The sequence below is a fragment of the Streptomyces sp. NPDC052910 genome (assembly GCF_055585605.1).
Genome location: NZ_JBVJJR010000007.1, coordinates 227285 through 284955, shown reverse-complemented (window position 1 = coordinate 284955; position 57671 = coordinate 227285). Strand labels below are relative to the sequence as shown.

At 72.5% G+C, this 57671-nt stretch carries 44 protein-coding genes and 1 tRNA gene (1 of these 45 cut by a window edge); 16 read left to right on the top strand and 29 right to left on the bottom strand.

Annotated features, from left to right (window positions below):
• Positions 1-27: 27 nt before the first annotated feature.
• From ACZ6X9_RS25260 to ACZ6X9_RS25250, 3 genes are all read right to left on the bottom strand, one after another.
• Entirely contained in the window at positions 28-360 is a 333-nt protein-coding gene (locus ACZ6X9_RS25260) for a hypothetical protein (RefSeq protein WP_469780274.1), read from the bottom strand.
• 159 nt (positions 361-519) lie between these two features.
• Positions 520-2865, bottom strand: coding sequence for an ABC transporter permease (locus tag ACZ6X9_RS25255; protein ID WP_469780273.1), 2346 nt, complete (start codon positions 2863-2865; stop codon positions 520-522).
• Between the two features lie 38 nt (positions 2866-2903).
• A complete protein-coding gene (locus tag ACZ6X9_RS25250) occupies positions 2904-3842 on the bottom strand; it encodes an ABC transporter ATP-binding protein (protein WP_469780272.1) in 939 nt (312 codons plus the stop codon).
• A 676-nt stretch (positions 3843-4518) separates the two neighbouring features.
• Between ACZ6X9_RS25250 and ACZ6X9_RS25245 the strand changes: the two genes are divergently transcribed.
• Both ACZ6X9_RS25245 and ACZ6X9_RS25240 read left to right on the top strand, forming a co-directional pair.
• Entirely contained in the window at positions 4519-6135 is a 1617-nt protein-coding gene (locus ACZ6X9_RS25245) for an alpha/beta hydrolase (RefSeq protein ID WP_469780271.1), read from the top strand.
• 143 nt (positions 6136-6278) lie between these two features.
• A tRNA-Thr gene (locus tag ACZ6X9_RS25240) sits at positions 6279-6352 on the top strand.
• Between the two features lie 113 nt (positions 6353-6465).
• On the opposite strand, the gene ACZ6X9_RS25235 is transcribed toward ACZ6X9_RS25240, so the two are convergent.
• The 8 genes from ACZ6X9_RS25235 to bldG form a co-directional block, all read right to left on the bottom strand.
• A complete protein-coding gene (locus tag ACZ6X9_RS25235; RefSeq protein WP_469780270.1) occupies positions 6466-7704 on the bottom strand; it encodes a DNA polymerase III subunit delta' in 1239 nt (412 codons plus the stop codon).
• Between the two features lie 130 nt (positions 7705-7834).
• Positions 7835-11728, bottom strand: coding sequence for a dTMP kinase (tmk, locus tag ACZ6X9_RS25230; protein WP_469780269.1), 3894 nt, complete (start codon positions 11726-11728; stop codon positions 7835-7837).
• Between the two features lie 226 nt (positions 11729-11954).
• Complete coding sequence (gene topA, locus ACZ6X9_RS25225; RefSeq protein WP_469780268.1) at positions 11955-14804, bottom strand: type I DNA topoisomerase; 2850 nt, start codon at positions 14802-14804, stop codon at positions 11955-11957.
• Positions 14805-15335: 531 nt separating this feature from the next.
• Entirely contained in the window at positions 15336-16868 is a 1533-nt protein-coding gene (locus tag ACZ6X9_RS25220; RefSeq protein WP_469780267.1) for a DUF7059 domain-containing protein, read from the bottom strand.
• 75 nt (positions 16869-16943) lie between these two features.
• A complete protein-coding gene (locus tag ACZ6X9_RS25215; protein WP_469780266.1) occupies positions 16944-17516 on the bottom strand; it encodes a small secreted protein in 573 nt (190 codons plus the stop codon).
• A gap of 265 nt (positions 17517-17781) precedes the next feature.
• On the bottom strand, positions 17782-20265 hold the full coding sequence (locus ACZ6X9_RS25210; RefSeq protein WP_469780265.1) for a sodium-translocating pyrophosphatase: 2484 nt from the start codon (positions 20263-20265) through the stop codon (positions 17782-17784).
• A 395-nt stretch (positions 20266-20660) separates the two neighbouring features.
• The gene (locus ACZ6X9_RS25205) at positions 20661-21107 is read right to left on the bottom strand and encodes an ATP-binding protein (protein ID WP_469780264.1); all 447 of its coding nucleotides are present in this window, start codon (positions 21105-21107) and stop codon (positions 20661-20663) included.
• Between the two features lie 111 nt (positions 21108-21218).
• Positions 21219-21560 carry an anti-sigma factor antagonist BldG gene (gene bldG, locus ACZ6X9_RS25200; RefSeq protein ID WP_004939779.1) on the bottom strand — a complete coding sequence of 114 codons (342 nt, stop codon included), beginning with the start codon at positions 21558-21560 and terminating at the stop codon, positions 21219-21221.
• A gap of 54 nt (positions 21561-21614) precedes the next feature.
• Between bldG and ACZ6X9_RS25195 the strand changes: the two genes are divergently transcribed.
• Positions 21615-24377, top strand: coding sequence for a DEAD/DEAH box helicase (locus ACZ6X9_RS25195; RefSeq protein WP_469780263.1), 2763 nt, complete (start codon positions 21615-21617; stop codon positions 24375-24377).
• Between the two features lie 335 nt (positions 24378-24712).
• On the opposite strand, the gene ACZ6X9_RS25190 is transcribed toward ACZ6X9_RS25195, so the two are convergent.
• From ACZ6X9_RS25190 to ssd, 7 genes are all read right to left on the bottom strand, one after another.
• The gene (locus ACZ6X9_RS25190; protein ID WP_469780262.1) at positions 24713-25144 is read right to left on the bottom strand and encodes an Rv3654c family TadE-like protein; all 432 of its coding nucleotides are present in this window, start codon (positions 25142-25144) and stop codon (positions 24713-24715) included.
• Complete coding sequence (locus tag ACZ6X9_RS25185; RefSeq protein ID WP_469780261.1) at positions 25122-25466, bottom strand: TadE family type IV pilus minor pilin; 345 nt, start codon at positions 25464-25466, stop codon at positions 25122-25124. Before ACZ6X9_RS25185 ends, ACZ6X9_RS25190 begins: the two co-directional genes overlap by 23 nt.
• Entirely contained in the window at positions 25453-25650 is a 198-nt protein-coding gene (locus ACZ6X9_RS25180) for a DUF4244 domain-containing protein (RefSeq protein WP_469780260.1), read from the bottom strand. Before ACZ6X9_RS25180 ends, ACZ6X9_RS25185 begins: the two co-directional genes overlap by 14 nt.
• A gap of 146 nt (positions 25651-25796) precedes the next feature.
• Positions 25797-26624, bottom strand: a complete 828-nt coding sequence (locus ACZ6X9_RS25175) for a type II secretion system F family protein (protein WP_469780259.1) — start codon at positions 26622-26624, stop codon at positions 25797-25799.
• Positions 26621-27517 (bottom strand): type II secretion system F family protein, encoded by an 897-nt coding sequence (locus ACZ6X9_RS25170; RefSeq protein ID WP_469780258.1) that lies wholly within the window; start codon positions 27515-27517, stop codon positions 26621-26623. Before ACZ6X9_RS25170 ends, ACZ6X9_RS25175 begins: the two co-directional genes overlap by 4 nt.
• A complete protein-coding gene (locus ACZ6X9_RS25165; RefSeq protein WP_469780257.1) occupies positions 27514-28713 on the bottom strand; it encodes a TadA family conjugal transfer-associated ATPase in 1200 nt (399 codons plus the stop codon). The genes ACZ6X9_RS25170 and ACZ6X9_RS25165 overlap by 4 nt, the downstream gene beginning before the upstream one ends.
• Positions 28710-29843 carry a septum site-determining protein Ssd gene (gene ssd / locus ACZ6X9_RS25160; protein WP_469780256.1) on the bottom strand — a complete coding sequence of 378 codons (1134 nt, stop codon included), beginning with the start codon at positions 29841-29843 and terminating at the stop codon, positions 28710-28712. Before ssd ends, ACZ6X9_RS25165 begins: the two co-directional genes overlap by 4 nt.
• Before the next feature lie 433 nt (positions 29844-30276).
• On the opposite strand from ssd, the gene ACZ6X9_RS25155 reads away from it, so the two are divergent.
• On the top strand, positions 30277-31128 hold the full coding sequence (locus ACZ6X9_RS25155) for an HAD family hydrolase (protein ID WP_469780255.1): 852 nt from the start codon (positions 30277-30279) through the stop codon (positions 31126-31128).
• Positions 31129-31501: 373 nt separating this feature from the next.
• On the opposite strand, the gene ACZ6X9_RS25150 is transcribed toward ACZ6X9_RS25155, so the two are convergent.
• A complete protein-coding gene (locus ACZ6X9_RS25150) occupies positions 31502-32323 on the bottom strand; it encodes a Fic family protein (protein WP_469780254.1) in 822 nt (273 codons plus the stop codon).
• A gap of 101 nt (positions 32324-32424) precedes the next feature.
• On the opposite strand from ACZ6X9_RS25150, the gene ACZ6X9_RS25145 reads away from it, so the two are divergent.
• Positions 32425-33417, top strand: a complete 993-nt coding sequence (locus ACZ6X9_RS25145) for an ATP-binding protein (protein ID WP_469780253.1) — start codon at positions 32425-32427, stop codon at positions 33415-33417.
• On the opposite strand, the gene ACZ6X9_RS25140 is transcribed toward ACZ6X9_RS25145, so the two are convergent.
• On the bottom strand, positions 33398-34777 hold the full coding sequence (locus tag ACZ6X9_RS25140; protein ID WP_469780252.1) for a polysaccharide deacetylase family protein: 1380 nt from the start codon (positions 34775-34777) through the stop codon (positions 33398-33400). The genes ACZ6X9_RS25145 and ACZ6X9_RS25140 overlap by 20 nt on opposite strands.
• Before the next feature lie 395 nt (positions 34778-35172).
• On the opposite strand from ACZ6X9_RS25140, the gene ACZ6X9_RS25135 reads away from it, so the two are divergent.
• The 6 genes from ACZ6X9_RS25135 (at position 35173) to ACZ6X9_RS25110 (ending at position 43086) form a co-directional block, all read left to right on the top strand.
• Complete coding sequence (locus ACZ6X9_RS25135; RefSeq protein WP_469780251.1) at positions 35173-37443, top strand: SulP family inorganic anion transporter; 2271 nt, start codon at positions 35173-35175, stop codon at positions 37441-37443.
• A 134-nt stretch (positions 37444-37577) separates the two neighbouring features.
• Positions 37578-39554: an acetate--CoA ligase gene (gene acs, locus ACZ6X9_RS25130; protein ID WP_469780250.1), complete on the top strand. Its 1977-nt coding sequence runs from the start codon at positions 37578-37580 to the stop codon at positions 39552-39554.
• 187 nt (positions 39555-39741) lie between these two features.
• Positions 39742-41139 (top strand): Na+/H+ antiporter NhaA, encoded by a 1398-nt coding sequence (gene nhaA / locus ACZ6X9_RS25125; protein WP_469780249.1) that lies wholly within the window; start codon positions 39742-39744, stop codon positions 41137-41139.
• 108 nt (positions 41140-41247) lie between these two features.
• Entirely contained in the window at positions 41248-41706 is a 459-nt protein-coding gene (locus tag ACZ6X9_RS25120) for a phage holin family protein (RefSeq protein ID WP_469780248.1), read from the top strand.
• Positions 41703-42701 (top strand): alpha/beta fold hydrolase, encoded by a 999-nt coding sequence (locus ACZ6X9_RS25115; protein WP_469780247.1) that lies wholly within the window; start codon positions 41703-41705, stop codon positions 42699-42701. Before ACZ6X9_RS25120 ends, ACZ6X9_RS25115 begins: the two co-directional genes overlap by 4 nt.
• A gap of 163 nt (positions 42702-42864) precedes the next feature.
• Positions 42865-43086: a hypothetical protein gene (locus ACZ6X9_RS25110; RefSeq protein WP_469780246.1), complete on the top strand. Its 222-nt coding sequence runs from the start codon at positions 42865-42867 to the stop codon at positions 43084-43086.
• A 99-nt stretch (positions 43087-43185) separates the two neighbouring features.
• Here ACZ6X9_RS25110 and ACZ6X9_RS25105 read toward each other — a convergent pair whose 3' ends face one another.
• From ACZ6X9_RS25105 to nth, 3 genes are all read right to left on the bottom strand, one after another.
• Entirely contained in the window at positions 43186-44385 is a 1200-nt protein-coding gene (locus tag ACZ6X9_RS25105; protein WP_469780245.1) for a MarP family serine protease, read from the bottom strand.
• A gap of 104 nt (positions 44386-44489) precedes the next feature.
• Complete coding sequence (locus ACZ6X9_RS25100; protein WP_469780244.1) at positions 44490-45182, bottom strand: NUDIX hydrolase; 693 nt, start codon at positions 45180-45182, stop codon at positions 44490-44492.
• A 97-nt stretch (positions 45183-45279) separates the two neighbouring features.
• Complete coding sequence (gene nth, locus ACZ6X9_RS25095) at positions 45280-46395, bottom strand: endonuclease III (protein WP_469780367.1); 1116 nt, start codon at positions 46393-46395, stop codon at positions 45280-45282.
• Between the two features lie 250 nt (positions 46396-46645).
• Between nth and ACZ6X9_RS25090 the strand changes: the two genes are divergently transcribed.
• On the top strand, positions 46646-47320 hold the full coding sequence (locus ACZ6X9_RS25090) for a Crp/Fnr family transcriptional regulator (RefSeq protein ID WP_004939715.1): 675 nt from the start codon (positions 46646-46648) through the stop codon (positions 47318-47320).
• A 365-nt stretch (positions 47321-47685) separates the two neighbouring features.
• Here ACZ6X9_RS25090 and ACZ6X9_RS25085 read toward each other — a convergent pair whose 3' ends face one another.
• The 4 genes from ACZ6X9_RS25085 to ACZ6X9_RS25070 all read right to left on the bottom strand — a co-directional run bounded on the left by ACZ6X9_RS25085 (position 47686) and on the right by ACZ6X9_RS25070 (position 50499).
• On the bottom strand, positions 47686-48525 hold the full coding sequence (locus ACZ6X9_RS25085) for an MBL fold metallo-hydrolase (RefSeq protein ID WP_469780243.1): 840 nt from the start codon (positions 48523-48525) through the stop codon (positions 47686-47688).
• Positions 48522-49514, bottom strand: a complete 993-nt coding sequence (locus ACZ6X9_RS25080; RefSeq protein ID WP_469780242.1) for an NUDIX hydrolase — start codon at positions 49512-49514, stop codon at positions 48522-48524. Before ACZ6X9_RS25080 ends, ACZ6X9_RS25085 begins: the two co-directional genes overlap by 4 nt.
• Positions 49515-49879: 365 nt before the next feature.
• Positions 49880-50344, bottom strand: a complete 465-nt coding sequence (locus ACZ6X9_RS25075) for a RidA family protein (protein WP_469780241.1) — start codon at positions 50342-50344, stop codon at positions 49880-49882.
• The gene (locus tag ACZ6X9_RS25070; protein WP_003967454.1) at positions 50341-50499 is read right to left on the bottom strand and encodes a DUF4177 domain-containing protein; all 159 of its coding nucleotides are present in this window, start codon (positions 50497-50499) and stop codon (positions 50341-50343) included. Before ACZ6X9_RS25070 ends, ACZ6X9_RS25075 begins: the two co-directional genes overlap by 4 nt.
• A 71-nt stretch (positions 50500-50570) precedes the next feature.
• On the opposite strand from ACZ6X9_RS25070, the gene bagA reads away from it, so the two are divergent.
• Together bagA and bagB are read left to right on the top strand one after the other, a co-directional pair.
• The gene (bagA, locus tag ACZ6X9_RS25065; protein ID WP_469780240.1) at positions 50571-51647 is read left to right on the top strand and encodes an ATPase BagA; all 1077 of its coding nucleotides are present in this window, start codon (positions 50571-50573) and stop codon (positions 51645-51647) included.
• Positions 51644-53395: an ATPase BagB gene (gene bagB, locus ACZ6X9_RS25060; RefSeq protein WP_469780239.1), complete on the top strand. Its 1752-nt coding sequence runs from the start codon at positions 51644-51646 to the stop codon at positions 53393-53395. Before bagA ends, bagB begins: the two co-directional genes overlap by 4 nt.
• A gap of 393 nt (positions 53396-53788) precedes the next feature.
• Here the strand turns inward: bagB and ACZ6X9_RS25055 are convergent, their stop codons facing one another.
• Positions 53789-54124, bottom strand: a complete 336-nt coding sequence (locus ACZ6X9_RS25055; RefSeq protein WP_004939680.1) for a WhiB family transcriptional regulator — start codon at positions 54122-54124, stop codon at positions 53789-53791.
• Positions 54125-54508: 384 nt separating this feature from the next.
• Here ACZ6X9_RS25055 and ACZ6X9_RS25050 point away from each other — a divergent pair, with 384 nt between their 5' ends.
• Positions 54509-56695: a transglycosylase domain-containing protein gene (locus tag ACZ6X9_RS25050; RefSeq protein WP_469780238.1), complete on the top strand. Its 2187-nt coding sequence runs from the start codon at positions 54509-54511 to the stop codon at positions 56693-56695.
• A gap of 128 nt (positions 56696-56823) precedes the next feature.
• Here the strand turns inward: ACZ6X9_RS25050 and ACZ6X9_RS25045 are convergent, their stop codons facing one another.
• Positions 56824-57285 carry a GatB/YqeY domain-containing protein gene (locus ACZ6X9_RS25045; protein ID WP_469780237.1) on the bottom strand — a complete coding sequence of 154 codons (462 nt, stop codon included), beginning with the start codon at positions 57283-57285 and terminating at the stop codon, positions 56824-56826.
• A 141-nt stretch (positions 57286-57426) separates the two neighbouring features.
• Between ACZ6X9_RS25045 and ACZ6X9_RS25040 the strand changes: the two genes are divergently transcribed.
• Positions 57427-57671: the 5' end (the start) of a metallophosphoesterase gene (locus ACZ6X9_RS25040; RefSeq protein WP_469780236.1), read on the top strand. It continues 685 nt past the right edge of the window; 245 of the gene's 930 nt are visible here — the first part of the coding sequence; the start codon lies at positions 57427-57429; the stop codon falls past the right edge of the window.

Genomic DNA, 57671 nt, shown 5'->3' with positions numbered 1-57671 from the left:
ACCGGTCGGCCATCGCCTCGGAACAGGTCAGGCGCTGCCGGTGCCGTCACCCGGTCTCGCGTCCGGTCCCGCCGGTCCCCCGTCCGGTCCCGCCGGTCCCCCGTCCGGTGCCGTCTGTTCCCCGGCCCGGTCCCGCCGCGTGCGAAGGACCACGCCGACCAGGCCACCGAGTCCGACGCCGAAGGACAGGCCGAGCCCGATGTCGTCGATCAGCAGACCGAGCACCACACCAGCCGCCAGGCCCAGGGACAGGCACAGCGCCAACTCGCGGTCCGGTGCCGAGGATCCGTCCTGCCCACCGTCGGCGCCCTGTGGTTCATGGGCGTCCTGCGACCCGTGGGAAGGGTTGGGGTTGTTCACGTGTCTTTCCGTCTTTCCTGGCCGTGCGCCGTCGAAGTGCCGCCACCGGTACGAGATCGCCGGGACGTGGGCATCATCTCGGAAGCGCCGATTCCGATCACCTTCGCCCCTCGCTCCCCTTCCACCGCTCGGGTTTCCTCACCCTCCACGCGGCACCCGTCACTCCCGCCCTCCGGCCGCGTCCAACGCCCGTCCGCGCAGGGCGAGCCGGGCCGGAACGAGCGAGGCGAGCAGGGCGAGGACGAGGCACGTACCGGCGGCCGTGCACATCACCGCCCACGGAAGCCGCAGGCCGGAGACGGCCGCGCCGTCGATCCACCGGTTGTAGAGCCAGGCCGTCGTCGCCTGGGTGGCCAGCGTGACCAGCAGCCCGAGCCCCGCCGCCGTCGCCGTCGTCAGAACCGCCTCCCCGGCCACCATGCCGAGGACCTGTCGGTCGCTGCCGCCCGTGAGCCGCAGCGTCGCGAAGTCACGGAGGCGGTCGCCGGTGGACATGACCATCGTGTTGACGACGGCGATGAGCGCGTACAGCACCGCGGGCCCCAGGATGGCGGCCAGGGCGACCCACAAGTAACGGTTCTGCGGACTGTCGTTGCCGCCCGTCCACTCGGCGGCGGACGTCACCCGCACCCCGCCGCCGCGCCCTTCTTCGATCGCCACCGCGTGCACCTCGGAGGTGAACCCGTTGTCTTCCGAGGACAGGTAGGCGGTGGCGGCCCGCAGGGACCGGTCGTGGCCGGCCACCGCCACGTACGGGACGAGCACCTCGGACAGGTTCAGCGGCGTCCGGACGACCGCGACCACCCGCAGGGTGGCCTTCGCGCCGTCGGCCAGGCCGGCGGTCAGGCGGTCGCCCGTCCGCCAGTGCCGGCTCTTGGCGAGACCGGCGGAGACGGCCACCGTCCCGGGCCCCTTGAGGTCGGCGAGGGAACCGGCCTCCACCGGCATGTCCCAGGCCCTGGTGATGTCACCGTCGATCACTGTCGCGGTGGTGGCCGAGACGTCCGTGCCCGTGTCCCCCGCGCCTTCGCCGAGGCCGGTCAGCGGCGTGTCGGCGACGGCGGTGACGCGCAGGCCCATCCGGTCGCTCTCGCTCATCCGCCCGAACCGGCCCAGCAGACCGTGGGATTCCGCCTCACCGCGCCCGTCGTTCGCAGCGGACCCGCCCTTCCCCGCGTCCCTGCCCCGGCCCTCGGGCTCCTTGAGTCCCTCGGGCTCCCCGAAGCCCTCGGGGTCCTTGAAAGAGAGCTCGGGCGGGATGCCGTCCGGGCCGTCCGCCTCGATGACGCAGTCGGCCCGCAGCGCGGCCCGCGTCTGCGCGTCCCGGGCCTCGGCGAACGCGGCGGTGGAACCCACGACGCTGCCGGCGAGGGCGACGACGAGGAAGACGGGGGTGGCGGTGGAGACCGTGCGGCGGACGGCCGTGAGCGCGTTCTGCCGCGCGAGCAGCCCGACCGCGCCGGCGCACAGCCGCACCGGCAGGGTGAGGAGCCGGACCAGCGGCGGGACCAGCAGCGGGGCCAGGAGCGCCACCGTGGTGATGGACAGCAGGTCGCAGACCAGGGCCCAGTCGGGGAGGTTGCGCGGGTCCCGCAACTGGGGGTCCCGCCGCAGCGGTTCGGGCATCGCGGCCAGCAGCAGGGGGACGGCGACCGCGGCCGCGAGGGCGAGGACGGCCCACAGGACGCGGCCGACCGTCGTCCGCCCCCGGTCCACGGCCGCCCGGCCGAGCGCCTCGGTGGGGCGCACGCGCCCGGCCCGCCGGGCCGCGGCCCAGGCGCCCAGCAGCGCGACGACGGCCTCGACGGCGATCGCGGCCAGCAGGGGGCCGGGCGTGACCGGGGCGGAGAAACCGTCCGGGGCGACGCCCCGCCGGACGAGCCAGCCGGCGAGGACCGGCGTGAGCACCGGCGCCAGCAGCGCGCCACAGCCGGACGCCACCACCGCGACCAGCAGCGCCTCGCCCAGCACCAGCCCTCCGACCTGGCGCGGCGTGGCCCCGACGGCACGCAGCAGCGCGGTCTCCCGGCGGCGGGCGGCCACCGCGAACGCGAAGGTCGAGGCGACGACGAAGACCGAGACGAAGCCGGAGACGCCCGCGGTGAAGGTGAGCAGTTTCTTGAGCGAGGGGGCGGCCGGGTCGGGACTCTCCACGTCCGCGGCGGCGTCGATGAGCAGGCCGGTGGCACCGATCAGGGCGACGCCGAGGGTCAGCGCGACGAACGAACCGGCGAAGACGGTCCACCGTTTGCGCAGCGAGGCCGCGGCGACGGGGAGCAGGAGGGCGATGGGCAGGCCGCGAGGCGTTCCGGACGCGTCGTGAGGCGTGCCGGACGCGTCGTGAGGCGTGGCGGATCGGTCTTGGGGCGCGTCCGTGCGGCGTGCGCCGCCCTTGCCGTCGCCGACACCACTGCCCCCGCTGCCTCCTCTGTCACCACTGCCACCGCCGTCATTCACGTCAAGGCGTCGCGCGGGGCCGGCCCCGTCGTCTTCGCCCTTCCCCATGCCGTTCACGCGCCGACGGCCCGAGCCGTTCCCGCCGCTCAACGCAGGCTCCCCGAGCCGTGGTCCGCCGGCCCGAAGGCCTGCGCGGCGTGAGCGCCCGGATCATGGCCGGCCGCACCGCGCACGTGCGGCCGGCCGGCCTCCGGCGATTCCTGCGCCGGTGTGCCGCGGCCACCCGGGTGGGCGCGGGCCGGTTCGAGACCGGCCATGCGCTCCGCGATCCGCTGGGCGCTCGCGCCGTGCAGTTCGTCGCGGATCCGCCCGTCGGCGAGGAAGAGGACCCGGTCGGCCCAGGACGCGGCCCCGGGATCGTGGGTCACCATGACGACGGTTCGGCCCTGGGTGTCGACGAGGGTGCGGAGTTGTTCGAGGACGGTCCGGCCGCTGCCGCTGTCCAGGGCGCCGGTCGGTTCGTCCGCGAACACCACCTGCGGTTCGGCGATCAGGGCGCGGGCGATGGCGACGCGCTGCTGCTGCCCGCCTGACATCTGGGACGGCAGGTGCCCCTCCCGCCCTGCCAGCCCCACCTGTTCGAGGGCTTCGCGCACCGCACGGCGGTCCGGCCGGCGTCCGGCGAGCCGGAGCGGGAGACCGACGTTCTGGGCGGCGGTCAGTGAGCCGAGCAGGTTGAACGCCTGGAAGACGAAGCCGATCCGTTCCCGCCGGAAGACCGTCAACTGCTTCTCGGAAAGCGGTCCCAGATCGACACCGCCCACACGAACCCGGCCCGTGTCCGGCCGGTCCAGCCCGGCGGCGCACTGGAGCAGCGTGCTCTTGCCGGAACCGGACGGCCCCATGACGGCGGTGAACGTGGCACGCCCGAACGTCGCGGAGACGTCGTCGAGCGCGCGGACGGCGGACGAGGCACCCGCGATGCCGTAGGTCTTCCCGACGCCCTCCAGCTCGATGGCCTCGGCAGCCTGTCCGTACTGCGTGGTGACACGATGGCGCGGCGCGACGCCATGATCGCGTGACATGTTCCCCCCGGATAGAGCGTCGGCGCCCCAACCGGGGGCAAGACGCCACCCGGCCCCACTTTCGCCGACCGCGCCATTATGCGGAGCCTCGATCACACTTTCGACCCGGGGCCCGGCCGTGCTCCGGCGCACCGTCAACCACCTGAAGGGGGCGACGGACAACCCCATCGACTGCCGGCCGTACGCACGGCAGCCCCCGGTGCTCCACTCCGGACCGCGAACCCGGGCCGTCACCCAGCGCTCCGATCCCGGAAGGGGCTCTCCCGGGGGCCTGGCCAGTCGACGAGATGGGGGTCACTCGGGCCGATGAACGTCTTCATCGACGGTGCGGCTCTCACCGTTGGCTGGTCTATGTCCAGTTTGCTCCGCCTATATCCAGAGTCAAGAGGTCACGGAAATCCCTTCGCGCCCCACCACCACCACCTCCCCTACCTTCCCGTCGGCCGGCCCAGCACAGGAGACCCCCGCACACCACAGCGCGGGTGAATCCTCACTCGTACGAGGCGACCTGACGACCAGGACGACCCCTTTCCGGTGTGCGTCCGGATACTCTCCGTACACCCGTGCCCGGCCCGGTACGGCTCGCGAACCGCCCGTATGCGGTCAGAACCACCGCGTTCCCGGTGGTCGCCGTACGCCGCACGCCCACCTGTCTGCCACACAGAGGGACCTGCCGATGGACAACAGCCGCCTGCTCCGTACCTCCGGCACCCTGGCCGCCGCCGCGGCCCTCCTGCTCTCCGCACTGGCCGCCGGTGGCCCCGGGCCGGCCGCCGCCGCGCCGAGAGACCGCGACGAACCCGGCGGGGCCGTCCACGCTTCCACCGCCGCCACCGACACCGCCGACACCGCCGACGGCGACCTCGCCACGCTCGCCGAGCCCCTCCGTCCGTACTACGGACAGAAGCTGCGCTGGCGCTCCTGCGGCGGCGGCAAAAGCGCCGCGTTCGAGTGCGCGGACATGAAGGTCCCGCTGGACTACTCCGTCCCCCGCGGCGGGGACATCACCCTCGCCGTCTCCCGCAAAAAAGCCGCCGGACCCGGCAAACGCCTGGGATCCCTGCTGGTCAACCCGGGCGGACCCGGCGGCTCCGCGATCGGCTACCTTCAGGGCCACGCGGCCTCCAAGTACCCGGCGTCCGTCCGGGCCCGCTACGACCTGGTCGCCGTCGATCCGCGCGGCGTGGGCCGGAGCACCCCGGTCACCTGTCTGTCGGACAGGGAGATGGACGGCTACGCCCAGTCGGACCCCACGCCCGTGAACGCCGCGGAGACCCGCCGCTTCGTGGCGAACCTGAAGAAGTTCGCCAACGGCTGCGCGGCCCGGTCCAGCAGGATCCTGCGGCACGTCTCCACCGTCGAGGCGGCCCGGGACATGGACGTACTGCGAGCCCTGCTCCGCGACGACAAGCTCCACTACGTCGGCGCCTCCTACGGCACCTTCCTCGGCGCCACCTACGCCGAACTCTTCCCCTCCCGCGTCGGCCGGCTGGTGCTGGACGGCGCGCTGGACCCCTCCCTCAGCCCGGAGCGCGTCAACCGCGAACAGGCGGCCGGGTTCCAGACCGCGTTCGCCGCCTTCGCCCGCGACTGCGCACGGCACTCCGACTGCCCGCTGGGCACCTCCGGGGTCACGGACGCCGGGAACCGCCTGCGGTCCTTCCTCACGGGAGTCGACGCCCACCCGCTCCCCACCGGCCAGTCCCGCCGGCTCACCGAAGGACTGGCGACGACGGGCGTGATCGCGGCCATGTACGACGAGGGCGCCTGGCCCGTCCTCCGCAAGGCCCTGGCCCTGGCCGCCGACGGCAACGGGGCCGTGCTCCTCGCCCTCTCCGACGCCTACTACGAGCGGAACGCGAGCGGCTCCTACTCCAACCTCATGGCCGCCAACGCCGCCGTGAACTGCCTGGACGCGCCCTCCGCCTTTCACGGCCCGACCGACGTCCGCCAGGCGCTCCCGGCCTTCCGCAAGGCCTCACCGGTCCTCGGCGAAGCCCTCGCCTGGGCCTCCCTGAGCTGCGCGTACTGGCCCACGCACGCCACCGGCCACCCCCACCGCATCACGGCCCGCGGCGCGGCGCCCATCCTCGTCGTCGGCACCACCCGCGACCCGGCCACCCCCTACCCCTGGGCCCGCGCCCTCGCCTCCCAGCTCTCGTCCGGCCGGCTCCTCACCTACGAAGGCGACGGCCACACCGCGTACACCCGCGGCAGCGCCTGCGTCGACGCCGCGATCAACTCGTACCTCCTCACCGACACTCCCCCTCGCCCCGGCCTCCGCTGCTCCTGACCCACACCCCTCGCCCCCCTCGACAACCCGCGACCACCCGCTCTGGCCTGCTCATACGCCCCTAGGACCGCCCGGTACGGAGCACCCTCCGGAACTGTGTAGACTTGGGCCCGCTGCTGATGCCAATCTTGGCCGGGCAGCTTGCCGCCTTAGCTCAGTTGGCCAGAGCAACGCACTCGTAATGCGTAGGTCGCGGGTTCAAATCCCGCAGGCGGCTCCGGCGAAACCCAGGTCACACCCAGTGTGACCTGGGTTTTTTCGTTCCCTCTTGAGCCGCGAAGAGGGGGCCGACAGGAGACCGCGCCCGGCCCCCTCCCGGCAGCCTCCTCCTCAGCCCGCCCGCAGCGCCATCGTCATGGCCTCGACGGCGAGCAGGGGTGCCACGTTGCGGTCGAGGGCCTGGCGGCAGGCGCTAATGGCCTCGATGCGGCGCAGCGTGTGTTCGGGGCGGGAGGCGGAGGCGATGCGCTGGAGGGTGTCGCGGTCGTCGGCGTTGGCGAGTTCGACGCGGGAGCCGAGCTGGAGGGCGAGGACGTCGCGGTAGAAGCCGGTGAGCTCGGTCAGGGCCAGGTCGAGGCTGTCGCGCTGGGTGCGGGTGGACCGGCGCTTCTGCTTGTCCTGGAGCTCCTTCATGGCGCCGGCCGTGCCGCGCGGGAGGCGCCCGCCGGTGCCGGCCGCGGCGCCGAGGGCGGCCCGCAGCTCCTCGGTCTCCTTGCCGTCGACCTCCTCGGCGACCTGCTTGGCGTCCTCGGTCGCCGCGTCGATCAGCTCTTGGGCCGCCTTCAGGCAGCCGCCCACGTCGTCGACCCGGAGCGGCAGCTTGAGGACGGAGGCGCGGCGGGCCCGGGCCCGTTCGTCCGTGGCCAGGCGGCGGGCCCGGCCGATGTGGCCCTGCGTGGCACGGGCTACCCGGGCGGCGAGCTCCGGGTCGACGCCGTCCCGCCGGACCAGGAGGTCGGCGACGGCGGCGGTCGACGGCGTGCCCAGGGTCAGCGACCGGCATCGGGAGCGGATCGTCGGGAGGACGTCCTCCAGCGACGGGGCGCACAGCAGCCAGACGGTCCGCGGAGCGGGCTCCTCCACGGCCTTGAGCAGTACGTTGCCTGCGCCCTCGGTGAGGCGGTCGGCGTCCTCCAGGACGATCACCTGCCACCGGCCGCCGGCCGGCGAGAGCTGGGCGCGCCGGACCAGTTCGCGGGTCTCCTTGACGCCGATCGAGAGGAGGTCCGTGCGGATGATCTCCACGTCGGCGTGCGTCCCCACGAGCGTCGTGTGGCAGCCGTCGCAGAAGCCGCAGCCCGGCGCTCCGCCGGGGAGCGCCCGGTCGGGGCTGAGGCACTGGAGCGCCGCCGCGAAGGCTCGGGCGGCGGTGGCGCGGCCGGAACCGGGGGGGCCGGTGAGCAGCCAGGCGTGCGTCATCCGGGAGCCGGACGCGTCGGCGGACGCCACGGCCTCCCCCTTCGCGTGGCCCGCGTCCGCGGCCGTGACCAGCGCGTCCGCGTCACGGGCGGCAGCGGCGAGCTGCTCCGTGACCCGGTCCTGCCCGACCAGGTCGTCCCATACCGCCATGACTGTCCTCCGCGCCCGTTCGTCCTGCGGCCTGCCCGGTCACCCATTGTGGAGCAGCCCACTGACAACGGGGTCCCCGCAGGGACCCCGCCGCAGTGCCGCGCCCGCACCGGCGGGCGCCCGTGATCGCTCAGCGGTCCTTGCGCCGTCCGGCGGTGCCGCCGTCCGAGCCGTCACCGGTGCCGCCGTCCCGCCGTCCGAAGAGGTCGTCGGCGAGCGTCGGCGCCTCGGCGCCGTCGCCCTCCCGGCCGCCCTCGGCCCACTCGGGGCGGCGCCGGGCCTTGCGCCCCCGCTCCGCCGCTTCCGCCGCTTCCGCCGAAGCGTCCGCGTCGGCACCGGGGCGCGGCATTTCGCGCGTGCGCATGCTGTCCGCCTCGTCCGCCGGAGTGTGGTCTCCGGCGGGCGCCGGTGACGTGCGTCCCGTCGGTGCCGCGCGCTCCGTCCGCCCGGCGGGCTTACCCGCGGGGGCGCCGGAACGGGCGGACCCGGCGGTGTCGTCCGGGCGGAACAGCCAGTCGGGGACCCGGTCCACCGGGTCCTCGGCCCGCCGGGCGTTCGCCGGCCCTGCCGTCTTACCCGCCGCTCCGGCCGCGTTCGAAGCGGCGTCCGCGTCGTTCTTCTCCGGCCGCAGCCCCCAGGTGACCCGCTGGACCGGCGGCGGAAGCGTCGGTACCGGCGGCAGCACCCTCGTCTCGTCCTCCGCGCCGCGGGAATCGGCGGCATCAGGGGCATCGGAGGCACCGGCAGCACCGGCAGTCTCAGTGACGCCCGTGCCCTCGGCCGGCGCGGACCCGTCCGAGCGCACCGGCGGCAGGTACGCCGTCTCGTCCTCCGCGCCGACGGGTCCGCCCGCCGGCCGGGCCGGGCCGGTGGTCGGCAGCACGGTCGTCTCCGCTTCGGCGTCGTCGGCCTCGGCGGCCCGGCGGGAGTCGGGAGCCTCGTCAGCCGCGCCGGGCCCGGCATCCGCGGTGCGGGACACGCCCGTCCTGCTCGCCCCGTGGCCTCGGTCCGCTTCCTGTGGATCCTTGCGGTGCACCAGCGGCGACGGGACGGTCAGCGTCTCGTCGGCGTCCCGCATGATGAGCGTCTCGCGCGGGTCCGGACGGTGCACGGGCGGGACGCGGAGCTGCTCGGTCCGCTCAGCGTCGGAAGCTTTCGCCCCGGCGCGGGGAGCCCGGGATCCGGCGTCGGCCGCCTTCGTCCGCTTGGAGAGATCGGCGGTCTTCCCCGTCGCACCCGCATCACCGGCGCGACCGGTACCGGTCGCTTCGTCAGCCTTGTTTCCGTCGGCACCGGCCGCATCACCGACGCCGCCCGCACGCAGCGCCGTCTGCTCGACCGTGGGTGCCTCATCGGGCGTACCGGAACCGGCGCCGCCGCCGGAAGCGGGAGCGCCCCCGGCCGCCTCGGCAGCGGTACCGGTCGCCTCGGCAGCGGTACCAGCGGCCTTCCCGGCCCCGTCCGCCGCCGTGCGCGCCGCCTCCGCGCGCAGCAGCGCCTCCTCGGCCTTGCGCTGCTTCTCCCTGCGCCGCTCCTCGGCCTCGGCGCGCAGCCGCGCCTCCTCCTCGGCCTGCTTGCGCAGCCGCTCCTGCTCGGCGACCCGGGCGCGTTCCTCCGCCTCGCGGCGCTTGCGCTCCTCGTCCGCGAGCCGGCGTGCCTCCTCGGCGCGCTCGCGCGCCTCCGCCGCCTGCCGTTCGGCCTCCAGGCGCCTGGCCTCCTCGGCCTCCCGGCGCTTGCGCTCCTCTTCCTCCGCGCGCAGCTTGGCCAGTTGCTCCTGGCGTTCGCGCTCCAGCCGCTCCTCCTCGGCCTTGCGTGCCGCCTCCTCCTCTGCCTTGCGGCGGGCCTCGGCCTCGGCGGCCCTGCGGGCGGCCTCACGGGCCTCGATCTCCTGGGCGGACAGCGGCAGCACCTCGTCGAGGCGGTGGCGCACGACGGTGGTGACGGCCTCCGGCTCCTGTCCGGCGTCGACGACGAGGTAGCGCGCCGGGTCGGCGGCGGCCAGGGCGAGGAAGCCCTTCCGCACCCGCTGGTGGAACTCGGCGGGCTCGGACTCCAGCCGGTCCGGCGCCTCGGTGAACCGTTCACGCGCGGTCTCCGGCGAGACGTCCAGCAGCACCGTCAGATGCGGAACGAGCCCCTCAGTCGCCCAGCGGTTGATCCTGGCGATCTCGGTCGGGGACAGATCACGGCCGGCGCCCTGGTAGGCGACGGACGAGTCGATGTAGCGGTCGGAGATCACGACCGCGCCGCGCTCGAGGGCGGGCCGGACGACGGCGTTGACGTGCTCGGCGCGGTCGGCGGCGTACAGCAGCGCCTCGGCGCGGTCCGAGAGCCCGGCCGACGCGACGTCGAGCAGGATGGCGCGCAGCCGCTTGCCGATGGCCGTGGCGCCGGGTTCACGGGTGACGACGACCTCGTGGCCCTTGGAGCGGATCCACTCGGCGATGGCCTGCACCTGGGTGGACTTGCCGGCACCGTCGCCGCCGTCGAAGACCAGGAAGAAACCGTTGGCCGCGGTCGTCTCGACCGGGTCGCCGTCGCGGACGGCGTCCAGCAGGTCGCGGTGGAACGGCACTCCGTGCCGGTCGTCGGTCTTGCCCAGGACGAGCGCGCCCACCGGCAGCAGCAGCGCGCCGATCAGCATCAGGGTGAAGGCCGCGCCACCGTGGTCGAAGACGAAGTTGCCGCTCTCGGTCCGGTGCGGGCCGATGAGCGCGGCGAGGGCGGGGGCGACGACCGCGGCCAGCGCCACGGTGATCCCGACGACCGCGTGCAGGTGCTCGGTGGTGCGCGGACGCCGCTCCTCCTCGGTCTCCTGGTCGAGGAGGGCGTGGCCGGTGTTGGCCACCACGCCGGCGGCGACGCCCGCGAGCAGGACCAGCAGCAGCACGGTCGTGGCGTCGGGCACCAGCCCGGCGACCAGCAGCGCGACGCCCGTCACGGCCAGCGAAAGGGCCAGCAGCCTCCGGCGCGAGAACCCGGGGAGGACACGGCCCGCGCCCCGGATGCCGAGGACGGGTCCGCCGGTGAGGGCCAGGGCCAGCAGCCCGAAGGCCACCGGGCCGCCGCCCAGGTCGTAGGCCTGGAGGACGGCGACGCCGAACGCCGCGGCGACCGCCCCGGCGACGGCGGCGCAGGACAGGACGAAGACGGGCGCGCCGCCCGTCCGGCCCTTGTCGGGTGCCTCGTCACGCTTCGGCCGGCGCAGGGCCTCCAGCGGGGAGCGCACGGTCAGCTCGCGCGCGCCGGGGAGGGCGAGGAAGTAGACGATCACGCCGGAGGCGTTGAACAGGGCCGCCGCGAGGTACGAGCCGAGAGCCGGCTGGTGCATGTGGAACCAGTCGATGCCCGACCCCAGCAGGTTGCTCACGAGCGTGATGGCGACGAGGGCCGCCGCGGCGGCCGGCAGGGCGACGAAGGACGTGCGCAGCGTCAGCCGCCGCAGCGCGTCGCCGTGGTCCGGGACGGGCCGGACGGCGGCGCCCTCAAGGGGCGGCCGGGGCAGCAGGGTCGGCGCCACGCCGTCCTTGGCCACGGTCCACACGCGCTCGGCGACGCCCATGAGGAAGGCGGTGACCAGCAGCGATGCCAGTGCCTTGGACTCGGTGAAGTCGATCCACACGGGGGCGACGGCCAGCAGCAGCGCCCGGACGGCGTCGGCACCGACCATCGTCCAGCGCCGGTCGAGCGGACCCGAGGGCGCCAGCAGCGCGTTGAGCGGGCCGAGCAGGACCGCGCCGAGGAGCAGCGTCGCGAGCAGTCGCGCGCCGAGGACGGCGGCGACGGCGAAGGCGGCGCCCCGGTACCCGCCGCCGAAGGACCCGGCGGTGACGGCCGCCTGGAGCGCCAGCAGCAGCAGGACGAGCAGGCCGAGGGCGTCGCCGACACCCCCGGCGGCCTGGGCGCTCCACAGCCGTCGCAAGGAGGGAATGCGCAGCAGGGCGCGGACGGCCCGCTCGCGGGAGTCCGCGGCCAGTGCCCCTGAGGGAGAGGTCACCACTGTTGGCTGCTCGGCTCGCGTCATCCTGCCAGCCTATCCGGAGCGTCTGAATACGAACCGCCACGACGAACGCGCGCTCGAACGACGGGGGCGGCAGCAGCCGCCCGGCCCCGGATACGACCGGGCGGCGGAACCGGAATCCGGCCCGCCGCCCACTGCGCTCACCCCACGAAGAGGCACTCGCCACACACGTGGCACACGCCACAGCGTGCGCACCGCCCGCCGGCAGTGCCGGCGCCGTGCCTGCCGGCTACTCCGCCGGAGCCGCGGCCGCCGCCTTGGCCGCGGTCTTCTTGGCCGCCGCCTTCTTCGTGGTGGCCGCCTTGGCCGTCGTCGTCTTCTTCGCCGCCGTCTTCTTGGCGGTCGTCTTCTTCGCGGCGGTCTTCTTGGCCGGAGCCTTCTTGGCCGCCGTCTTCTTCGCGGTCTTCTTGGCCGGCCCCTTGGCCCGCTTCTCCGCGAGGAGCTCGTACCCGCGCTCCGGCGTGATCGTCTCCACGTCGTCGTCGCGGCGCAGCGTGGCGTTGGTCTCGCCGTCCGTCACGTACGGACCGAAGCGGCCGTCCTTGACGACCACCGGACGCTCGCTGACCGGGTCGGTGCCCAGTTCCTTCAGCGGCGGCTTGGCCGCGGCCCGGCCGCGCTGCTTGGGCTGCGCGTAGATCGCGAGGGCCTCCTCCAGCGTGATGCTGAAGAGCTGGTCCTCGCTCTCCAGGGAGCGCGAGTCGGTGCCTTTCTTGAGGTACGGCCCGTAGCGGCCGTTCTGCGCGGTGATCTCCACGCCCTCGGCGTCGGTGCCGACCACGCGCGGCAGCGACATCAGCTTCAGCGCGTCGTCGAGGGTGACCGTGTCGAGGGACATCGACTTGAAGAGCGACGCCGTCCGCGGCTTGACCGCGTTCTTGCCGGTCTTCGGCGTGCCCTCGGGCAGCACCTCGGTCACGTACGGGCCGTAACGGCCGTCCTTGGCGACGATGGGGTGACCCGTCTCCGGGTCCGTGCCCAGCTCGTACTCGCCGCTGGGCCGGGCGAACAGCTCCTCCGCGTACTCCACGGTGAGCTCGTCCGGCGCCAGGTCGTCCGGGACGTCCGCGCGCTGGTGGCCCTCGGTGTCCTTCTCGCCGCGCTCGACGTACGGGCCGTAGCGGCCGACGCGCAGCACGATGCCCTCGCCGACGGGGAACGAGGAGATCTCCCGGGCGTCGATCGCGCCCAGGTCGGTCACCAGCTCCTTGAGGCCGCCGAGGTGGTCACCGTCGCCGTTGCCCGCCTCGGCGGCACGGCCGGTGACCTCCCCCGAGCCCTCGCCGAAGTAGAAGCGGCGCAACCACGGCACGGCCTGGGCCTCGCCGCGGGCGATGCGGTCGAGGTCCTCCTCCATGGCGGCGGTGAAGTCGTAGTCGACGAGCCGGCCGAAGTGCTTCTCCAGCAGGTTGACCACGGCGAAGCTCAGGAAGGACGGGACGAGCGCGGTGCCCTTCTTGAAGACGTAACCGCGGTCGAGGATGGTGCCGAGGATGGACGCGTAGGTCGACGGGCGGCCGATCTCGCGCTCTTCCAGCTCCTTGACCAGCGACGCCTCGGTGTAGCGGGCCGGGGGCTTGGTGGCGTGGCCGTCGGCGGTGATCTCCTCGGCGGTCAGCGCGTCGCCCTCGGTGACCTGCGGCAGCCGGCGCTCGCGGTCGTCGAGCTCGGCGTTCGGGTCGTCGGCGCCCTCGACGTACGCCTTCATGAAGCCGTGGAAGGTGATCGTCTTGCCGGAGGCGCTGAACTCGGCGTCCCGGCCGTCGGAGGCACGGCCCGCGATCTTCACGGTGACCGAGTTGCCGACCGCGTCCTTCATCTGGGAGGCGACGGTCCGCTTCCAGATGAGCTCGTAGAGCCGGAACTGGTCGCCCGTCAGACCGGTCTCCGCGGGGGTGCGGAAACGATCACCCGAAGGACGGATGGCCTCGTGCGCCTCCTGCGCGTTCTTGACCTTCCCCGCGTAGGTGCGCGGCTTCTCCGGCAGGTAGTCGGCCCCGTAGAGCTGGGTGACCTGCGCCCGCGCGGCGGTGACGGCGGTGTCGGACAGCGTCGTGGAGTCCGTACGCATATAGGTGATGAAGCCGTTCTCGTACAGCTTCTGGGCCACCTGCATGGTCGCCTTCGCACCGAAGCCCAGCTTCCGCGACGCCTCCTGCTGGAGGGTCGTGGTGCGGAAGGGGGCGTACGGGGAGCGGCGGTACGGCTTGGACTCGACCGAGCGCACGGCGAACGAGGCGTCGGCCAAGGCGGCGGCCAGCGCGCGGGCGTTCGCCTCGTCCAGGTGCAGCACCTGGGAGGTGTCCTTGAGCCGCCCGGTCGAACCGAAGTCGCGGCCCTGGGCGACCCGCCGGCCGTCCACGGCGGACAGTCGCGCGGCGAACGTGCCGGGCTCGGCGGCGTCACCGCCACGGCCGGTGGAGAAGGTGCCGGTGAGGTCCCAGTACTCGGCGGAGCGGAACGCGATCCGCTCGCGCTCCCGCTCCACGACGAGCCGGGTGGCCACCGACTGCACCCGTCCGGCGGACAGCCGGGGCATGACCTTCTTCCACAGGACGGGCGAGACCTCGTAGCCGTAGAGGCGGTCGAGGATGCGCCGGGTCTCCTGGGCGTCGACGAGCTTCTTGTTCAGCTCGCGCGGGTGGGCCACGGCGGCCTGGATCGCGTCCTTGGTGATCTCGTGGAAGACCATCCGGCGGACCGGGACCTTGGGCTTGAGCACTTCCTGGAGGTGCCAGGCGATGGCCTCGCCCTCGCGGTCCTCATCGGTGGCGAGGAAGAGCTCGTCCGACTCGGCCAGCAGTTCCTTGAGCTTCTTGACCTGGTCCTTCTTGTCGGCGTTGACGACGTAGACGGGCTGGAAGTCCGCGTCCACGTTCACGCCCAGGCGGGCCCACGGCTCGCCCTTGTACTTCGCCGGAACCTCGGCGGCCCCGTTCGGCAGGTCACGGATGTGCCCGACGCTCGCCTCGACGACGTATCCGGGGCCGAGGTAGCCCTTGATCGTCTTCGCCTTGGCAGGCGACTCGACGATGACGAGTCGGCGGCCGCCCTGTGCGGTCTCGCTGGTCGGGGACAACTTCGCTCTTCTTCCGGTCGCAATCGGCATGGGAGTTGCGGTAACGCTGCGGAGTGTGACGGTACATCCCGCCCCCGTGTCAAACGGGGAAAGCCCGCAACGCCACTCGAACGGTAACCCGACAAGCGTCCTGTCTGCCGCCCGGACCGTCACACCATCAGGAGGATCGCGCCTCCGACCGCACTGAGGCGACGGTAACCGGACGATACGGGACACGCCTCACGGGGCGATCAACATCACCATCCGGCGTTTCGACCGGCCCGGGTGGACGGAGGATTCCGGACGCACTCCGAGCAGAGTCCGTCACCACCCGAACCCTCCCACCCCTCTCTCCCTCCACTTTCAGCCAACCGCTCTCTTTCGGTCATATACGGTCGGGGCCGCCCCGCCGCTCCCCGGCAGGTCATCTCCGGTTCACCGGGCGGGCGGCCGCGCATTGCCTACGGAACATCCCGCTCCGTACGCCGGCCGTCCGGCCCGTCGCCTCGGGCCCAACGCACGCGCGGCCGACGGGCTCATCCCGCCACCGGTTTACGCCTCCGGCTCCAGGAAGCCCTGCTCCACAAGGAGCCTGATCGCCTCGGGCGTCCGGTCGCGCAGCAGGACCGGATCCTCACCGACGAGCTGAGCGATGGCGTCGAGGATGCGGCCCGCGCTGAGAGTCCCGTCACAGACGCCGGCGAACCCGGCTCCCACGGTGTCGACCTTGGTGGCGCGGCGCATGCCCCGGTTCTGCCGCAGCACCACATGCTCCGGATCCTCGGCACCGGGCAGCCCGACCTGCTCCTGGACGACCTCGGGGGCGAGCCGGAAACGGGTCTCCAGCAGCGCCGCGTCGTCGTGCGTACGGAGGAACGCCTGCCGCTCGAAATGCGACCGGATGCTCTCCCCCAGCGGCTGCTCCACCGGGTGCGGCCACTCCTCGGCGATCACCGAGGGTCGCTCGGAGCCCGACTTGTGCAGCGTGATCCAGCCAAAACCGACCCCCTTCGTCCGCCGCTCCTCGAACTCCGCGAGCCAGGCGTCGTACCGCGCCGCGTACTCCTCGGGGGTGGTGCGGTGGTCCCCCGCGTCCCGCAGCCACAGCTCGGCGTACTGGGCCACGTCCTGGACCTCCCGCTGGACGATCCAGGCGTCACAGCCGGCCGGCACCCAGGACGACAGCCGCTCCCGCCAGTCCTCCCCCTCGACGTGCTGCCAGTTGGCCAGCAGTTGGCAGTAACCGCCGTCATTGAGCCGGTCCCCTGCCTGGGACACCAGCGTGCGGCACAGGTCGTCCCCGCCCATCCCGCCGTCCCGGTAGGTGAGCCGGGCCCCGGGAGAGATGACGAACGGCGGGTTCGAGACGATCAGGTCGTACGTCTCGCCCGCCACCGGCTCGAACAGCGACCCCTGGCGCAGGTCCGCCTCCGGCGCGCCGGAGAGCGCGAGCGTGAGCCGTGCGAAGCGCAAGGCGCGCGGGTTCAGGTCGGTCGCGGTGACGCGGCCCGCGTGCTGGGCCGCGTGCAACGCCTGGATGCCGGAGCCGGTGCCGAGGTCGAGGGCGCTCCCCACCGGCGTGCGGATCGTGATGCCGGCGAGCGTGGTGGAGGCGCCGCCCACACCGAGGACGAGCTCGGAACGGCTGGTGCCCGACGGGCCCGTCCCGCCCCCGGCGATGCCGCCCGCGCCGCCGACCGCGCAGCCCAGGTCGGAGACGATCCACCAGTCCTGCCCCTCGGGGCCGCCGTAAGGGCGCACGTCGACGCTCGCCCGGACGGAGTCCCCGTCCCGGACCAGCCAGTTGTCGGCGAGGCAGTCCTCCAGGGGCAGCGCGGCGGCGGCGCGCGCGGCGGGGACGGACCGCTGCAGCAGGAAGAGCCGGACCAGGGTCTCGAGCGGACCGTCCCCCCGGGTGGCGCGCAGGGCGGGGACCGTCTCGCTGCGCGCCAGCGCGGCGTAGGCAGGAGCGCCGAGCAGGTCGAGCAGGCCGTCGGCCGTGAAGGCCGCGGCGAGCAGGGCTTCGCGCAACCGGGCGGTGCGCGCGGGGTCGAGGGGTGCGTCGGCGGAAGGCAGCGTACTCACGGAACCATTGTCGGGGGCGCCACTGACAATCCGTGACAGCCCGCCGCCGCCTCCCGCGCCGGCGCCCCGGGAGGATCAGACCTGCGCGGGCGGCATGGTCGCCGGGATCTTGCAGGACTCCTGCTTCGCCATCGCCTGACCGGCGTCGCCCGACTGGAACTTCTTGAGCGCGTCACCGCTCTTGCCGCTCAGCTTCCCGAGGTCGGCGGCCATGTTCTTGAGCCCCTCGGAGAACTTGGCGCGGTCGGACGTGTCGAGCGCGTCGACCTTCGTCTTCAGGGTCTTGTACGACGCGGAGAGGTCCTTGAGCGCCTTGACGGCGTCCTCCTGGTTGGCCTTGCCGTCGTCGACGGGCGGCGCGCCCGCGTTCTGCACGGACCGGGCGAGGGCGTTGTAGGCATCGACGTTGGCCTGGAAGGCGGCCGAGTCCGTCCGCTGGACCTTCTTCGAGTCCTCCTCCGTGCGCACGGAGGTGATCGAGGCGTTGGCCTGCTGGATCTTCTTGACCTGGGGCTGCATCGTGTCGCAGACGTTCTTGGCCCAGTCGTCGAGCTTCTTGCCCTTGTCCTCGCCACCGCTGTCACACCCCGTCAGGGCCAGGACGAGCGCCGCCCCGCCGGACAGTGCGGCCAAAAGCTTCTTGTTCACCGGATCGGTCCCTTCAATGGCTCTCGGCCCCGGAACTTACACGTCCCGCCGGCACGGCCCGCGAGCCGAGCATCCCATATGACCTCCTACCTCGCCATTTACGGCAATCTCGATGTGGCGTTCGCCGCGCCGCGACGCGCCCGGGGCGGCCGGACCGACCGCCGGCGACCGCGCGCGGGCGGGACGGCGCGCGGCCGGCCCGACGGATGACACACCGTCCGGCGAGCCGCACTCCGTCCCGCCCGCGCCGTTGCCGTACCCGCCGTCAGGACACCACCGCCGGGTCGGTCGACTGGGCCGACCGGTCGGTGCCCCCGTCGACGGTGACGCTCCGCCGTTTGGACACGTAGACGGCGACGACGATCACCAGCGTGGCCAGCACCGCCACACCGATGCGCAACGGCTTGCTGGCGTCGGCTCCGTACGAGAACTTCACCACCGCCGGCGCGATGAGCAACGCCACGAGGTTCATGACCTTGAGCAGCGGGTTGATGGCCGGCCCGGCGGTGTCCTTGAACGGGTCGCCGACCGTGTCCCCGATGACCGTGGCCGCGTGCGCCTCGCCGCCCTTGCCGCCGTGGTGGCCGTCCTCCACCAGTTTCTTGGCGTTGTCCCAGGCGCCACCGGAGTTGGCCAGGAAGACGGCCATCAGCGTGCCCGCGCCGATCGCGCCCGCCAGGTACGAGCCGAGCGCGCCGACGCCAAGGGCGAAGCCGACCGCGATGGGCGCCATGACGGCGAGGAGCCCCGGAGTGGCCAGTTCCCGCAGGGCGTCCTTGGTGCAGATGTCGACCACGCGGCCGTACTCCGGCTTCTCGGTGTAGTCCATGATCCCGGGGTGCTCACGGAACTGCCGCCGCACCTCGTACACCACCGAACCGGCCGAGCGCGACACGGCGTTGATGGCGAGACCGGAGAAGAGGAAGACGACGGCCGCTCCGAGGATCAGGCCCACCAGGTTGTTCGGCTGCGAGATGTCCAGGCTGAGGTTCATCTCGGTGCCCTTGGCCCCCACGTCCTGGACCGCCGTCCCGATCGCGTCCCGGTACGAGCCGAAGAGAGCCGACGCGGCGAGCACGGCCGTGGCGATGGCGATGCCCTTGGTGATCGCCTTGGTGGTGTTGCCCACCGCGTCGAGCTCGGTCAGCACCTGCGCCCCGGCGCCCTCGACGTCCCCGGACATCTCGGCGATGCCCTGCGCGTTGTCGGAGACCGGGCCGAAGGTGTCCATCGCGACGATGACACCCACCGTGGTCAGCAGGCCGGTGCCGGCGAGGGCGACGGCGAACAGCGCGAGCATGATCGACGTGCCGCCCAGCAGGAACGCCCCGTAGACACCGAGGGCGATGAGCACGGCGGAGTAGACGGCCGACTCCAGCCCCACCGAGATGCCCGCGAGGACGACGGTCGCGGGACCGGTGAGCGAGGTCTTGCCGATGTCCCGCACCGGCCGCCTGCCGGTCTCCGTGAAGTAGCCCGTGAGCTGCTGGATCAGGGCCGCCAGGACGATGCCGATGGCGACCGCGACCAGCGCCAGCACCCGCGGGTCGCCGTCGTGCCCGCTGATGGAGGGATCGCCGAGGCCGTCCAGGTCGGCGTAACCGGACGGCAGATAGGTGTAGACGGCCACCGCGACGAGCGCGAGGGAGATGACGGCCGAGAGGAAGAAGCCCCGGTTGATGGCCGTCATGCCGCTCCGGTCGGTACGGCGGGGTGCCACCGCGAAGATGCCGATCATGGCGGTGACCACGCCGATCGCGGGGACGAGAAGGGGGAACGCGAGCCCGGAGTCGCCGAAGGCCGCCTTGCCGAGGATCAGGGCGGCGACCAGGGTCACTGCGTACGACTCGAAGAGGTCGGCCGCCATGCCCGCGCAGTCGCCGACGTTGTCGCCCACGTTGTCCGCGATGGTGGCGGCGTTGCGCGGGTCGTCCTCCGGGATCCCCTGTTCGACCTTCCCCACCAGGTCGGCGCCCACGTCGGCGGCCTTGGTGAAGATGCCGCCGCCGACCCGCATGAACATGGCCAGCAGCGCCGCTCCGAAGCCGAAGCCCTCCAGCACCTTGGGGGCGTCGGCCGCGTAGACCAGCACCACGCAGGAGGCGCCCAGCAGGCCCAGGCCGACGGTGAACATGCCGACCACGCCGCCGGTACGGAACGCGATCTTCATGGCCCGGTGGGAGGCGGTCGTGGAATCCACGCCGGCGTTCGCCGGCCCGGGCTCTACGAGGGAACCGGGAGCAGCGGGCCCGGGAACAGTAAGACCGGGAGCAGGGGGCCTGATGGGATTGCCGGGATCGGTGAGGGCAGCCGGGGAAAGCGCCGCATCACGGGCCGCCGCGGCCACGCGCACATTACTGCGCACCGCGAGCCACATACCGATATAACCGGTGGCCGCGGAAAAGAGCGCGCCGACCAGAAAGAACGCCGAACGCCCCAGACGCTGCGACCAGTTGTCGGCCGGAAGGAGCATGAGGAGGAAGAACACGACCACGGCGAACGCACCGAGCGTCCGCAACTGCCGGGCCAGGTAGGCATTCGCGCCTTCCTGTACAGCCGCGGCGATTCTTTTCATGTTCTCGGTGCCTTCTCCGGCCGCCAGCACCTGCCGCACCAACACCACGGCCACCACCAGGGCCGCGAGTGCCACGGCCGCGATGACGAACACGAGGACGCGGTTGCCGCCGGTGAGCTCGACCGCGAGATTCTGAGTGAAGACCACCTGTTCAGGGGTGAAGGGCCCCGCCATTCGTCCTCCTTGACGTTTGGCACATGGGCGCGCGACCGGACCGTTCACACGGGCCGGCCACCACGCTCAGGCGTCCTGAGCTCAAGATGGACGGATTGTAGGGAGCATGACGAGATCAAAACAGAGCGCCACAAACGGAACGAGACTTTTCCGGTGGAGAATCCGTGGACGATCCGTACACTCGACGGGTCACACGGTGAAGATCGGAAGAAGATCCGGAAATGCCTTCCGGCCGTTTCCGGCCCGGCGGCCCTTGATGACCGGCCCGACGGAACCGTGCCCCCGTGGCCGGGAGAACACGACAGAAAAACGCGGGTAGACAAGCGAATTCCGCCATCGCCCACGGCTACGGCGGATCCGGCAGAGCACCACTAGGCCGAACGACGGACGCGCGGCTACGGAAGAACGGCCGCCGGGGTCGTCGGCCAGCTCATGCGGATGACGCCGCCGCTCTCGTCGGCGGACACCTCGACGTCGTCCACCAGGCCGCTGATGACGGCGAGGCCCATGTCGTCCTCGCCCTCCGCGTCGTCGTGCTCGGCGGTCGTCGTCACCGTGGTGCCGCCCACCACGACCTCGGTGACGACGGGATGCGGCGCGTCGTCGCCCACCTCGATGGAGAACTTCTTCTCGTCCTCGGTGAGCCGGACACGGACCGGGGAGGTGATGCCGCCGCTCCTGTGCAGCCCGACGGCGCGCGAGCACGCCTCACCCACGGCGAGCCGCACCTCGTCCAGCACTGCCTCGTCGACGCCCGCCCGACGCGCCACCGCCGCCGCCACCAGCCGTGCGGTGCGGACGTGCTCGGGAAGGGCGCTGAAGAGCAGTTCGACGGTGGCCATCCCATCCCCCTCAGTCGTACGTGCCCTCCCCCTCGCCTCCGGGGCAGGGCGACATCACGGAGGAACCGAGCGGCCCGCCCGGCGCCCCCGCGTACCAGCCTCCGACGACCGTCAGTCGGTCGCCTGCACCGCGTCGTCGACCGAGGTGTGGATCGGGAACACCTTGGTCAGACCGGTGATACGGAAAATCTTGAGAATGCGCTCCTGGTTGCAGACCAGGCGCAGCGAGCCCTCGTGCGCCCGCACCCTCTTCAGGCCACCGACCAGCACGCCGAGACCGGTCGAGTCGAGGAAGTCGACCCGCTCCATGTCCACGACGAGGTGGTAGCTGCCGTCGTTGACAAGCTCGACCAACTGCTCACGCAGCTTGGGCGCGGTGTACACATCAATCTCGCCACCCACCTCGACAACCGTACGGTCGCCAACGGTCCGGGTCGACAGGGACAGGTCCACGGATCCTCCAGCACCTTGCATCGAGCGGTCGCCCCCCATGGATCGGCAGCCGCGATGGCATTCAATCACTTACCGGCAGGCGCGCACGACGCCTTGACTCCATTGTCCGTCACGCCAGTGACACACTCGATGTCGATGGCCCACGATCAACTCCCGCCGGAGGCGGGCGTACATCCCGCTCCCCGGGCGGTCCTCGACCGACTCGCCGCCGGGGCAGGCCGGGCTGCACGCATCACTCATACGGAGCACTTGCCCCCTCGTCCCGGACGTCATGCCCCCTGGCCCGAGAAGATCCGGCCGGAAGTGACCGACGCCATCCGGGCCGCCGGCATCGCACGGCCGTGGGCCCACCAGGCGCTCATGGCCGAGCACGCGCTGCGCGGCGAATCGGTCGTGGTGGCCACCGGCACCGCCTCCGGCAAGTCCCTCGCCTACCTCGCGCCCGTACTGAGCACCCTGCTGGACGGCTCGGAGGCCCCCAACGGCCGCGGCACCACCGCGCTGTACCTGGCCCCCACCAAGGCGCTCGCCGCCGACCAGCGACGGGCCGTGCAGGAGCTCGCCGCCCCTCTCGGCAAGGCCATCCGGCCCGCCGTCTTCGACGGGGACACGCCGTTCGAGGAACGCGAGTGGGTACGTCAGTACGCCAACTACGCGCTCACCAATCCCGACATGCTGCACCGCTCGATCCTGCCCTCACACCCGCGATGGGCCTCCTTCCTGCGCGCCCTGCGCTATGTCGTGATCGACGAGTGCCACACCTACCGCGGCGTCTTCGGCTCCCACGTCGCCCAGGTGCTGCGCCGGCTGCGCCGGCTCTGCGCCCGTTACGGCTCCGACCCCGTCTTCCTGCTCGCCTCCGCCACCGCCTCGGAACCGGCCGCCGCGGCGACCCGCCTCACGGGAGTGCCGGTGACGGAGATCACCGACGACGCCTCCCCGCGCGGCGAACTGGTCTTCGCCCTGTGGGAACCGCCCCTCACCGAACTCCATGGCGAACGAGGCGCGCCCGTACGCCGCACCGCCACCGCCGAGACCGCCGACCTGCTCACCGACCTCGCCGTGCAGGGCGTCCGCACCGTCGCCTTCGTCCGCTCCCGGCGCGGCGCCGAACTGATCGCCCTCATCGCCCAGGAACGCCTGGCGGCCGTGGACCGCTCCCTCCCTTCCCGCGTCGCCGCCTACCGCGGCGGCTACCTCCCCGAGGAACGCCGCGCCATCGAGCACGCCCTCCACAGCGGCGAACTGCTCGGCCTGTCCGCCACCACCGCCCTGGAACTCGGCGTGGACGTGGCCGGGCTCGACGCCGTCGTGCTCTCCGGCTACCCCGGCACCCGCGCCTCGCTGTGGCAGCAGGCCGGCCGCGCCGGCCGCCGGGGCCAGGGCGCCCTCGCCGTGCTCGTCGCCCGTGACGACCCGCTGGACACCTACCTGGTGCACCACCCGGACGCCCTGTTCCGGCAGCCCGTCGAAGCGACCGTCCTCGACCCGGACAACCCCTACGTCCTGACGCCGCATCTGTGCGCGGCGGCCGAGGAACTGCCGCTCACCGAGGCCGACCTGTCACTCTTCGGCCCGGAGACGCGGAGCCTGCTCACCCGGCTGGAGCTCCGCAAGCTGCTGCGCCGCCGCGGCTCCGCCTGGCACTGGACCCGCCGCGAACGCGCCGCCGACCTCACCGGCATCCGCGGCGAGGACGGACGCCCCGTCCAGATCGTCGAGGAGGGCACCGGACGGCTGCTGGGCACCGTGGACGCCTCCGCCGCGCACACCACCGTGCACGAGGGCGCGGTCCATCTCCACCAGGGCCGCAGCTACCTCGTCCGGCACCTCGACCTCGACGACTCCGTCGCCCTGGTCGAAGAGGCCGACACGCCCTACTCCACGACCGCTCGCGACACCACCACCATCTCCATCCTGGAAACCGCCAGGGAGATCCCCTGGGGGGACGCACGGCTCTGCTTCGGCTCCGTCGAAGTCACCAACCAGGTCGTCTCCTTCCTCCGGCGCCGGCTCATCACCGGCGAGATCCTCGGCGAGTCCAAACTGGACCTGCCACCGCGCACCCTGCGCACCCGGGCCGTGTGGTGGACGGTCACCGAGGACCAGCTCGACGCCGCCCGCATCCCTCAGGAGGCCCTGGGCGGGGCCCTGCACGCCGCGGAGCACGCGTCCATCGGCATGCTGCCGCTCTTCGCCACCTGCGACCGCTGGGACATCGGGGGCGTCTCCGTCCCCCTCCACCCCGACACGCTCCTGCCCACCGTCTTCGTCTACGACGGCCACCCGGGAGGCGCCGGCTTCGCCGAGCGCGCCTTCCACACGGCCGCCCGCTGGCTCACCGCCACCCGTGAGGCCATCGCCTCGTGCGAGTGCGACACCGGCTGTCCCTCCTGCATCCAGTCCCCCAAGTGCGGCAACGGCAACGACCCCCTCGACAAACGAGCCGCCATCCGCCTCCTCACCCGCCTCCTGGCCGCCGCCCCAAAGCCGACGGACGCCCCGGCGGCGGCCGATCCTGCGTCCGTCGCCTCCGCGGCGGTCGATTCCGGGTCCGTCGACACGGCGTCCGCCGACCCGGTGGTGGAACCTTCCGTGGCGGGAAGTCCGACGCCGGAAAGCCCCACTTCCGAAAGCCCCCCTTCGGAAAGCCCCCCTTCGGAAAGCTCCATGCGGGACAGCCCTGCGCCGGAAAGCCGGGCGACGAACGGTTCAGCGGCGGACCGCTCGGCGACGGACCGCTCAGCGACAGACCCTTCCACGGCAGCCGATGCCCCCAAGGCCGACGCCCCGCCCGGGACGGACGGCGAGCCGTAGCCATCCCGGCCGGCGTCCACTCGCCGGACGGCCTTTCGGTCGCCCCGGAAGACGTGACCCGGGCCTAGTGGGGGCGGCACGGCCGGGCACTCGCGAGCCCGCCCTTCGCAGGTGGCCCGGCAGGCCGCTTGCAGCCACCGTGCGGCCGGCCCGGAGCCATCGAGCCCGGAGACGGCCCTGGCCCTGCCGACTGCCGACCCCCTATGCGCACCCGGCCCCGGCCACCGTCCCGCCGCCACCGAGGCAGGACCCGCCGGATGCGGTTCCGCCGCCCCGATGCGGCGGGCGGGAGGCCGCCACCCGAGCTCCCCCCTCACAGCCTTCTCGCCGCTTCTTTACGACCCCCTCTCCGCCATGCCTCCGTGCGCCCCCGTGCCCGCTTGGGCGCCCGCCGCCGAGGCGGGACCCGCGCGGGAGCGGACCCTGACGGTGTACGGGCCCACCCCCGCCTCGGCCGCCACCTCGGCTGTCTCGCCGGTGACGACGCACTCGACCACGGCCGCCCGCTGCGCGTCGGCGACCCGGCGGGCGAACCCGCAGGCCGTCTCCTGGCCCTGGAGGGCGTGGTCGGCGGCGGCCAAGGCCGCCAGGTCCGCCGCGCCGCCGGCGCGGTGCCGTGCCAGTACCGCCTGGCTCATGGCGAACATGGCCAGGAACACCGCGCAGAGCGCCGCGACGGCGACCGCCGTCCAGACCGTGGCGGAGCCCCGATCCCGGCCGGCTGCCCGACCGACCCACCGCTGGTCAGCCCACCGTCTCCTCCGCAAGGGCCACCGCCTCTCCGCCGAGCCGGACGGCGAGCGGTCCCGGCCCGGCCGCCCGGGCCTCCACCCGCACCCTCACCAGGTCGCCTTCCCTGCTCAGCACGATCCGGGCGCCGGTGGGCGCCGCCGACCTCGCGGCGGCGACCACCGCCGGGCCGGGATCGGCACGGGCCGCCGCCCGTGCCCCGGCCCGTGCCGCGTCCACGCACTGGAGCTGCGCCGCCGCGGCCGTCAGCCCCCAGATGAGGGCCGTGCCGACCAGGACCAGCGCCGGCAGCACCATCGCGGCCTCCGCGGTGACCTGACCGTCGTCAGAACGCCGCATGGAGCCCCTTTTCGATCAGGGCCTGCAACGCCGCGCTCACCGCGCCGCTGGTGACCACCTTGTAGAGGACCGCCGCCAGCGCACAGGCCGCGAGCGTGCCCACCGCGTACTCGGCCGTCGTCATCCCGGCCTCCCCCGCCATGCTCGCCCGACGCCGGATCCGCGCCCACCACCGCATGTCCATGTCCACTCCTTCGTTCGCCGTTTCCCTCTCCGGGCCCTTCGCCCGGACGTCTTCGCGTTCCACCGCTTCGCCACCCCGTTCGGCCGTCCGTCGGCGTTCCGGGGCGTCCCGGCGGAGCTCGCTCATCCGCTCACCGCACGGTGCGTTCACCGGCCGGTCAGCAAGCCGCTCGCCAGGCCGATCACCATCGGGACGACCCCGACCGCCAGGAAGGCCGGGAGGAAGCACAGCCCCAGGGGAGCCGTGGCCAGTACCCCCGCCCGTCGCGCCCTGGCCGCCGCCGTACGGCCCTGAGCGGCCCGCAGCCGGCCGGCGAGCCGCGCCATCGGGTCCACCGCGGGCACACCTGTCGCCTGCGCCCTCTCCAAGCAGCGGGCCAGCGCCCGGGCGCCCGGCAACTCGCCGAGCCGCCCCCACGCGACCGCCGGATCCCCGCCGAGGCGGACTTCGGCGGCCGAGCGGGCCAACCGGTCACCGACGGGGTTGCGGAGAGAGCCGCCGACCGCTTCGGCCGCTTCTCCGGGGCCGGCTCCGGCGGCCAGGCACGCCGCCAGCAGGTCGGCCGCGAGCGGCAGTTGTCGCAGTACGTCGTCCGCCGGGAGAACCGTGCGCGCCGCGGCGGCCCGCACCGCTTTCCCCCGCCACCACCACATACCGCCGGCGGCCGCCGGGCCGAGGGCCCACCCTCCCGCGCCGTCGACCAGTGCGAATGCCAAGAGCCCGGCCGCGATCGTCGGCAGCGCCCGACCGGTGACCACCGGATCGCGCAACCACAGTCGGACACAGTCGACTTCCGGCGGACGCCGGTCCTCGCCGACCGCTCCCAGGATTCGCGCCGGGCGCCGTCCGGCGGAACTCCACCGATGGGTCCTCCGCAGCGCCGCCACCGCGCCGGCCGCGACGATCACCAGGGCGACGGCCAGCGCCATCGCCGGACCGAGTGACCGGATCCCGCTCCCGACTGCCGTGGTCATGCGCCCTCCCCTCCTCCGGCCGCCGCCCGCACGATGCGTCGCGTCCAGGCCAGGCCCGCGACTTCGAGGAGGCCGCCCAGGACGAGACAACCGAGGCCGGCCGGCGTGTGCAGCAGGACCCGCAGGGGATCGGCGCCGAGGGCGGCTCCCATGGCCAGAGCGACGACCGGCAGCAGGGCGAGCATCACCGAGGTGGACCGGGTGCCCGCCAACTGTGCGACGAGCTCCTCGCGTTGGTCACGCTCGACGGAGAGGGCATGCCCGACCCGCTCGAGACCGGCCGCGAGCCCCGCACCGCCGTCGACCGCGACCTGCCAGCAAGCGGCCACCCCCGCCAGTCCTTCCGCGCCTTCCTGCCGGCCCGCCTCGCGCAGCGCGGCGGGGACGTCTCCGCCGAAGCGGGCGGCCGCCGTCACCGCCGCCCAAGCCGGCCCCAGGGCCTCGCCACCAAAGGCCCGCACGGCTTCACCGGGGTGACGCCCGGCCCTCAGCTCACCCGCGACGGCCCCGCACAGCTCGATCACGGCCTCGGACCGCCGCTCGCGGGCACGCCGGCAAGACCGGGCTCGCAGCCGGCGTCTCACCAAGGGCACCGCCGCCACCGCTGCGATTGGTGGGAGAAGGGAGTCACCCCACAGGCCGATCAGGCACCCCACGGGAAGGCACAGCAACTCCCTGCGCTGTCCCGTGACTTCCACCAGTCGGTCGGCCACCGCACGGATCCGCGCCGGCAGGCCGGGAATCCGGGTACCGGATGGGACGGTCCCCGCGAGGACGACCCTCGCGCGCCGGAGCTCCTGACCGCGCCGCGCCAGAGCTCGCACCATCAGGGCGGCGCCGAGGAGCAGTGTGGCGACCACCGCCGGCTGTGTCACCGCACTCGGCGCCGTCATGACAGGGCTCCAGCCGCTCCGGGCCGGCCACCGGGGTACCCGGGGAGGTGCCCGCCGCGCCCGCACAGCGTCATCAACCGGTCCCACCCCGGACCGCGTTCGAAACCGCCGGTTCCCCATAAAGCGGCCGGTACAGTGGTCACGAAACCGGCCGCGTCCCGGTCCAGGACGTGTACCTCGGCGACCCTGCGGCGGCCGTCACGGCCGCGTACCAGGTGAATGACCACGGACAGCGCCGCCGCCAACTGGCTGTGCAGGGCCACCCGGTCGAGCCCGGCCGTGGACCCGAGGGCCTCCAAGCGGGCGGGAACGTCCGCGGCGGCGTTGGCGTGCAAAGTCCCGCACCCGCCTTCGTGACCCGTGTTGAGCGCCGCCAGCAGATCGGTGACTTCCGGGCCCCGCACCTCACCGACCACGAGGCGGTCCGGGCGCATGCGCAGCGCCTGCCGGACCAGGTCCCGCAAGGTCACCCGGCCGGTTCCCTCCTGGTTGGCGGGGCGGCTCTCCAGACGCACCACGTGCGGATGGTCCGGTCGCAGTTCGGCGGAGTCCTCGGCGAGGACGATCCGTTCGTCCGGGGCGACCAGGCCCAGCAAGCTGGACAGCAGGGTCGTCTTCCCCGACCCGGTGCCACCACTGATCACGAAGGAGAGGCGGGCGTCCAGCACGGCTCGGAGGAGCCACTGCCCGCTGGGCGGCAGGGTGCCGGCCGCGGCCAGCTCGTCCAGCGTGAAGGCCCTGGGGCGGACGACGCGCAGGGAGAGGCAGGTCGATCCGACCGCCACCGGGGGGAGGACGGCGTGCAGCCGGGTGCCGTCGGGCAACCGCGCGTCCACCCAGGGGCGGGCGTCGTCCAGCCGTCGGCCTGCGACTGCGGCGAGACGCTGTGCGAGGCGTCGGACGGCCGCGGCGTCGGGGAAGGAGACGTCGGTCAGGCGCAGCCCGGCGCCGCGGTCCACCCAGACACGGTCGGGGGCGGTGACGAGGACGTCGGTGACGTCCGGTTCGGCGAGGAGCGGTTCCAGTGGGCCGGTGCCGACGAGTTCGGAGCGCAGCCGGGAGACGATGCCCAGCACTTCCGTGTCGCCGAGGAGCCGGCCTTCCTCGCGCAGGGCTTCGGCGACCCGCGCGGGCGTGGGCTCGGCCCCCGTGCCGGCCAGTCGCAGCCGTACGGCGTCCAGCAGCGCGGTGTTCACGCCGGCACCTCCGGCCCCTCGGGCAGGGCGCGGGCCCAGAACTCGGCGCAGAACGCGGCCAGCGGCCCTTGTTCGGCTCCGCCCGGCGGGCGGCCGGCGATCAGCGCCTGGGCGAGGCCGGGTTCCTCCGGGACTTCGCCCGCGAGAGGGAGGCCCAGCAGTTGCGCGATCTCCTCACCGTCGAGTCCGGGCCCGCACGGGCCCCGGACGACCAGCCGGAGGTCGCCCATCATCAGGTGGATCGCGGACGCGACGCGGTGGGCGGCGGCGACGGCCCGCAGTTCGGACGGGACCAGCAGCAGGCCCATGTCCAGTTGTCGGAGGATCTCCACGGCGCTGCCGTCGGTCCCGCGCGGGAGATCCACGACCACGACACCGCCCCGTCTGCGGGCGGCCGCCAGGACGGCGCGCACGGCCTCGGGCGGCACCTCGGAGTCGCCACGGTCCCAGCTCAGCAGGCGCAGACCATGTGGTTCGGGGAGAACCTCCTCCAAGGCCCGGCCCGCCATCCGGCCCCGGGACCCCGCGAAGGCGGGCCACCTCAGCCCGTCGACGCGCTCGGCCCCCAGCAGCACGTCGAGGCCGCCGCCGAGCGGATCGGCGTCGACCAGCATCGTCCGCCGGCCGGTCCGGGCGGCTCCGATGGCGAGGGCACACGCGAGCGTGCTCGCTCCGGCGCCGCCCCTGCCGCCGATCACGCCGACGGTGAGGGCCGGCCGCTCCACGCCCTCCACCGAGTCGGCGATGCGGTCGACGAGCCAGCCCTCCTCGTCGGGCAGCAGCGCGACGTTCCGGGCACCGACGAGGACGGCCCGCCGCCAGAGGTCCGGATCTGCCGGTTCCCGGCCGACGAGCACTACGTTCTCCCGGTGCGGGAGGCCGGACAGCCGGTCGGCGCAGTCGCCGCCGACCAGGACCAGGGACGCCTTGTCCCAGGTGCCGCGGCGGGCGGGCGCCCCGTGGCACACCTCCGGCAGCGCCCCCGCGGCCGCGCACAAACGCAGCAGATCGTCGAGCAGGTCCTCGTCCTGGGTGGCAATCAAAGGCCCGCTCGGTGCGGCGGCGGTCCGCCGCCAATCGGATGTCTTGGGTCCGGTCACGGTCCCTCCCCCTTCTCCAGCGCGTCCCATGGCGCGCTCTCGCATCCGCGGTCATCGCGGAACTCGTGGGGAATCACCGTGCGGTGGCGCGGGAAATCGTGTGGATCTTGGTGAAAAACTGTGGACAACTCACCGGTTGTGGATATCCCGCTCACCTATACCGGTGACTTCCCCAGCGCAGCGCGGCGATTACGCACAGTCACGTGTATGAAGGGGGGAGGACGGGCGCCGAGCGGGGCCCGCGGAGGGCGGAGGAGGCCCGGGATGACTCGCGAAACGCGTCCGGACATGCGACGACCCCCGCCGGGGGGGAGAGCGGGGGTCGTCCCCACGGCCGACTCGGGGGGGGAGGAGTCGGGCCGGGTTAGACACGGTCGCGAACGATCCGTGACTTCCATGGTGTACCCGAGAGGCTTCTCAGGCAAACCCACACGCCTCAGCTTACGCCGAATGGAGGGCCCCTATGCTCGGCGACGTGGAAAACCACTCCTCTCGCCGAACGGCCGCCTTCTTTGATCTGGACAAGACGGTCATTGCCAAGTCGAGCACGCTCACCTTCGGCAAGTCCTTCTACCAAGGCGGTTTGATCAACCGACGCGCCGCACTGCGCACGGCGTACATCCAGTTCGTCTTCCTCCTGGGCGGCGCCGACCACGAGCAGATGGAACGGATGAGGAAGTACCTGTCCGAGCTCTGCCGGGGCTGGAATGTCCACCAGGTCCGCGAGATCGTCGCGGAGACCCTCCACCGACTCATCGACCCGATCATTTACGACGAGGCCGCCTCACTCATCGAGGAACACCATGCCGCCGGCCGGGACGTGGTGATCGTGAGCACCTCGGGAGCCGAGGTCGTCGAGCCCATCGGCCGGCTGCTCGGCGCGGACCGTGTCGTCGCCACCCGGATGGTCGTCGAGGACGACGTCTTCACCGGCGAAGTGGAGTACTACGCGTACGGCCCGACGAAAGCCGAAGCCGTCCGAGAGCTCGCCGCTTCGGAGGGATACGACCTCGCCGGCTGCTACGCGTACAGCGACTCGGCGACCGACCTGCCCATGCTCGAAGCCGTCGGCCACCCGCACGCCGTCAATCCGGACCGGGCCCTGCGGCGTGAGGCGGTGGCACGGGAATGGCCGGTGCTCACCTTCGACCGTCCGGTCCGGCTCAAGCAGCGGGTCGCCGCCCTGCGCATGCCGTCCCGTCCGGCTCTGCTGGCGGCGGCCGCGGTCGGTGCCGCCCTGACGACCGCCGGCCTGTGCTGGCTGGCAAGCCGCCGCCGCGCACCTGCGGCAGATACCCGTAATGCCCGTCTTTGAAGGTAAAAGTAAAGAAGTGCGTCTCCGCCTTCCGCTTGAGCGACGGGCGGAGTAAAAAGGAGTCAACGGCCCGCGAGACCAGGGACATCCGGGAGGATGCCCATCACGCAACACGGCCCACGGACCGACGCATGAAAGCCGGGCACCCACGCGACGCCGACCCGTCGATTACGGGCCTGTCGCACCAGGCGGAGCAAAGTACCCCCGCCTGATGGACGCATATCGTGCACGCACTGGTAACCGGGCGGACATGCCAGCGGCGGTACCAAGGCAAGACCGGTACCGCCGCATTTTTCCGACCACGATCGGCCCGCCGCGCGATCGGCCGACTGATGAGCGGGCTCATCCCGTCCGGCAGCAGCGTGTCAGCGGCTCAGGCGGCGCCGCGCTGCAAGGCCTCGCACACCGCCGTCGTCTCCCGCACCCCCAGCTCGGCCGCCCGCCCGCAGTGGGCGATCCAGGCCGCCAGCCCGTCGGGCGTCCCGGAGACATAGCCCGCCAGAGCGGTCGTGTAGGCCTCCCGCCCCAGCTCCGCGTGGCCGGCCTCCGCCGGGCAGATCGACTTGGGGTCGAGCCCGCTGCCGACCAGCACGACGCGTTCCGCCGCCCGCGCCACCAGGCCGTTGCACGAGCCGAACGGACGCAGCGCCAACAGCTCTCCGTGCACCACGGCCGCCGTCACCAGGGCGGGCGCCTCGGTCCCGGCGATCAGCAGGCCGGCCAGTCCCTCCAGGCGGCCCGACATCTCGTCCGCGTCGGGCAGCGGCAGGTCGAGAAAAGGTTCGTCGACGGGCTCTCCCGGCAGCCGCGGCCGGCCCACCGCGTCGTCGGGCTGCGCACCGCCCGCGGCCACCAGGTGCAGCCGGGCCAGGACGCGCAGCGGAGACTGCCGCCACACGCTCAGCAGTTGCCCGGCCTCGGCGGTCAGGCGCAGGGCCGCCCCGACCGTACGGGGCTCCCCCTCGCCGCCGAAGTCGGTGCGGCGACGCACCTCTTCCAGCGCCCAGTCGGCGCCGGCGAGCGCGGCCGACCCGCGAGCACCCCGGAGAGCGGCCTCGGAGGTCACCTCGTTGCTGCGCCGGCGCATCACCCGGTGCCCGTACGCACGGTCCACCGCCTTGCGCACGGACTCCACGGATTCGGCGACGCCCGGCAGGGAGCCCAGAGCGGCCAGGGGATCGGCAGTCGTACTCATGGGTCCGACACTACGCACTTCCGCCTTACACCCCCCGAAGGAGTGGTCTTCTTCACTCACCGCTCTCACTCTACGCACCCCCGCACCTACCCTTGGTGAACATGAAGATCGCTTTCGTAGGCAAGGGCGGCAGCGGCAAGACCACGCTGTCCTCGTTGTTCATCCGCCGGCTCGCCGCCCGCCGGGTCCCGGTCATGGCCGTGGACGCCGACATCAACCAGCACTTGGGGGCGGCGCTGGGGCTGGACGAGCCGGAGGCCGCCGCCCTGCCCGCGATGGGCGCGCACCTGCCGTTGATCAAGGACTATCTGCGGGGCACCAACCCGCGGATCACCTCCGCCGACACGATGATCAAGACCACACCGCCCGGCGAGGGCTCCCGGCTGCTCCGCGTCGACGAGGACAACCCGGTCTACGCGGCCTGCGCGCGGACGGTCGCCCTTGACGACGGGGCGTCCGTACGACTGATGGCCACCGGCCCGTTCACCGAGTCGGACCTGGGCGTCGCCTGCTACCACTCCAAGGTGGGGGCCGTGGAGCTCTGCCTCAACCATCTGGTCGACGGGCCGGGCGAGTACGTCGTGGTGGACATGACGGCGGGCAGCGACTCGTTCGCCTCGGGGATGTTCACCCGCTTCGACATGACGTTCCTGGTGGCGGAGCCCACCCGCAAGGGGGTGTCGGTCTACCGCCAGTACAAGGAGTACGCCCGGGACTTCGGGGTCTGCCTGAAGGTGGTGGGGAACAAGGTGCAGGGCCAGGACGACCTGGACTTCCTTCGGGAGGAGGTCGGGGACGACCTGCTGACCACCTTCGGCCACTCCGACTGGGTGCGGGCCATGGAGAAGGGCCGACCGCCCCTCTTCGAGCTGCTCGAAGGGGCCAACCACCAGGCGTTGGGCGCTCTGCACGAGGCTGCGGACGCGGCGTACGAACGGCGGGACTGGCACCGATACACCCGTCAGATGGTGCACTTCCACCTCAGGAACGCCGAGAGCTGGGGCAACGCGAAGACGGGTGCCGACCTGGCGGCCCAGGTCGACCCCGCCTTCGTCCTCGGGGAGCGGATGACGGCTACTCCCCAGTTGGCCTGACCAGAATCGGCCGGATCCGCTGCGGCTTGTCGTCCTCTTCGTCGTCATCTCCCTGGGAACTCTCGTACGGCTCGTGCGTCGAGGGCTCCTGGGAGGACGGCGCGTGCCACGAGGGCAGGTGCGGGGTGGGTTGACGCGGCGTGGTCGACCGCGCGTCGCCGAGGTGGGACCAACCGCCCCTCGGCGCCTCACCCACCTCCAACCTGCGGAGTTTGGCCAGCACTTCGGGGTCTTGCGCGTCCAGCCAGTCGGCCAACTGCTTGAAGGAGACGCAGCGCACGCCCTCCTTGGTGCAGATCCGGGCGATGACGCTTTCGACGGCCTTCATATAGATGCCGCCGTTCCAGGACTCGAAGTGATCTCCGATGAACAGAGGGGCCCGGTTGCCGTGGTACGCCCGCTCGAAGCCGGCCAGCAGTCCGTCGCGCATCTGGCGCCCCCAGGCCTCGCGGCGTGAGGGGTCTCCCTTCGTAGTCCCCGACTGGTTGGCCAGGAAGTTGTAATCCATCGACAGGGTTTCGAAGCCCCGGCCGGGAACGGGAACGTCCTGGAGGGGGAAGTCCCACAGACCGCCGATCTTCGACGGCCAGACCTGCCGGCCACCGGCCGAGCTGGCGTCGTAGCGGAATCCCAGCGACCGGGCCGCGGTGATGAGATTGCGCTGCCCCTCCAGGCAGGGCGCACGTCCGCCGACCAGTTCCTTGCCGTAGTCGAAGGGCAGCGGAGGCTCGTCCTTCAGGCCGGTGTTGGTCTTCCAGTTGCGGACGAACGACAGGGCCTGCCGGATCTCGCTCCTCCACTCCGCCGGTGACCAGGTGCCCACTCCCCGGTCCCGGCCGCAGAAGTGGCCGTTGAAGTGGGTGCCGATCTCGCTGCCGTCCAGCCAGGCCCCTCGGAGCTGCTCCACGGTGTCGCGCACGCCCCGCACGTCGTTGAAGCCGATGTCCGAGGCTCCTGGGGCGTGTTGGGGTGGCTCGTAGAGGGTGCGTTTGCTCTCGGGGAGCATGTAGACGCCACTGAGGAAGTACGTCATCGTCGCGTTGTACTTCCTGCCGACCTTGCGGAAGTGCGAGAACAGCCGCTGGCTGTCCTCGCCCGCGCCGTCCCAGGAGAAGACGACGAACTGCGGCGGCTTCTCGCCGTGTGTCATCCGCCGGGGTTTCGGCTGCCGGGGCTGGGCCCCGGTGTCGGCGGTGGAACCGTCGCCGAGGAGACGGACCGGCCGTTCGACCGTGTTGGGACCGGGGGCCGCCTGGGGGCCGGTCGCCTCCGGCGGGCCGGTGCCCGAGCAGGCCGCGGTACCGGTCGCCAGCGCCAGCGCGGCCAGCGCGCCCAGTGTGTATCTCCATGCAGCCGCCATCAGGCACCTCACCTTTCGACCCGCTCGGCCGGTCCCTCGTGGGCATTCGAACGCCCTGAGCCGCCGTCAACCTCGCACGCGCGAAGGGAATTAAAAAGTATGACAAGCAAATAAAAGTGCATATTCACCTGATAGGAGGAAGCTCCTACTTGACTCCTGTCTGCCCCTTCCCTAGGCCTTTACTCAGCATTACGATTCATTTACCGAGAGTTGCCATTGCGCTGCTGTCGGCTCCCTCACGGCCGTCCAGGCGCTCCGGCACCTGCCGTGCCATCCGCCCACCCGCGCCTCGCGGCGCTCCCTCCCCGCCCGTGCGGCCTCCGCCCCTCCGCCGCCGCCCGCCGCGCCCTCGGCCGAGCACTCCCGCCGGCCGCCGACGACAAGACGGGACCGACATGCACGTTCAGCCGAGCCATCCACCCCGAGCCGACCGGCGGACCGCCGATGACGCCCCGAGCCGTCCGCGCCGCGCCGCGTGGCAGCGGGATCTGGTGCGTTCCCTGGCCATGGCCCTGGCCGCCGCCCCGCTCTGCCTCGGGCTCGCCCTGGCCGCGGGCGCGCCGCCACGGGCGGGGCTGGTCGCGGCGGCAGTCGCCGGCCTGGTGGTGGGCGGCCTGGGGCGGGCACCCTTCCGGGCCGGCGGCCCGGCCGTGGCGCTGGTGGCGCTCACGGCGGAGCTGATCCAGCGCTACGGCTGGCGGGCGGCCTGCGCGATCACCGTGCTGGCCGGGCTGGTCCAGATCGCCCTGGGCGCCGCGCGGGCGGTCCGGACGGCGTCGGTGACCCGGACGGGAATCCCGCACGGTGCGCTGGCCGGGCTGGGTCTGGTGGTGGCGGTGGGCCAGTTGCGACGTGTCCTGGGGGCGGAGGAGTCGGAACCGGACATCCTGCGGAACCTGGCGGCGCTGCCCTCGGTGTTGACACACCCGGAGTTCACGGGGGCTCTGATCGCCGCCCTCACCCTCGGCGTCCTGCTCGTCTGGCGGAGGCTGCCGGGACGGGCCGGCCGCTGGGCGAGAGCCGTTCCGGCGCCGCTCGCGGCAGTGGCCGTGGTCACCGCCGCGAGCACGACGCTGCACCTGCCCAGGCTCGAGCTGACCGGGTGGCAGACGCACGCCTTGCCCGCCCTGCCGTCCGGATCCGTCCTCGCGGTGGCCTCGGCCGTGCTCGCCGTGGCACTCGTGGCCGGCATGGAGACGCTGGCGCCGGCGGCCGACGGCCGGTCGCCGGAGCGTCCGGACCGGGAGCTGGTCTGCCATGGAGCGGCCACCGCGGTCTCCGGCCTGCTGGGAGGGCTGCCGGTGGCAGGCGGCACGCTCCGGGCCGACGGGCCCGCGGGTGCGGGCCGTCCGGCCGAGGCCCGGACGCCGCTGGTGCTCTACGGGCTCTGGGTGCCGCTCGGGGCGGTGCTTTGTGCGACCGTCCTGGAGCGGATCCCGTCGGCCGCGCTCTCGGCGCTGGTCATGGCGGCCGGCGTACGGCTGGTGCGCCACGCTCATGTCCACCGGCCCGGCGGGCGTGCGGCCCGGCTCGCCTACCTGGTCACGCTCGTGGCCGTCGCGCTGTTCGGTGTGGTGCCCGGGCTGGCGGCCGGGGCCGTGGTGCCGGGCTTCCTGGCGGTGCGGCGGTCGATCCGGGCAGGTGGAAGGCCGGAAGAACGCCTCCCCGCCGGAGGGTCGGAGAGCGCGGGGCAGCCGGGGGCGCGGGACGGGATCGAACGGCCGGACCTGGCGGAACGACCGGAAGCGCAAGACCTGCACCAACGGCCGGAGCATTCGGGACAGCAGGAAGGGCGAGACCGGCGCGAACGGCCGGGGCGTCCCGAGCGGGCGGGACGGCGGCCCGCACCCGAGCCCGGTGTCGCGTCCACCGTCGGCCGGCCGTGGACGTCCTGGCGCCACCATCACTTCACGCGGCAGGCGTCCGTTCCTGTCGGCGGTCCCGGCGGGCGGCAGTTGATCGGCGGGGTCAGCGCGTTCCAGCGGGATACCGCGCCGCTGGTCCGCGACGAGCTGGCACGGCTGGCCCGGGAGGGGCAGAGCCCCAGTCAGCTCTTCCTGACCTGCGCCGACTCGCGTCTGGTGACCAGCATGATCACGTCAAGCGGGCCCGGGGACCTGTTCACCGTGCGGAATGTGGGCAACCTCATGCCTCCGCCGGGCGACGACGCGTCATGTGATTCGGTGGCCGCCGCGGTGGAGTACGCCGTCGAGGTGCTGAAGGTCGGGAGCATCACCGTCTGCGGCCACTCCGGGTGCGGGGCGATGCAGGCGCTCCTGGAGACCGTGCCGCGCACTCCGTCGGCGCGTCCGGAGCCGTTGAGCGGTCCAGGGGCGCCCGCGGGTCCGGAGACCCCGCTCTCCCGCTGGCTGCGACATGGCCGGCCGAGTCTGGCCCGGCTGCAGCGGATCGGGCGGCTCGGGCGCGGTGAGGTGGCGCTGGCCGACCGGCCGGTGGCGGACGACGTCGAGCGGCTCGCCCTCGTCAACGTCATGCAGCAGCTCGACCACCTGCGGGCGCATGCCTGTGTCGCCCGGCGGGAGGCGGAGGGCACGCTGCACCTCCAGGGCATGTACTTCCACGTGGGCGAGGCGCAGGCGTACCTTCTTGACCAGCGGTCCCGTACCTTCGCCGCGGTCCGGCCGGAGGTGCTTGATGCCGTCTGACCTCGAGCGGTCTCCGGCCGCCCGACCCGGTACAGGTCTAAACCAATCAATCGCCAACACCCCTTGTCAGGGTGTGCCCCGGACTGGTGAGCTATGCCCGGGACGCAACGAGCCCCCTGGGAAAGGGAGATGTCGTGAGCAACGAGAGCCTGGCCAACCTTCTGAAGGAGGAGCGCCGCTTCGCACCGCCTGCCGGCCTGGCCGCACAGGCCAATGTCACCGCCGAGGCCTACGAGCGGGCGCGGGCCGACCGGCTGGGCTTCTGGGCCGCGCAGGCACGCCGCCTGACCTGGCACACCGAGCCGACCGAGACCCTGGACTGGTCGAACCCGCCGTTCGCCAAGTGGTTCGCCGACGGCAAGCTCAACGTGGCGTACAACTGCGTGGACCGCCACGTCGAGAACGGTCTCGGCGACCGGGTGGCCCTGCACTTCGAGGGCGAGCCGGGCGACACCCGCTCGATCACCTACGCCGAGCTCCAGCGTGAGGTCTCGAAGGCCGCCAACGCCCTGACGGAGCTTGGCGTCCAGGCCAGCGACCGGGTGGCCATCTACCTGCCGATGATCCCCGAAGCGGTCGTCTCGATGCTCGCCTGCGCCCGTATCGGCGCCCCGCACTCGCTGGTCTTCGGCGGTTTCTCCGCCGATGCCCTGGCCACCCGGATCGAGGACGCCGACGCCCGCGTCGTCATCACCGCCGACGGCGGCTACCGCCGCGGCAAGCCGTCCCCGCTCAAGCCCGCCGTCGACGAGGCCCTGACCCGCCCGGGCACGGAGAACGTCCGCAGCGTGCTCGTCGTCCGCCGCACCGGCCAGGAGGACGTCGCCTGGACCGAGGGCCGTGACGTGTGGTGGCACGACCTGGTCGAGCGGCAGTCCGACCGGCACACGCCCGAGGCGTTCGACGCGGAGCACCCGCTGTTCATCCTCTACACCTCCGGCACCACCGGTAAGCCGAAGGGCATCCTGCACACCACCGGTGGCTACCTCACCCAGGTCTCGTACACCCACCACGCGGTCTTCGACCTCAAGCCCGAGTCGGACGTCTTCTGGTGCACCGCGGACGTCGGCTGGGTGACCGGCCACTCGTACATCGTCTACGGCCCGCTCAGCAACGGCGCCACGGAGGTGCTGTACGAGGGCACGCCCGACACCCCGCACCGGGGCCGCTGGTGGGAGATCGTCCAGAAGTACGGCGTCACCATCCTCTACACCGCGCCGACCGCGATCCGCGCCGCCATGAAGTGGGGCGACGACATCCCGGCCAAGTTCGACCTCAGCAGCCTGCGCGTCCTCGGCTCGGTGGGTGAGCCCATCAACCCCGAGGCGTGGATGTGGTACCGCGAGCACATCGGCGCCGGCACCACGCCCGTCGTCGACACCTGGTGGCAGACCGAGACCGGCGGCATCATGATCAGCCCGCTGCCCGGCGTCACCGCGACCAAGCCCGGCTCGGCCCAGGTGCCCCTGCCCGGTATCGCCGCCACCGTGGTGGACGACGACGCGAACGAGGTGCCGGACGGCGCCGGCGGCTACCTCGTGCTCACCGAGCCGTGGCCCGCGATGCTCCGCACGATCTGGGGTGACGACCAGCGCTTCCTCGACACCTACTGGTCCCGCTTCGAGGGCCGCTACTTCGCCGGCGACGGCGCCAAGAAGGACGAGGACGGCGACATCTGGCTGCTCGGCCGGGTGGACGACGTGATGCTGGTGTCCGGGCACAACATCTCCACCACCGAGGTGGAGTCGGCGCTCGTCTCGCACCCCAGGGTCGCCGAGGCCGCCGTCGTCGGGGCTACCGACCCGCAGACCACCCAGGCGATCTGCGCCTTCGTCATCCTGCGCGGCGAGGCCGAGCTCGGCGAGGAGGAGAGCGCCGCGCTGGTCGAGGAGCTGCGGGCGCACGTGGGCAGGCAACTGGGCCCGATCGCCAAGCCCAAGCGTGTCCTGCCGGTGGCCGAGCTGCCCAAGACCCGCTCCGGGAAGATCATGCGCCGCCTGCTCCGCGACGTCGCGGAGAACCGGACCCTCGGTGACGTGACGACGCTGACCGATTCCTCGGTTATGGAGCTCATCCAGGCCAAGCTCCCGGCGGCGCCCAGCGAGGACTGACCCGGCCGGGGATCCGCAGTGGAAGGGCGTTCGGTGCATACCGGGCGCCCTTCACCTGTTCGGGCTAAAGTAAAGACGCATCGCGTAGAAATCTCGACAAGAATCACAGGCGCGCCGGGAAGTCTGGTCGGCACCGGCACACGTGGCCCCACGTGTGTCCGTCGATCGACCCCAGGAGGTCTCCACCGTGGCCGCGCCCAAGAAGAACCGCTCCGTCCTCCTCGGCCGGCTGCCGCTGCCCGAGCGGAACCACCTCGCGAACGCGCTGCGCGCCGAGACCGTCGGCGGCGTCCTGCTGCTCGCCGCCGCCGTCGCAGCCCTGATCTGGGCGAACACCCCGCTCAAGGACAGTTACGAGTCCATAAGCGCCTTCCACCTGGGACCCGGCGCCCTGGGGCTGAACCTCTCCGTCCAGCACTGGGCCGCGGACGGACTGCTGGCCGTGTTCTTCTTCGTGGCCGGCATCGAGCTCAAGCGCGAGCTGGTCGCCGGGGAACTCCGTGACCCCAAGGCGGCCATCCTCCCGGTGGTCGCCGCCCTCTGCGGCATGGCCGTCCCGGCCGTCGTCTACACCACGGTCGCGAGCAGCGGCGGCGGCTCCCTCCAGGGCTGGGCCGTCCCGACCGCCACGGACATCGCCTTCGCCCTCGCCGTCCTCGCCGTCATCGGTACGTCCCTGCCGTCAGCGCTGCGCGCCTTCCTGCTCACCCTCGCGGTCGTCGACGACCTGTTCGCGATCCTGATCATCGCCGTCTTCTTCACCTCGCAGTTGAACTTCGTCGCCCTCGGCTTCGCCGTGCTCGGCCTCGCGCTCTTCCGGCTTTTGCTGTGGAAGGGCGTGCGCGGCTGGTACGTCTACGTCCCGCTGGCCGTCGTCAACTGGGCGCTGATGTACAACAGCGGGGTCCACGCGACGATCGCCGGTGTGGCCATGGGGCTGATGCTCCGCTGTCACCGGCACGACGACGAGCGGGTCTCCCCGGGGGAGCACATCGAGCACCTCGTACGCCCGTTGTCGGCCGGACTCGCCGTACCCCTCTTCGCCCTCTTCTCCGCGGGCGTCTCCCTGTCCGGCGGTGCGCTCTCCGACATCTTCCGCAGGCCCGAGACGCTGGGTGTCGTACTCGGTCTCGTGCTCGGCAAGGCGGTCGGGGTCTTCGGCGGTACCTGGCTGGCGGCCCGGTTCACCCGGGCCGAGCTCAATCCGGACCTGAAGTGGCCGGACGTCCTGGCGGTCGCCTCGCTCGCCGGTATCGGCTTCACCGTCTCCTTGCTCATCGGTGAGCTGGCCTTCGGCGACGATCCGGTGCTCGGCGGCGAGATCAAGGCGGCGGTCCTGGTGGGCTCGCTGATCGCCGCGGTCCTCGCGAGCGTTCTGCTGAAGCTGCGCGACAACAAGTACAGGAAACTCTGCGCCGAGGAGGACCGGGACGAGGACCAGGACGGCATCCCGGACATCTACGAACAGGACGACCCGGCGTACCACCTGCGCATGGCGGCGATCCTCGAAGCGAAGGCCGCGGAACACCGTCGCCTGGCGGAAGTCGCCTCCGGGCGCACCACCGGCGACGATGGTCCGGCATGATCTGAGTGTCCTCACAACCGCCGAAGACGGGCGGAACACCCATGGCGGACCCGTTCGGGGCCGCCGAGGACGCGCAGACGAGGGAGCGACGACGATGAGGGAGCAGCGATGAGCGCAGCCGACGACGGTGCCGACCGCAGCCTCGGCCAGTTGGTGGCGACGGCCACCGCGGAGCTGTCCGCGCTGATGCACGACGAGATCGCGCTGGCCAAGGCCGAACTGCGGGAGGACGCCAAGCGGGTCGGTGTGGGCGGTGGCGCGATCGCCGCGGCGGGGACCCTGGCGCTCTTCTCGCTGCCGGTGCTGAGCTTCGCGGCGGCGTACGGCATCCACAACCTGGGGCTCGGCCTCGCCTGGTCGTTTCTGATCACAGGTGGCGCCTTCCTGGTGCTGGCGGGTCTGCTGGGGCTGCTGGCGGTCACCAAGCTGAAGAAGATCAGCAAGCCGGAGCGGACCATGGCGTCGGCCAAGCAGACGGCGGCCGTCCTGAGCACGGTCAAGCCGCACCCCCGTCCTGTGACGGACACGCGCTCCGCGGACGCATCTGTGACACGCTCGTCCGTATGACGGTGCCCGATACCTCCGCAGCGCCCGCGTCTCCCGAACCGGCCAAGGCCCCGGCCCCGGCCGCGCCGGTGGTCTCCGCCGTGTCGCCCACCGCGGTGGTGCGTCCGGACGGCCCCTGGACGCACCGGGACGTCGCGGCGAACGGGGCGCGGTTCCACATCGCCGAGATGGGCGAGGGACCGCTGGTACTGCTGTTGCACGGTTTCCCGCAGTTCTGGTGGACGTGGCGGGACCAGATGTCCGCGCTGGCGGAGGCCGGGTTCCGGGCGGTCGCGATGGACCTGCGCGGAGTGGGCGGCAGCGACCGGACGCCCCGGGGCTACGATCCGGCCAACCTCGCCCTGGACATCACCGGGGTGGTCCGCTCGCTCGGCGAGCCGGACGCCGCCCTGGTCGGCCACGACCTCGGGGGCTACCTGGCGTGGACGGCGGCCGTGATGCGGCCGAAGCTGGTGCGCCGGCTGGTGGTGTCGTCGATGCCGCACCCCAGGCGGTGGCGCTCGGCGATGCTCACCGACCCGCAGCAGACCGCCGCCGGGTCGTACGTCTGGGGATTCCAGCGGCCGTGGATCCCGGAGCGCAGGCTGGTCGCGGACGACGCCACGCTGGTCGGGCGGCTGATCCGGGACTGGTCCGGGCCGCGGCAGCCGGACGACGAGACGGTCGACGTGTACCGGCGCGCGATGACGATCCCGTCGACGGCGCACTGTTCCGTCGAGCCGTACCGGTGGATGGTCCGGTCGATGGCGCGGCCGGACGGCATCCAGTTCAACCGGCGGATGAAGCGGCCGGTGCGCGTCCCGACGCTGCACGTCCACGGGTCGCTCGATCCGGTGATGCGGACCCGCAGCGCCGCGGGTTCGGGCGAATACGTGGAGGCCCCGTACCGCTGGCGCCTCTTCGACGGCCTGGGGCACTTCCCGCACGAGGAGGACCCGGCGGCCTTCTCGGCCGAACTGATCGGCTGGCTGAAGGACCCCGAGCCCGACCGGTAGGGGGCGGACGCGGGACGACAGCGGGAGGGGGCCGGGGGACGGACGGGGCCCTCGGAGTGACAAGGTCGAATGGTTGGCCGACGAACGGTCATGCCCCGTGCATAGGCCAATTGCCCGCCGCATCGGCGATTACCGACCTTCGACCCAGGGCACAAGGCCCGGTATGGGCTGGACGCACGACCATCGCGACCTGACTCAGCAGCGCGGCGCCGATGACGACGCCGCGGTGACTGTGGTGACCGAAGTATCCGAGAGGGCGGAGGGGGCGCACGACGGCTTCCTCAGGCCGGGGGACGGTACGGACCCCCAGCTCGGCATTCCGCGCATCATCCGGCGCCGCGCCCGGTGGGTGTCGGCGCGGCTGCGCCATCCTCGCGGGCGCTGACCACCGGGCTGTGGCCCGGTTCGCTCGGCAGTCCGCCGCTTTTCACCACGCCTCTCCCACGCCTCGGCGCGTCCACGGACGGCCGCCCGAGGCGTGGCCTCAGAGTGCGCACCCCTGGGTGTCGGCCCGTTCCACGGCCGTACGTCCTTCGATGACGTCCTCTTGGACCTCGTCCGCCGTCAGGGCGTACCCGGTCTCCGCGTCGTCGAGCGACTTGGCGAAGACGACGCCGTAGACCCGTCCGTCCGGCGTGAGCAGCGGGCCCCCGGAATTGCCCTGCCGCACGGTCGCGTACAGCGAATAGACGTCACGCCGGACGTACCCGCGGTGGTAGATGTCGGGGCCGTTGGCGTCGACACGGCTGCGGACGCGGGCGGAACGGACGTCGTAGGCACCGTTCTCCGGGAAGCCCGCGACGATGGCGCTCATCCCGCTCTCCGCCTCCGCGCGGGCGAAGCGCAGCTCGGGGGCGCGGAGCGCCGGTACCCGGAGGACGGCGATGTCGCGCTTCCAGTCGTAGAGGACCACCTTGGCGTCGAGGAGCCTGCCGCGGCCGCCGACCTGCACGGTCGGATCGGTGACCCCGCCCACGACATGGGCGTTGGTCATCACCCGCTGCGGGGCGAAGACGAAACCGCTGCCCTCCAGCACCTTGCCGCAGCCCGCCGCGTTGCCGACCACCTTGACGACGCTCCGCTGCGCCTCCGCGGCGACGGCGCTGCCCGAGAGCTCGGGGTCGGGGGCCGGGACGGAGGTGATCGGCTCGGTCGAGAAAGGCGCGAAGACCTGCGGGAAGCCGTTCTGGGCGAGGGCCGTGCTGAAGTCCGCGAACCAGGTGTTGGCCTGCGTCGGAACCACCCGGGCCACCCCGAGCAGCACCTTCGAGGTGCGGACCTGCTTGCCGAGCGTCGGCAGCGACGTCCCGGCGAGGGCCGAGCCGATCACCCAGGCGACCAGCAGCATCGCCGCCACGTTGACCAGCGCGCCCCCCGTCGCGTCGAGGGCGCGGGCCGGTGACCAGGTGATGTGGAGGCGCAGCCGGTTCCCCAGGTGGGTGGTGGCGGCCTGGCCCACCGAGGCGCAGACGATCACGATGACCACCGCCGCGACGGCCGCCACGGTGCCCGGGGTGCGGTCCCCCGTCGCGCTGTCCCAGATGACGGGCAGGGCGTAGAGGGCGGCCAGCCCGCCGCCGAGAAACCCGATCACCGAGAGCACGCCGACGACGAACCCCTGGCGATAGCCGATGACCGCGAACCAGGCGGCGGCCAGCAGCAGCGCGATGTCCAGAACGTTCACCGAAGGGTGCCTCGCATTGCGGTTGTCGTCGGTGGCGAGCCGTGGGGCGGGCGGGGAGGCGGGGGGCGAAGCGGCCCGGACCGTGGGCGGGCCCGCGGCGGACGTCAGGCGGTCCGGTCGAGCAGTACCTCCCGGCCGGCGTCCCAGGGCCGCTCCCAGCCCGCGAAATGCAGGATGCGGTCGATCACTCCGGCGGTGAAACCCCAGACCGTCGCGGAGCCCACGTGGAAGACGGGGCCTCTGTGACCGCTGGGGTGGACGGCGGTCGCCCGGTTCGCCGGGTCGGTGAGCTCGGCGACGGGGACGGTGAAGACACGGGCGGTCTCCGCGGGATCGACCGGCCCGACCGGGCTGGGCTCACGCCACCAGCCGAGCACCGGGGTCACGACGAACCCGCTCACCGGAATGTAGAGGTCCGGCAGCACGCCGAAGACCTGGACACCCGAGGGGTCGAGGCCGGTCTCCTCCTCGGCCTCGCGCAGCGCCGCGCGGATCAGCCCGCCGTCGGCCGGCTCGCCGTCCTCCGGATCGAGGGCGCCGCCGGGGAAGGACGCCTGGCCGGCGTGCGAGCGCAGGGTGCCGGACCGTTCGAGGAGCAGCAGCTCGGGGCCGTCCTGCCCCTCGCCGAAGAGGACCAGGACCGCGGAGAGGCGTCCTCCGGTCTCCGGCGGGAGAAAGCGGCTCAGTTGGTGCGGCTCGACGGTCGCCAGGAAGCGCTCCACCGGCTCCAGCCACTCGGGCAGCCCCTCGGCGGTCACGATGGTCTCCCGGCCGGCTCGGCCGTACGTGCTCCTCATGCGCTTCCCCAATGTTCCCGACGATCTTCCCGGCGCCTGCCGGGCGTTCCCTGGTCTTCTGGCGGAATCGGCGCCGTGCCCTCGCGCGGCGGCACCCTCACTCGGCTCCCAGCGGGGGCGCGGGCGGGCCCGGATAGTCCGGCGGGGGCTTCAGGCGCTGGCCCGGGAGGCCGCCCTTCTCGTACTTGAGCAGCTTTTGCGCCTTCTCCGGATCGGTCTCGCCCTCGCCGTACGACGGGCAGAGCGGGGCGATCGGACAGGCGCCGCAGGCGGGCTTGCGGGAGTGGCAGATGCGGCGGCCGTGGAAGATGACGCGGTGCGAGAGCATCGTCCAGTCGCTCTTGGGAAAGAGCGCGCAGACCTCGGCCTCGATCTTCTCCGGGTCCGTCTCCGCCGTCCACCTCCATCGCCGCACGAGCCGCTGGAAGTGCGTGTCGACCGTTATGCCGGGAACACCGAAGGCGTTGCCCAGCACGACGTTGGCCGTCTTCCGCCCGACGCCGGGGAGCGTGACGAGGTCCTGCAGCCGGCCGGGCACCTCGCCGTCGAAACGGTCCCGGAGCGCGGCCGAGAGCCCGAGCAGCGACCTGGCCTTGGCCCGGAAGAAACCCGTCGGACGGATCAACTGCTCCAGTCGCTCCGGGTCGGCCGCCGCCATGTCCTCGGGGGTGGGGTACGCCTCGAAGAGGGCCGGAGTGGTCTGGTTGACCCGCAGGTCGGTGGTCTGTGCGGAGAGGACCGTGGCCACGAGGAGCTGGAACGGGTTCTCGAAGTCCAGCTCGGGGTGGGCGTACGGGTACACCTCGGCCAGCTCGCGGTTGATCCGCCGGGCGCGCCGGACGAGCGCGGTCCGCGACTCCGTACGGGCGCCGCTCCCGCTGCCCCCGCCGGCCTGGGCCCCACCGTCGGCGGCGGCTCCGGCGGCGCTTCGCGCGGTGGTCTTGCCGGTGGTCTTGGCTGCGGTCTTCTTGGCAGCCGCCTTCTTGGCAGCGGTCTTCTTCGGGGCGGAGGTCTTCGGGGCGGACTTTCTCGCGGCAGGCTTCCGCGCGGCGGCATCCGAGGCCGAGCCGCCACCGTCGGACGAGCGCGCCCCCCGTTCGGCCGACGACGCCGCCTCCGGCTTCCCGCCCGACGACTCGCCGCCCGCTCCACTCGCCTGCGATTTAGTCCTACTTGCGTCTTTTGCGGTTTTCCCCGCAGGCTGTTCGCCCACAGCGGAATCGCGGGTCGAGGTCACCCTCCCGGCCCCCTTGCCCTCTGCTCTCACCGGCGTATTGGACACCCGGCCAGACTAAAGCCCGGCACTGACATCCGCCCCGGGCGCGGGAAAAGCACAGCCCAATCGGACCCCTGCCGTAGGGCTTCCGCCGACGATGCGCCACACTTGTGTTTGATCACACAGTTTTACCGACGGGCATCATGGGGACCACGGTCCTCTGTGCATGTCGACAAGGAGAGAACTCGTGGACGACGTTCTGCGGCGCGCCCCGCTCTTCGCGGCGCTCGATGACGAGCAGGCCGCTGAGCTGCGCGCCTCCATGGGCGAGGTCACCCTCGCGAGGGGCGACGCCCTGTTCCACGAAGGCGACCCGGGCGACCGCCTCTACGTGGTGACCGAGGGCAAGGTGAAGCTCCACCGCACCTCCCCCGACGGCCGCGAGAACATGCTCGCCGTCCTGGGCCCCGGCGAGCTGATCGGCGAACTGTCCCTCTTCGACCCCGGGCCGCGGACCGCCACCGCGACCGCCCTGACCGAGGTCAAGCTCCTCGGCCTGGGCCACGGCGACCTCCAGCCCTGGCTGAACGCCCGCCCGGAGGTGGCCACCGCCCTGCTGCGCGCCGTCGCACGCCGCCTGCGCCGCACCAACGACTCCATGTCGGACCTGGTCTTCTCGGACGTCCCCGGCCGCGTCGCCAAGGCGCTGCTGGACCTGTCGCGCCGTTTCGGCGTGCAGTCCGAAGAGGGCATCCACGTGGTGCACGACCTCACCCAGGAAGAGCTGGCGCAGCTCGTCGGCGCCTCCCGGGAGACGGTCAACAAGGCCCTCGCCGACTTCGCCGGCCGCGGCTGGCTGCGTCTGGAGGCGCGCGCCGTGATCCTGCTGGACGTCGAGCGGCTGGCCAAGCGGTCCCGCTGACCCCAGCGGGCGCCGAGTTGCGCCCGCCCGTAGGAGGGTCCCGTTCCAGCGGGGCCCTCCTACGGTGCGCTCCGGCGCCGGTATCGCCGGGCAGCGGGCGCGGGGAGCCGTCGCCCGGACACAACGCCTCAGGCCGCGTCCGAACGCCCGGCCGGTCGAAAGCGCGCCGGCCCTGAGCAGGCCGTCCCGGATCAGCCGTTCCGGATCAGGGCGGTGTGAATCAGGTCGGTGTGGATCAGGTTGGTCTGCATCAGGCCGGCCTGATGCGGTCCGGTCTGGGATCGCGCGCCGGTCTAAGTCGTGTCGGCCCGGATCAAGACAAATCTCAAGCAAGCCCTGCCCGGACCGGACCGGACCGGACCGGTCTAGATCAGCCCGTGCTCGCGCAGATAGTCCAACTGCGCCCGGACCGACAGCTCCGCAGCCGGCCACACGGCGCGGTCCACGTCCGCGTACACGTGCGCCACCACTTCGGCGGGGGTGTGGTGTCCCGCCTCGACGGCCGTCTCCACCTGGGCGAGGCGCTTGGCCCGGTGGGCCAGGTAGTACTCCAGCGCGCCCCGCGCGTCGTCCAGTACGGGGCCGTGAGCGGGCAGGACCGTGCGCACGTCCTCCTCGACCACGAGAGACCGCAGGCGGCGCAGCGAGTCGAGGTAGTCGCCGAGCCGCCCGTCGGGGTGGGCCACGACGGTGGTGCCCCGGCCGAGCACGGTGTCCCCGGTGATCAGAACCCGGTCCGCGGGCAGGTGGAAGCAGACGGAGTCCGCCGTGTGCCCGGATGCCGGGACCACCCGCAGCTCCAGGCCGCCGACGGTGATGACGTCACCCGCCGCGAGCCCTTCGCCACCCACGCGCAGGGCCGGATCCACCGCCCGCACCGGTGCGCCCGTCAGCTCGGCGAAGCGTTCGGCGCCGCCGGAGTGGTCGAGGTGGCCGTGCGTGAGCAGGGACAGGACGATCCGCCGGCCCGCCGCCTCCGCCGCGGCGATGACGGCCCGCAGGTGGGACTCGTCCAGCGGGCCGGGGTCGACGACCACCGCCTCCTCGGACCCGGGCTCCGCCAGCAGCCAGGTGTTGGTGCCGTCGAGCGTCATCGCGGACGGGTTGGGCGCGAGGACGCAGGTCGCGCGCGGGGTGGCGGGACCGGCCGGGCTGCCCGCTCGGGGGCGCCCCGGCAGTTCGGCGGGTACGGCTGCGTACGTCATGCGTCGGCTCCCGGAGTCGCGGTCGCTGGGGTGGACGGAAGTTCGCCCGCGGGACGGGACGGGAGGTGCTTGGTGAACTCCTCGTGCCCCGGCCAGCTCAGCACGATCTCTTCCCCGACGAGCCGGGCCCGTGCGAGCACCGGGGTGAGATCCCGCTCACCGGCGGCCGCGAGGACCGTGGGCACGTCCGCGTACGGCAGCAGCGCGCGCAGCGTCGAGACGGTGGGCGGCATCATCAGCAGCTCACCGCGGTCGTAGCCGGCGACAGCGTCGGCGGGGCGGATCCAGACGGCCCGGTCCGCCTCGGTCGAGACGCCGGCCGTGCGCTGCCCGTCGGGCAGGGCCGCCACGAAGAACCAGGTGTCGTACCGCCGGGGTTCGAACTCCGGCGTGATCCAGCGGGCCCAGCCACCCAGCAGGTCGCTGCGGAGCAGCAGGCCGCGGCGTTCCAGGAAGTCGCCGAACGACAGCTCGTGACCGGCGAGCGCGGCCCGGTCGGCCTCCCACTCCGTCCCCGTGGTGTCCGCGACCACGGTGTCCGGGTCCGGCCCGGCGAGCAGGACGCCCGCCTCCTCGAAGGTTTCGCGGACGGCCGCGCAGACGACGGCCTGCGCCACCGCCGGCTCGACGCCGAGCCGGGCGGACCACTCCCGTGGCGAGGGCCCCGCCCACGGCACGTCGCGTTCGTCTCGCGGGTCGACGGCGCCGCCCGGATACGCGTACGCACCTCCGGCGAAGGCCATGGAGGTGCGTCGGCGCAGCATGTGCACGGCGGGCCCGCCGTCGGTGTCCGCCCGCAGCAGCAGGACGGTGGAGGCACGCCTGGGCGGCACGGGGTCGAGCTCCCCGCGCGCGAGCCGTCTGATCCGGTCGGGCCACTCGGGCGGGAACCACTGGCCGTTCGCCCCGGTCGGCGCGTGGCCGCTGGCCCGGTCACCGCCGGGGGCGTTCGTCCCGTCGCCGCCCGCCCGGCCGTTCGTCGTCACCATGGCCGGATGCTATGCGCTGGTGCGCGGATGTTCGAGGGGGCACGGGAGGCCGGGACGGGCGACGGCACCGGCTTCCTACGCTCAGACAGGCCGGACCACGGCGGACAGCACCGGCCCACGGCGGACAGCGACAAGCCGACGGCGGGCCGGGCCTCCTCCGGTCGCCGACCGTCGGCGGACCCGGACCCGGACCCGACCCCGAGCAGGCGTTCGCCGGCCCGGCCCGGCCCGGTCACCGGGCTCGGACGATTCCCGCCCGGCCCGGAGGACGGAAGACTCGGACAGCCTTCACCCGGGTCGCTCACAAAGCCTGGGCAACCCCACCCGACCCGGCGGCCCTCCCCCGCCCCGGAACCGGCCGGATGTCAGTCCGCGATCTCCACCTGGAGCTCGACCTCGACCGGCGCGTCCAGCGGCAGCACCGCGACGCCCACGGCGGACCGCGCGTGCACGCCCTTCTCGCCGAGGACCTCGCCCAGCAGCTCACTCGCACCGTTCAGCACGCCGGGCTGACCGGTGAAGTCGGGCGCGGAGGCGACGAAGCCGACCACCTTCACGACCCGGACGATCCGGTCCAGGTCGCCGACGACCGACTTCACGGCGGCCAGGGCGTTCAGCGCGCAGATGCCCGCCAGCTCCTTGGCCTGCTCCGGGCTGACCTCGGCGCCGACCTTGCCCGTGGCGGGAACGGACCCCTTGACCATGGGCAGTTGGCCCGCGGTGAAGACGTACGCGCCACTGCGCACGGCCGGCTGGTAGGCGGCCAGCGGAGGAACGACGTCCGGCAGGGTCAGCCCGAGCTCCGCGAGCCTGGCCTCGACGGCACTCACGCCTTTTCCCGCTTCAGGTAGGCCACGAGCTGCTCGGGGTTGTTCGGGCCGGGAACGACCTGGACGAGCTCCCAGCCGTCCTCGCCCCAGGTGTCCAGAATCTGCTTGGTCGCGTGCACCAGAAGCGGCACGGTCGCGTATTCCCACTTGGTCATGGCCCGACTGTAATGCCTCACACTGACAGCCTCGTGCGTAGCCCGCGCGGCGACTGGTTAGGCTCCGCACCATGAGCAGGCTCCATGTCGTCAGTGGCAAGGGCGGTACCGGCAAGACCACCGTCGCCGCCGCTCTCGCCCTCGCCCTCGCGGCCGAGGGAAAACGCGCACTGCTGGTCGAGGTCGAGGGCCGGCAGGGCATCGCCCAGCTCTTCGAGACGGAGGCGCTTCCCTACGAGGAACGCAAGATCGCGGTCGCTCCCGGTGGCGGCGAGGTGTACGCACTGGCCATCGACGCCGAGCGTGCCCTCCTCGACTACCTCCACATGTTCTACAAGCTCGGCAGCGCCGGCCGGGCCCTGAAGAAACTCGGCGCCATCGACTTCGCGACGACCATCGCGCCCGGGCTGCGGGACGTCCTGCTGACCGGCAAGGCGTGCGAGGCCGTGCGCAGGAAGGACCGCGCGGGCCGCTTCGTCTACGACCACGTCGTGATGGACGCCCCGCCGACCGGCCGGATCACCCGCTTCCTCAACGTCAACGACGAGGTGGCGGGCCTGGCCCGGATCGGCCCGGTCCACAACCAGGCGCAGGCCGTGATGCGCGTCCTCAAGTCGCCGCAGACGGCGGTGCACCTGGTGACGCTGCTGGAGGAGATGCCGGTCCAGGAGACCGTGGACGGCGTGGCTGAGCTGCGTGCCGCGGGTCTTCCGGTCGGGGGCGTGGTCATCAACATGGTGCGTCCGGACGTGCTCGACGAAGCCGCCGTGGAGGAGGCCGCGAACGGCCGGCGTGACGCGGTCGCCGCGGCCCTCGCCGAAGCCCTGGCCAGAACCTCGTCCGGAGGTGGGAGCCGGGCGGGCGCGGCGGGCGCCCTGGTCGGGCCGCTGCTCGACGAGGCGCGTGAGCACACGGGACGGCTGGCGCTCGAACGCCTCGGCCGGTCCCGTCTGGCCGAACTCTCGCTCCCGACCAGCGAGTTGGAGTTGCTGGGCGACGGCGTGGACCTGGCCGGCCTCTACCGCATGGCGCGTGCGCTGCGGGAGCAGCCCATCGTCGGGCGGGACGCAGGCGAGCGGGAGGACGCGGGGCGGCGGAACACCGCGTCGCACGACGTCACGAGCCGTACGACCGAGGGGGCCCAGTGAGCCTGGACAGGACGACCGCGCTCGACATCGACCCCATCCTGGACGACCGCCGCACCCGGATCGTGGTGTGCTGCGGTTCGGGCGGGGTCGGCAAGACGACGACCGCCGCCGCGCTGGGCCTGCGCGCGGCGGAGCGCGGCCGGCGGGTGGTCGTGCTCACCATCGACCCGGCGCGCCGGCTCGCACAGTCGATGGGCATCGAGAAGCTGGACAACGTGCCGCGCCGGGTGCCCGGCGTCGACGGGACGGCCGGTGGCGAACTGCACGCCATGATGCTGGACATGAAGCGGACCTTCGACGAGATCGTCGAGGCGCACGCCGACAGGGAACGGGCCCGGGCGATCCTGGAGAACCCCTTCTACCAGGCGCTGTCGGCCGGCTTCGCCGGCACGCAGGAGTACATGGCCATGGAGAAGCTCGGCCAGCTCCGTTCCCGCGACGAGTGGGACCTGATCGTCGTCGACACCCCGCCCAGCCGGTCGGCGCTGGACTTCCTGGACGCGCCGAGCCGGCTGGGGTCCTTCCTGGACGGCAAGCTCATCAAGCTGCTGATGGCCCCGGCGAAGATCGGCGGACGGGCCGGGATGAAGTTCCTGGGGGTCGGCATGTCCGTGATGAGCGGCCCCCTGAACAAACTGATGGGCGCTCAACTGCTGCGGGACGTACAGACCTTCGTGGCGGCGATGGACACCATGTTCGGCGGTTTCCGTACCCGTGCCGATGCCACGTACCGTCTGCTGCAAGCTCCGGGGACGGCGTTCCTCGTCGTCGCCGCGCCCGAGCGGGACGCGCTGCGGGAGGCCGCCTACTTCGTCCAGCGGCTGGCGGCCGAGCGAATGCCGCTGGCAGGACTGGTGTTGAACCGGGTACACGGCAGCGGTGCCGCACGGCTCTCGGCCGAGCGGGCGCTGGCGGCGGCCGAGGCGTTGACCGACGAGAACGGTGGTCCGGCCGAGCCTGCCCAGCCCCCGGCGCACGCGGGTGGCACGGCGACGGCGGATTACACAGAAAATCTTGCCGGTTCCGGCATTGTGGATCGTGGCAGCGGGCAAGCTGGGACACGTACCGCTGACGACCCTGGCACCGTCACTCCCCTCGACACTTCCTCTCCCAAGAGCGGCTTCCCCCAGCCCGTGTCACCCGGAGTGCCCACGATGTCGGCAGAATCCGCGGCACCGTCAGGAACAGCAGCTTCGGCGGCACCGGCACCATCGGGATCCGCGTCCACGCCATCGCCACCGGCGGCGGACGCGGATCCCGTCGGTGCTGTGCGCGCCGTCGCCGCTGGTGAGACCGGCATCGCACCTGATGCCTCTTCCGGTCCCGGGCGGTTGGACTCCGACGAGGAGTCCGCCGTCGTGGACGCCCCGGGATCCGCCGGGGTGGACATCGCGGAGTCCGCCGTCGCGGGCACCACGGGCATCCCGGGCACCACAGACATCCCGGGCACCGCCGGCTCGGGTACGTCGCTCTCCACCGAGAGGCTCGCCGCGGGCCTCCTGCGGCTGCACGCGGAGCGCATGCGGGTGCTCGCGCGCGAGCGGCGCACCCGTGACCGGTTCACCGCGCTGCACCCGGACGTCCCGGTGGCCGAGGTGCCGGCACTCCCCGGCGACGTCCACGACCTCTCCGGGCTGCGGACCATCGGCGACCGCCTGGCCGGGCAGCCGACCGCGGCGGGCGGGACGGCCGAGGGCGCGGTGCCGCCCCAGCAGGGGCCGGACCGGGCGGGCCGGACGGCGGAATAGTCGCGTCCGCGAGGGGCCGGGGCCTGTTCCGGCGTCCGGCGGGAGGAGCAGGCCGGACGGAGTGAGGAAACGACGGAACAGCGGAACCGAGCGCCCGGAGGGGACGGCCCGGAGGAAGGGAAGGCCCGGGCTTGGCTGCCCGATCCGAAGCCCGGCCGCGTCGCCAAGTCCGGGCGGAATCGCAGGTCCGGACGGTTCGGACGGTTCGGACGGGGTGACGGAACCGGGCGGTGAGGCGTCCGGAGGAGTGGATCGACGAGTCCGGGTGGCAGGCTCGGCTGCCGGAGTCAGCAAGGCGTCCGGCAGCGGGGCCGGACGCGCCAAGGAGGTGCGGCGGACCCGTACGCGTCCCGGCCTCGGCGGGAAGACCCCGGCCGGCGGCCATCGGTCGGCCTACCCGGCCGCCGCGTACGCGTCGTACTCCTCCTCGCCCAATGGCAGGAGCCCGGCGCCGCGCTCATATTCCGTGCGGGCGGTCTCCAGCAGCCGGCGCCAGGACGTGACCGTGGGCCTGCGGCGGAGCAGCGCCCGCCGCTCGCGCTCGGTCATCCCGCCCCAGACGCCGAACTCGACGCGGTTGTCGAGCGCGTCTGCCAGGCACTCGGTGCGGACCGGGCACCCGGTGCAGACCGCCTTGGCCCTGTTCTGCGCTGCGCCCTGAACGAACAGTTCATCCGGATCGGTAGTGCGGCAGGCAGCCTGCGCACTCCAGTCGGTTACCCAGCCCATGCTGGCGCCGTCCTCTCCCGAATTGAGGCTCCCCCACGGCGGCAGCGGCATATTCACCGTTGCCAGTTGAGGACGTTACGGAAGCAGGACAGGGGGCAACACCCCCTTCGGGCCCAATCTTGAATGGCCCGAACGGACTATGCGTACGCGGCAGATCACCCAACGGAGTGACCTGACGACATCAAAGACTTTCCTGTGCAGACAGGGACACTTCACCCTTCTCGCACAGGACGCCTCGTGACACACGCGGCAATACGGACACACCTCATCACCTACAGGAGTGAAAGCACAGGTGATGCTGAAGGAGCCGCAGTGGCTGGCGTAAAACAGCGTAGGCGAACACACGGGCGCCTGTCCGCCGAATGAGAACGTAGGCTTTCCTTCATGGCTATGAAGCGCTCGGGCGGGGGGGCCTCTTCGGGGGCCCAGCAGGCCGCCAAGTTCCTCGGCGTCAGCGTCCTCTCCGGAGTTCTGCTGGCCGGTCTGGCCCTGCCGGCCGTCGGCGCGTTCGGCCTCGCGGCCAAGGGAACGGTGGAAGGGTTCGACGAACTCCCCGCCAACCTCAAGACGCCGCCCCTCAGCCAGCGCACGATCATCCTCGACTCCGAAGGCGGGGAGATAGCCAAGGTCTACTCCCGCGACCGCACGGTCGTGCCGCTGAGCCGGATCTCCCCGTACATGCAGAAGGCGATCGTCGCCATCGAGGACGCCCGCTTCTACGAGCACGGGGCCGTCGATCTCAAGGGCGTGCTCCGTGCCGTCAACCGCAACGCCCAGAGCGGCGGCGTCTCCGAGGGCGCGTCCACGCTCACCCAGCAGTACGTCAAGAACGTCTTCATCGAGGAGGCCGGCGACGACCCGGAGAAGGTCGCCGTCGCCACGCAGCAGACCATCGGCCGCAAGGTCAAGGAGCTGAAGTACGCCATCCAGGTGGAGAAGGAGCTGGGCAAGCAGCGCATCCTCGCCAACTACCTGAACATCACCTTCTTCGGGCAGCAGGCGTACGGCGTCGAGGCCGCCGCCCAGCGCTACTTCAGCAAGCACGCCAAGGACCTCACCCTCGGCGAGTCGGCGCTGCTGGCCGGCATCGTCCAGTCGCCCAGCCGCTTCGACCCGGTCAATGCGCCGAAGGAGGCCACCAAGCGGCGGAACCTGGTCCTCCAGCGGATGGCCGACCTCAAGAACATCACGCCCAAGCAGTTGGCGGCCGAGAAGGTCAAGCCGATCAAGCTCAATGTCAGCCGTCCCAAGAGCGGTTGCATCACCGCCGTCAACGGCGCCGGCTTCTTCTGCGACTACGTCCGCCAGACCTTCCTCCAGGACCCCGCCTTCGGCAAGACGAAGGAGGCCCGCGCCAAGCGGTGGAACGAGGGCGGGATGACGATCCGCACCACCCTCGACCCGCAGACGCAGAAGTCGGTGCAGCAGTCGATCACCGACCACGTCTACCAGGGCGACCGGGTGGCCACCGCCATCTCGATCGTGGAACCGGGCTCGGGCAAGGTGCTGGGCATGGGCCAGTCGAAGCCGTACGGCTTCGGCAAGAACCAGACCCAGATCAATCTGTCGGCCGACCACGCCATGGGCGGCTCGACCTTCGGCTTCCAGCCCGGCTCCACCTTCAAGCCCATTATCGCGGCGGCGGCGCTGGAGGAGGGCAAGTCGGCCAACCAGGTCTACTCCTCGCCGTACAGCATGCCGTACCCCTCCGAGATCGAGGGCTGCAAGAGCACCTGGAAGAACGGCGGTGACACGCTCACCAACGAGAACCGGAGCGAGGTCGGCCCGTACGGGATGGCGGAGGCGACGGCCAAGTCCGTCAACACCTACTTCGTCCAGTTGCTGGAGGACGTCGGCCTCTGCCCCGCGGTGAAGATGGCGGACAAGCTGGGTCTCACGCTCGCCCCGAAGAACCAGGTCCCCGCGATGGCGATCGGCGGTTCCCAGGGCATGGCGCCGCTGAACATGGCCGCCGCCTACGCGGCGTTCGCCAACCGGGGCACGTACTGCACCCCCGTCGTCGTCACCTCGGCGCTGGGCCCGAACGGCAAACCGCTGAACATTCCGAAGTCGCGGTGTTCGCGCGCCATGTCAGAGCAGACCGCCGAGACGGTCAACACCCTGCTCAAGGGTGTCGTCGAGGACGGCACGGGCAAGGAGGCGGGCCTCAGCGGCCGGGACAGCGCGGGCAAGACCGGCACGACGGACGAGCGGAAGGCGGCCTGGTTCGTCGGCTACACGCCGAACATGTCCGGCGCGGTCTGGGTCGGCGGCGCGGGCGACGAGGTGCCGATGGAGGACATCACCATCGGCGGCGTCTACCACGCCAAGGTCTTCGGCGGCGACACCCCCGGCCCCATCTGGCGCGACGCCATGGGCGGCGCCCTCGAGGGCAGGACCGCCCCCACCTTCGACATGGTGCCCGGCATCGACACCGGTGACTCCGACAAGGCGGACAAGAAGTCGAAGGGCAAGAAGGACGGCGGCTCCGGCCGGAAGGGCAACAAGCCCGGGAAGACGGGGAAGGGCGGGAAGTCCGGCGGGAACGACAAGCCGAACCGGGCCCACTGAGGCGGAACCGGACTGGGCCCACTGAGGCGGACATAGAGGAGAGGGGCCCGCCGGACCATGAACGGTCCGGCGGGCCCCTCTCCCTTTGGCTTCTCTTGGCTCTCTCGCCCGGCCGCCTTGTCGGTGTCCTAGGAGAGCTGCCGCTTGACCTCGGCGGACACCCGGCCGCCCTCGGCGCGGTTGCCGACCTTGGGCTTGACGATCTTCATCACGGCGCCCATGGCCTTCGGCCCCTCGGCTCCGCCGCTCTTCGCCTCGGCCACGGCCTCGGCGACGAGAGCGGTCAGCTCCTCGTCCGAGAGCTGCTGCGGCAGGTACGCGGCGAGCACCTCGCCCTCCGCCCGCTCGCGCTCGGCGGAATCGGCACGACCGCCCTTCTCGAACGCCTCCGCGGCCTCGCGGCGCTTCTTCGCCTCACGCGTGATCACCTTCAGGATCTCGTCGTCGGAGAGCTCACGGGCCTGCTTGCCCGCGGTCTCCTCGTAACCGATCGCGGAAAGCGTGAGACGGAGAGTGGCGGAGCGCAGCTCGTCGCGCGCCTTGATGGCGGCCGTGAGGTCGTCCTGGAGCTTTGCCTTGAGCGTGGTCATGCCGCAATCTTCGCATCCCGCCCCCGCCCGTGCCCCGCATTAACGGCGGCACCGGCCCCCGCCGCCCCGCAGGGACCACAACTCCCCCTTGCCACCGGGCCCGTGACACGACCGACCACCGCCGTCTGCGACCATGGCCGTATGCGCGCGCGATACGCAGTACCCCTGGGAATCACAGCAGTCGGCGCGGCGGGCATCGCCTACGCCGCCGGCTTCGAAGTCCGCTCCTTCCGGCTCCGACGGGTGACCGTGCCCGTCCTGCCTCCCGGGATGCGGCCACTGCGGGTGCTGCAGGTCTCGGACATCCACATGGTGAGCGGGCAGCGCAAGAAGCAGCGCTGGCTGCAGTCCCTCGCCGGCCTGCGCCCCGACTTCGTGATCAACAC

Bases quoted from the DNA above. Each gene is read 5' to 3' on its own strand.
- ACZ6X9_RS25175 (WP_469780259.1), bottom strand. From the start codon at position 26,624: ATGACCACGGCAGTCGGGAGCGGGATCCGGTCACTCGGTCCGGCGATG.
- ACZ6X9_RS25110 (WP_469780246.1), top strand. From the start codon at position 42,865: ATGGGCTGGACGCACGACCATCGCGACCTGACTCAGCAGCGCGGCGCC.
- ACZ6X9_RS25100 (WP_469780244.1), bottom strand. From the start codon at position 45,182: ATGAGGAGCACGTACGGCCGAGCCGGCCGGGAGACCATCGTGACCGCC.
- ACZ6X9_RS25170 (WP_469780258.1), bottom strand. From the start codon at position 27,517: ATGACGGCGCCGAGTGCGGTGACACAGCCGGCGGTGGTCGCCACACTG.
- ACZ6X9_RS25055 (WP_004939680.1), bottom strand. From the start codon at position 54,124: ATGGGCTGGGTAACCGACTGGAGTGCGCAGGCTGCCTGCCGCACTACC.
- ACZ6X9_RS25135 (WP_469780251.1), top strand. From the start codon at position 35,173: ATGCACGTTCAGCCGAGCCATCCACCCCGAGCCGACCGGCGGACCGCC.
- ACZ6X9_RS25045 (WP_469780237.1), bottom strand. From the start codon at position 57,285: ATGACCACGCTCAAGGCAAAGCTCCAGGACGACCTCACGGCCGCCATC.
- ACZ6X9_RS25245 (WP_469780271.1), top strand. From the start codon at position 4,519: ATGGACAACAGCCGCCTGCTCCGTACCTCCGGCACCCTGGCCGCCGCC.
- ACZ6X9_RS25185 (WP_469780261.1), bottom strand. From the start codon at position 25,466: ATGCGGCGTTCTGACGACGGTCAGGTCACCGCGGAGGCCGCGATGGTG.
- ACZ6X9_RS25235 (WP_469780270.1), bottom strand. From the start codon at position 7,704: ATGGCGGTATGGGACGACCTGGTCGGGCAGGACCGGGTCACGGAGCAG.
- ACZ6X9_RS25070 (WP_003967454.1), bottom strand. From the start codon at position 50,499: ATGACCAAGTGGGAATACGCGACCGTGCCGCTTCTGGTGCACGCGACC.
- ACZ6X9_RS25255 (WP_469780273.1), bottom strand. From the start codon at position 2,865: ATGGGGAAGGGCGAAGACGACGGGGCCGGCCCCGCGCGACGCCTTGAC.
- ACZ6X9_RS25210 (WP_469780265.1), bottom strand. From the start codon at position 20,265: ATGGCGGGGCCCTTCACCCCTGAACAGGTGGTCTTCACTCAGAATCTC.
- bagA (WP_469780240.1), top strand. From the start codon at position 50,571: ATGAGCAGGCTCCATGTCGTCAGTGGCAAGGGCGGTACCGGCAAGACC.
- ACZ6X9_RS25195 (WP_469780263.1), top strand. From the start codon at position 21,615: ATGGCATTCAATCACTTACCGGCAGGCGCGCACGACGCCTTGACTCCA.
- ACZ6X9_RS25150 (WP_469780254.1), bottom strand. From the start codon at position 32,323: ATGAGTACGACTGCCGATCCCCTGGCCGCTCTGGGCTCCCTGCCGGGC.
- ACZ6X9_RS25115 (WP_469780247.1), top strand. From the start codon at position 41,703: ATGACGGTGCCCGATACCTCCGCAGCGCCCGCGTCTCCCGAACCGGCC.
- ACZ6X9_RS25155 (WP_469780255.1), top strand. From the start codon at position 30,277: ATGCTCGGCGACGTGGAAAACCACTCCTCTCGCCGAACGGCCGCCTTC.
- ssd (WP_469780256.1), bottom strand. From the start codon at position 29,843: ATGGGACGCGCTGGAGAAGGGGGAGGGACCGTGACCGGACCCAAGACA.
- tmk (WP_469780269.1), bottom strand. From the start codon at position 11,728: ATGACGCGAGCCGAGCAGCCAACAGTGGTGACCTCTCCCTCAGGGGCA.
- ACZ6X9_RS25145 (WP_469780253.1), top strand. From the start codon at position 32,425: ATGAAGATCGCTTTCGTAGGCAAGGGCGGCAGCGGCAAGACCACGCTG.
- ACZ6X9_RS25250 (WP_469780272.1), bottom strand. From the start codon at position 3,842: ATGTCACGCGATCATGGCGTCGCGCCGCGCCATCGTGTCACCACGCAG.
- ACZ6X9_RS25120 (WP_469780248.1), top strand. From the start codon at position 41,248: ATGAGCGCAGCCGACGACGGTGCCGACCGCAGCCTCGGCCAGTTGGTG.
- ACZ6X9_RS25180 (WP_469780260.1), bottom strand. From the start codon at position 25,650: ATGGACATGCGGTGGTGGGCGCGGATCCGGCGTCGGGCGAGCATGGCG.
- ACZ6X9_RS25140 (WP_469780252.1), bottom strand. From the start codon at position 34,777: ATGGCGGCTGCATGGAGATACACACTGGGCGCGCTGGCCGCGCTGGCG.
- ACZ6X9_RS25085 (WP_469780243.1), bottom strand. From the start codon at position 48,525: ATGACGTACGCAGCCGTACCCGCCGAACTGCCGGGGCGCCCCCGAGCG.
- ACZ6X9_RS25205 (WP_469780264.1), bottom strand. From the start codon at position 21,107: ATGGCCACCGTCGAACTGCTCTTCAGCGCCCTTCCCGAGCACGTCCGC.
- ACZ6X9_RS25080 (WP_469780242.1), bottom strand. From the start codon at position 49,514: ATGGTGACGACGAACGGCCGGGCGGGCGGCGACGGGACGAACGCCCCC.
- ACZ6X9_RS25050 (WP_469780238.1), top strand. From the start codon at position 54,509: ATGGCTATGAAGCGCTCGGGCGGGGGGGCCTCTTCGGGGGCCCAGCAG.